The following is a 54612-nucleotide window of genomic DNA, read 5'->3' on the forward strand; positions in this document are numbered from 1 at the left end:
TGGCCGCGATCGTGCCGCCCATCGCCTCGACGAAGCCACGGCAGATCGACAGGCCGAGCCCGGTGCCGGCGCGCACCTGATCGCCCTTGCGCACCCGGTAGAAGGTGTCGAACACGCGCTCCAGGTCCTGCGCCGGAATGCCCAGCCCCTCATCCATGATCTGCACGACGACTGAGCCATTGTCGGCCCAGGCTTGGACGCGGATCGCCGAGCCCGGCGGCGAATACTTCGACGCATTGTCTAGAAGGTTGAACAGCACCTGCTCGAACAACACGGGATCGAGCCTCAGCATCGGCAGGTCGGGGGGAATATCGACCTCGATCTTGTGTTCACTGGCGATCTTGCGGGCACGGTCGAGTGCCGTGCCGACGATATCTCCCAGATAGTGAAGGGCGGAGTTCGGCTCCATCGCACCGGACTCGATCTTGGTCATGTCGAGCAGATTGGCGATGAAGCGGTTCAGCCGTTCCGATTCGTCGATCACCGTCGACAGAAGCTCCGCCCTGTCCTGCTCGGGCAGGTCGGGCGCGAACTCCTTGAGTGTGCCGGCCGCCCCCATGATGGCCGCGAGCGGCGTCTTCAGGTCATGCGAAATCGAGGTCAGCAGCGCCGAGCGCAGCCGGTCGGCTTCGGCGGCCAGCTTGGCGCGGTCGACATCGGCGACGAGCTGGACGCGTTCGATCGCCACCGCCGCCTGGTCTGCCAGCGCGTCGAGCAGCCGCTGTTGCTCGGGCGTCAAAAGGGGGCCCTGCTTGTCATTGTCGAGACCGACGACGCCGATTGCCGTGCGTCCCGTACGCAAGGGAAGATAGAGGCGCTTGGCGCCGGGCAGCGTGTCGGCGCCGCGTCCGGCGGCGCGGTTATGCTCCCAGGCCCAGCGGGCGGCGGCGATGTCGGCCTCGGCCAGCGTGTCGTCGGGCGGATAGCCTGCCTTGACGGTGATGGTGCCGTCTTCCGGCAGCAGCAGTACCACGCGCAGCTTCAGCATCGAGGCTATCTGGAAGGCGGTGGCCCAGAGCACGTCATCGAGCGTGCCGGCGCCGGCGAGCTTCTTGGAGAACAGATAGATGTCCTCGGTTGCCCGCGCCCGTGAGCGGGCGGCGGCGGCCTGACGCTGGACGCGCGCCGTCAGGTTGCTGGCGATGACGGCAACGGCGACGAAGACGGCAATCGCAACGATGCTCTCGGGATCCCGGATCGTCAGCGTGTAGCGCGGCTCGAGGAAAAAATAGTTGAAGGCAAGGACACTGAGGAAACAGGCGTAAAGCGCCGGCCAGAGACCACCGGCCACCGCCGATGTCAGCACGGAGAGCAGGAAGACGATCGCCAGGTTGCGAACGTCGAGGAACTGGTCGAGAACAGTGCTGACGGCCAATGATCCGGCAACGTAAGCCGTGGCGAGCAAATACGGCTTGGCCTCAAACTGCCTCTGCTCGGCTGCCGCGCTCACTCTCCTGGAAGGCGTCTCGGTGTCCCGCTCCGTTCCGGAGATGACATGGACGCTGATGTCGCCGGCATTGCGGATCAGATCATAGGTGAGCGATCCCTCGATCAGTTCCCGCCAGCGCGACCGGGTCGGCCTGCCGACCACGATGTGGGTGAAATTGTTCGCCGTCGCATGGCGAACGATGTCCTGCGCGACGCTCTGGCCCGGAATGGTCGTCACCTCGGCACCGAGCTGCTCGGCCAGGCGCAGGAGTGTGGCGAGCTTGTCCTTGTCGTCCTCGGACATGCCGGCCGAGCGAGGCGTGTCGACATGAAGTGCCGTCCATGGCGCACGAAGCCTGTCGGCCAGCCTGCGTGCGTAGCGAATGCGGGCCGCCCCGCCCGGATGCGCATCGACGCAGACGAGAACCCGTTCCCCGGCAGCCCACGGTCCCTGGATGGCGTGGGACTGCATGTGGTTGAGCAACTGCTCGTCGACGCGCTGGGCGGTACGCCGCAGCGCCAATTCCCGCAACGCGGTCAGATTGCCCGGCGAAAAATAGTTCTCGACGGCACGCTGCGCCGTGTTGGGGAAATAGACCTTCCCCTCCTCCAGCCGCTTGATCAGGTCGTCGGGCGTCAGATCGATGATTTCGACATCGTCGGCCTGGTCGATGATGGAATCGGGCACCGTCTCGCGCACCCTGACCCGCGTGATCTGGGCGACGACGTCGTTCAGGCTTTCGACATGCTGGATGTTGAGCGTCGTATAGACGTCGATGCCCCGCGCCAGGATTTCCTGGACGTCGAGATAGCGCTTGGGGTGGCGGCTGCCGGGCGCGTTGGTGTGGGCGAGTTCATCGACCAGGACCAGCGCCGGACGCCGGGCAAGGATGGCGTCGATATCCATCTCGTCGAGGACACGCCCCCTGTAATCGACCTTGCGGCGGGCAATGACTTCATACCCCTCGACCAGGGCCCGGGTTTCCTTGCGGCCATGCGTCTCGACCACGCCGATCACCACGTCGACGCCGTCGGCCAGCCTGGCACGGCCCGACATCAGCATCTCGTAAGTCTTGCCGACGCCCGGCGCCGCCCCCAGGAATATGCGCAGACGGCCGCGCTCTTCCCGCCCGGCATGCTCTAGCAGCGCGTCGGGAGATGGTCTGTTTTCGACGTAGCTTCTGTTGTCCGGCATCGGGTCCGATCATGAATGGCGCCGGGGACCGTGTCGATCCCCGGCGCCGGCCATTACCTATTCGCGGCATCCAGCGCCAGGTTGAGAGCCAGCACATTGACCGCCGGCTCGCCGAGCACGCCAAACTCCCGGTCCTCGACCTGGCTGTCGACGAGCGCCTTGACCTTGGCTTCGTCGATGCCCCTGGCCTTGGCCACGCGCGGAACCTGGAAATAGGCGGCCTCGGGGCTGATCTGCGGATCAAGGCCGCTGCCGGATGTGGTCACAAGGTCCATCGGCACCGGCGCATTCGGATTTTCCGCCTTCAGCTTTTCGGCATCGTCCTTGATGCGCTCGATCAACCTCGGATTGGTCGGGCCGAGATTGGAGCCACCCGAGGCGCCGGCATCATAGCCATTGCCCGCCGCCGAAGGTCGTCCGTGGAAATACTTGTCGCTGGCGAAGGCCTGGCCGATCAGTTCGGAGCCGACCACCTTGCCGTCCTTCCCGATCAGGCTGCCATTGGCCTGGCGCGGGAACAGCGCCTGGGCGATGCTGGTCATGCCGATGGGATAGACGAGCCCGGTCAGCACGGTGAAGAAGGCGATCATGATGATCGCGGGTCTGATTTGCTTGAGCATCGGAATGATCCTTATGCAAGGCCGAGGGCCGTGACGGCCATGTCGATTATCTTGATGCCGACGAACGGCACGACGATGCCGCCGAGGCCGTAGACGAGAAGGTTGCGGCTGAGCAGCGCACCGGCGCCGATCGCCCTGTACTTCACGCCGCGCAGCGACAGCGGGATCAGCGCGATGATGATCAGCGCGTTGAAGATGATGGCCGACAGGATGGCGCTCTGCGGTGTCGCAAGGTGCATGATGTTGAGCGCCTGTAACGGGCCCGTCGTCTGGCCGGGCGCAACGTAGAAGACGGCGAACATGGCCGGGATGATGGCAAAATACTTGGCGACGTCATTGGCGATCGAGAAGGTGGTCAGTGAGCCGCGCGTCATCAACAGCGCCTTGCCGATCTCGACGATCTCGATCAGCTTGGTCGGATCGCTGTCGAGATCGACCATGTTGCCGGCCTCGCGGGCGGCGACCGTGCCGGTGTTCATGGCCACGCCGACATCGGCCTGCGCAAGGGCTGGCGCGTCGTTGGTGCCGTCGCCGCACATGGCGACCAGCTTGCCCTTGGCCTGTTCGTCGCGGATCAGCTTCAGCTTGTCCTCGGGCGTTGCCTGGGCAAGGAAGTCGTCGACGCCGGCTTCCGCCGCTATGGCTGCCGCCGTCATCGGATTGTCGCCCGTAATCATCACCGTGCGGATGCCCATGCTGCGCAGTTCGGCGAAGCGCTCGCGGATACCCCCCTTGACGATGTCCTTGAGGTGGACGACGCCGAGCAGCCGCCCGTCCCTCTCGACCGCCAGCGGCGTGCCGCCCGATTTGGCGATCTCGTCGGCGATCGCCTGCAGGTCGCGCAAGGTATCGCTTCCGGGCCGTGTGCCATGTGTGGCTGATGTCGGCTGGCTGACATAGGTCAGGATCGAATCGACCGCGCCCTTACGCACCGAAGAGCCGTCTACGTCGACGCCGCTCATGCGGGTCTGTGCCGTGAAGGGCACGAACGTGGCGTGCAATGTCGCCATGTCGCGGGCACGGATGGCATATTTCTCCTTGGCCAGCACCACGATCGAGCGGCCTTCCGGCGTCTCGTCGGCGAGCGAGGCAAGCTGTGCCGCGTCGGCCAGTTCCTGCTCGCTGACGCCCCTGACCGGGCGGAACTCGGTCGCCTGGCGATTGCCGAGCGTGATTGTGCCGGTCTTGTCGAGCAGCAGCGTGTCGACGTCGCCGGCGGCTTCGACGGCGCGGCCCGACATGGCCAGCACATTGAAGCGCACCAGGCGGTCCATGCCGGCAATGCCGATGGCCGACAGCAGTGCGCCGATCGTGGTCGGGATAAGGGTCACGAACAGCGCGACGAGCACGGTCACCGAGATATAGCCGCCCGAGTAGGAGGCAAAGCTCGGGATGGTCGCGGTGGCCAGCACGAAGATCAGCGTCATGCCGACGAGCAGGATGTTGAGCGCGATTTCGTTCGGCGTCTTCTGGCGCTCGGCGCCTTCGACCAGCGAGATCATGCGATCGAGGAAAGTATGGCCGGCGGCGGCGGTGATGCGCACGCGGATCCAGTCGGAGAGCACCTGTGTGCCGCCGGTGACCGCCGAGCGGTCGCCGCCGGATTCGCGGATGACCGGCGCGGACTCGCCCGTTATCGCCGCCTCGTTGACCGAGGCGACGCCTTCCACCACCTCGCCGTCGGACGGGATGATGTCGCCGGCCTCGACGAGGACGATGTCGCCGACCTTCAAACCGGTGCCGGGCACCAGCTTGAACTTGGTGCGATCCTCGCCCGTCAAAAGCTTGGCCTGGGTTTCGGTGCGCGCCTTGCGCAGCGAATCCGCCTGCGCCTTGCCGCGCCCCTCGGCGACGGCTTCGGCGAAATTGGCAAACAGCACCGTGAACCACAGCCAGATGATGATCTGCAGCGTGAAGCGCAGATCGCCGCCACCGGTGATGAGGTCCTTGACGAACAGCACCGATGTCAGCGCCGACACGACGGCGACGACGAACATGACCGGATTGCGGGCCAGCGTGCGCGGATCGAGTTTGCGGAAGGCACCGCCGATGGCGGGCCACAGGATGCCGGCATCCATGATGCTGGCCGATTTTGACTGGCTCATTTTGAAGCTCCGGCTTCAGTATTGATGTGCGGCACCGATTGGTCGGATGCCGGAAAAAGATGAGGAAGCCCGTAGGCCAGCAGCCAGAGCGCGATCATGGCAGCGGCAAGCCCAAGAAATGTCGACAGGGTCGGGAAAGGAGGCGGCATTCCCTCCTTCCCCAGATCGGCCCGATGCCTGACATTGCGGCGCTTGTTGCTGAACCAGGACATGTCTGCCTCAGAATGTTTGTCCATGAATCGTTGCCAGGTGCTCGACAACAGGTCCGACGGCGAGCGCCGGGAAGAAGGTCAGGCCGCCGACAATGACGATGACGCCGACCAGCAGCCCGACGAACAGCGGTCCGTCGGTCGGGAAGGTGCCGGCCGAGGCGGGCACGGTCTTCTTCGCCGCCAGCGCGCCGGCGATGGCGAGCGCCGGTATGATGACCAGGAAACGGCCCATCAGCATGCCGATGCCGAGCGTAATGTTGTACCAGGGCGTGTTGCCGCTGAGGCCGCCGAAGGCCGAACCGTTGTTCGCCGCCGCCGAGGTGTAGGCGTAGAGGATTTCGGAGAAGCCGTGCGGCCCGCCATTGGCGATCGAGGCCACCGCGCTCGGCAGCACCACCGCGATGGCGGTGAAGACCAGCATCGCCAGAGGCAGGCACAGGATGGCCAGCATCGCCATCTTGACCTCCTTGGCCTCGATCTTCTTGCCGAGATATTCGGGCGTTCGGCCAACCATCAGGCCGGCGACGAAGACGGCGATCAGGATGAACATCAGCATGCCGTAGAAACCGGCGCCGACGCCGCCGACGATGACTTCGCCGAGCTGCATGTTGATGAGAGGGATCATGCCGCCGAGCGCGGTGAAGCTGTCATGCATGGCGTTGACCGCGCCGCAGGAGGCCGCCGTGGTGATGACCGCGAACAGCGCCGAGAGTGCGATGCCGAAACGGGTCTCCTTGCCTTCCATGTTACCGCCGTCGATGCCGAGCGCATGGACGAGCGGATTGCCCGCCGCTTCGGCCCAATAGCAGACGGCGACGCCGGCGATGAACAGCACGCCCATGGCGGCCAGGATCGCCCAGCCCTGACGCTGATTGCCGACCATGCGGCCGAAGACGTTGGTCAAGGCAGCGCCGACGACGAAGATCGACAGCATCTGGATCAGGTTGGAGATGGCATCGGGGTTTTCGAATGGATGTGCCGCGTTGGCATTGAAGAACCCGCCGCCATTGGTGCCGAGCATCTTGATGGCGACCTGTGAGGCGACCGGGCCGAGCGCGATCGTCTGCCTGGCGCCCTCCAGCGTGGTGGCGTTGACGTAAGGCCCGAGCGTCTGCGGCATGCCGAGCCAGACATAGACAAGGGTAAGCACGACGCAGAGCGGCAAAAGCACATAAAGCGTGGCGCGCGTCATATCGACCCAGAAATTGCCGATCGATCTTCCGGAAGCGCGGGCAAAGCCGCGGATCAGCGCGATCGCAACGGCAATGCCTGTGGCGGCCGAAACGAAATTCTGGACAGTCAGGCCGGCCATCTGCACGAGGTAGGACATCGTGCTTTCGCCGCCGTAGTTCTGCCAGTTGGTGTTGGTCATGAAGCTGGCGGCGGTGTTGAAGGCGAGCGCCGGGTCGACCGCGCTCATGCCAGCCGGATTGTAAGGCAGGCCGCCCTGCAGACGCTGCAGGACATAGAGCACCAGGAAGCCTGCCAGGTTGAACATGAGCAGCGCCACCGCATAGCTGGCCCAGTGCTGTTCCTCGCGCTCGCTGGTTCCGCAAATGCGGTAGAGCCCCTGTTCGAGCGGGCGGAAGATCGGCGAAAGCGGCGTGCGATCACCTTTGAAGACGCGGTGCATGTAGAAGCCGAGCGGCTTCACCAGCAAAACGAGGATCCCGCAATAGAGGAGGATCTGTATCCATCCGTTCATGGTCATGATGTAGCTTCCGTGCGCCGGTGGATTAGAAACGCTCTGGACGAATGAGGGCGTAGGTGAGGTAGGCGAGCAGGAACAAGGTCACGCCACCACCGAGGATGTAATCGAAAAGCATGACTCGACCCTTCCGCTCAGATTCTGTCGCAGGCTTTGACGTAGACGAGGGACAGGGCGAAGAACAAAACCCCGATCCCGAGAACAATGACGTCCATGATTGCCTTCCTTGCTTTCACTGTCTTTCGGCCACAATCGAAGAGGCCAAAAACCGCTCGCGCTTGTTCGTCGCCTCGATGGCGACAGCATTCAAAGCTTCTGTCGGCGCGTTATATGGACCCGATCGCCATAAAGGTTCGAGACGGGACGGATGGCAAAGAAGTAGGAATTTTATAAAGGTTTCGGGGTAGGCGGCGGGCCACCGGCGATAGAGGTCGCCTTCGACGACGACCAGCGAGCCACGGTTTGGAGGCGGCACCGATTATCAGGATTGTGAAAGCGGCAAAGGACCATCCCAAGCCAACGCCAGGCGGGAATTGCGGCCTAACGCAGTGACGCGCTGTAGGATGCTGTTGCACGCAGACGCATCCAATGGCATTTCCGATGACAGGGCTTCTTGGCGGGCAAGTTTTGAAAAATTTCAAATTAGCCGGGAAATCAAGCGATTATGGCGGAGAGAGCGGGATTCGAACCCGCGTTACGGTCTCCCGTAAACACACTTTCCAGGCGTGCGCCTTCAACCACTCGGCCACCTCTCCGTCCTTGCATTTTTCGCGATGGCCGGTTTCGCCGCGCGGGTTGGGGACAATGCGGTCCCTTCAGGGATACCGGTACGCTATATCAGCGCCGTGGGTGCCGCCAACCAGCAAACACCTTCCCTTCGCACCTGAGCCGTCAAAGCAACAGGCGCGGGGCTCATCTAGTCGATCCCGCGCCGAATGCCAAGCCATAACGGCGGTCTATTCGCTTTGCCGGCCACACATAGCTTCGCCAAGCTGCGTCGCACCCGTTTTTCAAGCCGCCGCCCGAATGATGTGCACAGCCATGGCCGTAGGGCCGGCCGCGCTTGACTTCGCCGCGGCCCACCTGTCGAGTGAAGCGGAGGCTTTGCGGGGGGGGCATCGTCCGGAGATGTCTTCAAGCAGTGAAAAACCGGGCGGAACGCCGGACAGTGGACAGGCGCCGACAGGGCACCCGGACAGCGGGCTGTCCTACGTGCCGGTGGGCTGGCTCATCTTCGTCATGGCTTGGTCGGTCTACGGCCTGGCCTCGGCCTGGTGGCTGACCGGCAATTCCGGCCTGCCGGACAGGATCTTCTATTTCCTCCTCGGCGGGCTTGCCGTCGACATCATCACCATTCTGTGGGGACTCTACCTTCTCGGCCTTGCCTTTGGCCGCTCGGCGCGTTTCCCGCGCCACTTCATCATCTGGCAGGTGACGACCATCGTCTGGGTGCTGGCGAGGCTGGCTTATGTGCTTGCTGTGCCCGATTTCGTCTTCTCCGCCAGGAGCTTGCTCATAGGCGGCGCCGAAATCGCCATCGGCCTGCTCTGCATTTATCTGCTGCGCCGCGGCTCCGGCGCCGAAGGCGTCTATGCCAGGCAGCGGGCGGAAGCGCCGTCGGTCTTCGTTTCCATCGTCGCTGCCTTGCTCGGCATCATTCTGGGCGCGGTCATCGGCGCCGTTGGCGGCTTCCTGGCTGGCTCGGTGATCGCCGATGTCGCCGAGGTCAGTTGCTTCGAGGGCGGCTGCGGCTACTTTGCCGCCTTCATCGGCTTGGCCGGGCTGGTGGTCGGCGCCATTGCCGGGGGCATTCTTGCCGTCTTGCTCGTTCACCGCCGCCGGCGCACGCCGGCCGCATAGAGTTCAGAAGCACGGACCTTCAAATTCACGTATCGCGATTGCGGACAAGCCGCACGCATTCTATTTCTGGTTTCGGGACATGTGCCGGAGGTCTCCTGGTTAGCGTCCAGGAGGGACCGGGGGAGAGCCTTGATGTTTCGCTTCGTCTTTCGTCTTGCAGCCATGGTCGCGCTGTCGGTTTCCGTCATCATGGCGGTGCTCGACACGACGCGCACGGTGGCGGCTTCGGCCCTTGTGCTGACCCCCCTCAACGCGAGCTGGCTGGCCGTCTCGCCGGACACGCGGGCCGCTTTCGAAGGCTTCGTCCGCACCAAGGCCAGTCCGCTGCTGTGGGATGGCGTCATCGCCTGGGTGCTCAACCAGCCGGGCTTTGCCGTATTCGCGGTGCTGGCCTTCCTGCTTTACGCCATCGGCTACCGGCGGCAGCGGCGCACCGGACAGTTCGCGGCGAACTGACCCATCGCCTGCACCATTCCGGCCGCCTCCCGACGGCTTGCACACAAGGTCAGATCGCTGTGTGGCTTGCCCGCGACACGCTTTTCCAAAAGGTCAAAATTCCGCGTGAATTTTGTTTCGGGCCGTGCCAGATTGCCCGGGAGCGGGAGGGGAATACACTCCTGGCTGACGTCGTTTGCCGGCCGGAGAACCGGGCAGGCAGGCGGTGCGTAACGGAAAAAATAACCGACAGGGTGTGGATCACATGAAACGTATCGTTCTCGGCCTCCTGGCCGCAACCGCAATGGTTCTTCCGGCTTTCGCCGCGGATGTCCAGCCGGCCATCCTTTACGACCTGGGCGGCAAATTCGACAAATCCTTCAACGAGGCTGCCTATCACGGCGCCGAGAAGTTCAAGACCGAGACCGGCACCCCTTATGTCGAGTTCGAAGTGTCGAACGCCTCGCAGCGCGAGCAGGCGCTGCGCCGCTTCGCCGAGGACGGCCACAACCCGATCGTTATGGCCGGCTTTGCCTGGGAGGATGCGCTGAAGAAGGTCGCGGCCGAATACCCGGACCTCAACTTCGCCATCATCGACGATGCCGTCGACCTGCCCAATGTCCGCTCGCTGGTGTTCAAGGAGAATGAAGGTTCCTATCTCGTCGGCATCATGGCGGCGATGGCGTCGAAGTCGAAGAAGGTTGCCTTCGTCGGCGGCATGGACATCCCGCTGATCCGCAAGTTCGAATGCGGCTATGTCGGCGGCGCCAAGTCGGCCGGCGCGACCGACGTCATCCAGAACATGACTGGTGACACGCCGGCGGCGTGGAACGATCCGGCCAAGGGCGGCGAGATCGCCAAGACGCAGATCGACCAGGGCGCCGACGTTGTCTACGCGGCCGCCGGCGGCACCGGCGTTGGCGTGCTGCAGGCAGCCGCCGATGCCGGCAAGCTCGGCATTGGTGTCGATTCTAACCAGAACGGCCTGCAGCCCGGCAAGGTGCTGACCTCGATGCTGAAGCGCGTCGACGTTGCCGTCTACACCGCCTTCATGGACGGCAAGAACGGCACCTTCAAGGGTGGCGTCGAGAATCTCGGCCTCAAGGAAGGCGGCGTCGACTACGCCATGGACGACAACAACAAGGCGCTGGTAACGGCAGAGATGAAGGCGGCGGTCGAAAAGGCCAAGGCCGACATCATCGCCGGCACGGTCAAGGTCCACGACTACACCGCCGACAACGCCTGCCCCTATTGATCGGCGGCGCCGTACGGCAATGACTGGAACCGCCGGGCAACGCCCGGCGGTTTTGCTTTTGCCTGATCGGACGAAACTCGCAAATGGCACAGGGAGCGAGGAATGCAGCCAACGATCGAACCCATGCGCGAGCATGACATCGACGTCGTGGCGCGACTGCGGATTGCCGCCTTCTTCGAGGGCACGGGAAGGACGCTGGAAGAGGATGCGGCAGGGCTCCGCAACCTTCTGACCAGCGACGGCTTTGAAACGGCTTTGGTTGCCCGTGTCAACGATGTGCCGGTCGGCACCTGCCTGCTGGTGCACCATGAACTGGAACCGGCGCATGATGTGACACCATGGCTGGCCGGGCTTGTCGTTGATGCCGCTCATCAAGGCAAGGGAACCGGCACCGCGCTGGTCAAGGCGATCGAAGCGCATGCGGCGTCAGTCGGCGTCGAGATGCTCTACCTCTACACATGGCAAGCGCGCGAGTTCTACGCGGCACTCGGCTGGGAAACGGTCGAGGTGTGCGAGCAGGGCGGCGAAACGATGATGCTGATGTCGCGCCGGCTGGATCACAGTTTCCCCACGAGATAGCCGAGCGCGAAGGCCGCAATCAGCCCGACAGCGACCACAAGTCCAAGCCAGCCGCCAAGCGCGTGCACGCCAACGCCGTGTGGTGGCCGGGACAAGCTTCGGATCACTGTCGGTGACTTGGCATCGTTGCCGCCCAGGCCAACGCTGCGCATTTGCGGCAATTCGGCGAGGCGTTGCCTAACCAGCGCCCAATGATTGGCGCCGGTTGGTTTTTCGGCGCGGTCGAAAACATGCATGCGTTCGGCGAGCTGCGCCACGGCGTCGCGGAAGGCAGGATCGATCTCGAGATCGCGCTCGGCCCGCTCGCGCTCGGCATCGTTCATCAGGCCGAGCACATAGTCGCCGGCCCTTGCGATGCGGTCGCTTTCACCGGCCATGGCCAGGACCCTCCCCTTTTCCTCACCAGTGTGGCGGTTTGGTCACCGGCACATCCGATGCCGCCTGCTCTTCAAGCGCCAGGAAGCGGTCGGTCAGCGCATCGAGCTTGCGCTGCATGCGTTCGATCACCTTCCACTGCTCGGCGATCTGGACCGACAGTTCCTCGATGGTCTTCTCCTGCTCGGCGGCGCGGATTTCCAGTGTCGTCAGCCGGTCGGCGGGCATGATCATGCAAAGTCCTCAGTTCTGTACCGCGACACCTTGCGCCGCAACGTCAAATCGACCTCGCCATATTAGCGAATGCGAGAGCTTCGGCCACGTTCGAAATTGACAAGCGCGCGGGGATTTGTCGAGAGTGGGGGCGGCTCCGGACAATTGGCACGGGCGGAGCGTCATGCTAGGCGTCTTGACCAAGCGATAAAAAATAAGAGTGGGACGGGCTGCATGGCGCAAGCCGCAATCGAATTGATCGGCATCAACAAGAGTTTTGGCGCGGTGCGCGCCAACCGCGACATCAATCTGGAGATCGCGCGCGGCACCATCCACGGCATCGTCGGCGAGAACGGTGCCGGCAAGTCGACGCTGATGTCGATCCTCTATGGTTTCTACCAGGCCGACAGCGGCGAGATTCGTGTCGGCGGCCAGCCGGCGTCGATCAAGACCCCCAACGACGCGATCGCGCTCGGCATCGGCATGGTGCACCAGCATTTCATGCTGGTCGACAATTTCTCTGTGCTGGAGAACATCATCCTCGGCGCCGAAACCGATGCGCTTCTGAAGAGCAGCATCGCCAAGGCGCGCTCCGAGCTTGACCGGCTGGAGCGCGAATACGGGCTGGAAGTCGATCCCGATGCGATCATCGAAGAACTGCCGGTCGGCCTGCAGCAGCGTGTCGAAATCCTGAAGGCGCTTTATCGCGGCGCCGAAATCCTGATCCTCGATGAACCGACGGGCGTTTTGACGCCGGCCGAGGCCGACCACCTGTTCCGCATCCTCAGGCAATTGAAGGAACAGGGAAAGACGGTGGTGCTGATCACCCACAAGCTGCGCGAGATCATGGCCATCACCGACACCGTGTCGGTGATGCGTCAGGGCACGATGGTGGCGACCAGGGAGACCAGGAAAACCACTGTCGAGGAACTGGCGGAACTGATGGTCGGGCGGCGCGTGCTGCTGAGGGTCGAAAAGGGCGAGGCCGAGGCCGGTGCCGTCAAGCTCGCGGTCAAGAACCTGACGGTCAGGGATTCCCGCGGCGTCACCATGGTCGACGACGTCTCCTTCGATTTGCGCGCCGGCGAGATCGTCGGCATCGCCGGCGTCGCCGGCAACGGCCAATCCGAGCTGCTCGAGGCGATTTCCGGCATCAGGCATGCCGTTTCCGGTTCGGTGATGCTCGAGGGCAAGCCGATCGATCTCACCGGCAAGGCCGATCCCGGCGAATTGCGCGACCGCGGCCTCGCCCACGTGCCGGAAGACCGCCACCACGTCGGGCTGGTGCTGGCCTTCGAGGAGAACGAGAATTCCATCCTCGGCTACCATGACGATCCCCGCTACCTCAAAGGGCCGTTCCTCAACATCGATGCCATCATGGCCGATGCCAAGGACAAGATCGAGAAATACGACATCCGTCCCGGCAATCCGCGCCTGAAGACCGCCAATTTCTCCGGCGGCAACCAACAGAAGATCGTGCTCGCACGTGAAATCGAACAGGACCCGGGCGTGCTGATCGTCGGCCAGCCGACGCGCGGCGTCGATGTCGGCGCCATCGAATTCATCCACAAGCGCCTGATCGCCATGCGCGACCAGGGCAAGGCGGTGCTGGTGGTCTCGGTCGAGCTCGACGAGATCCGTTCGCTTTCCGACCGTATCCTGGTGATGTTTGCCGGCCGCATCGTCGGCGAGCGCGGCCCCGACGCAACCGAAGGCGAGCTTGGCTTGCTGATGGCCGGTGTCGAACATCAGGAGGCCGCGCAATGAGCACCCCTTACGCCAAATTGCCGGCCTGGGCCGACTACGGGCTGATCCCGCTGATCAACCTGTCGGTCGCCTTCATCGTCGCCGGCTTCGTCGTCATGCTGGTCGGCGAAAACCCGTTCCGCGCCGCCGTCATCCTGGTCGAAGGCGCCTTCGGCAAGGGAACAGGCATCGCCTTCACCCTGTTCTATGCCACGACCTTCATATTCACCGGGCTTTCGGTGGCGGTAGCGGCGCATTGCGGCCTGTTCAACATCGGCACCGAGGGACAGGCCTACATCGCCGGCCTCGGTATCGCCATCGTCTGTCTTTCCTTCGACAGCACGCTGCCCTGGTGGCTGACATTTCCGCTGGCCATCGTCGCTTCGGCGCTTGTGGGCGCATTGTGGGCGCTGATCCCCGCCTATCTGCAGGCCAGGCGCGGCTCGCACATCGTCATCACGACGATCATGTTCAACTTCATCGCCGCATCGATCATGGTCTACCTGCTGGTCGGTCCGTTGAAACCGGCGGGGTCGCAGGCGCCGCAGACGCGCAACTTCCTCGCCGGCGCGGAACTGCCGAAGCTAAACTGGATCATCGAACTGTTCGGCGCCAAGATCCGCTCGGCGCCGCTCAATGTCTGCTTCCTGCTGGCGCTGGTGATGGCCTTCCTGGTCTGGCTGCTGATCTGGCGCACCAGGCTCGGCTACGAGATGCGCACCTATGGCCACAGCCCGAAGGCGGCTCGCTATGCCGGCATTTCGGAAACCCGCATCATCATTACCGCGATGATGATCTCGGGCGCGCTGGCCGGCATGATGGCGCTCAATCCGGTGATGGGCGACCAGCACAATGTCGCGATCGACTTTGTTTCGGGCGCCGGTTTCGTCGGTATCGCCGTGGCGCTGATGGGCCGCCTGCATCCGGTCGGCATCGTGCTGGCGGCGATCCTGTTCGGCATGCTCTACCAGGGCGGCGCCGAACTCGCCTTCGAGATGCCGGCGATCAGCCGCGACATGATCGTCATCATTCAAGGGTTGGTCATCCTCTTCGCCGGCGCGCTGGAGCACATGTTCAGGCCCTATATCCAGGCTCTGTTCGCTTCGTTCAGCCCGAAATCGGTGGGCATGCAGGCGGTCACCGGGAAGGGTGCCTGAAATGGATATCTTCAACGCAATCATCCAGGTGCTGGACTCGACCATCCGCCTGTCGGTGCCGCTGCTGCTTGCCTGCCTCGCCGGCCTCTATTCGGAGCGGGCCGGCATTTTCGACATCGGCCTCGAAGGCAAGATGCTGGTCGGCGCCTTCGCGGGTGCTGCCGCGGCTTCCGTGTTCCATTCGGCGCTCATCGGTCTCGGCATGGCGATCCTGATCTCTGTCGCCTTCGCGCTGGTGCACGGCTTTGCCTCGATCACCCATCGCGGCAACCAGATCGTTTCGGGCGTGGCGATCAACTTCGTCGCCGCCGGATCGACCATCATCCTCGGCCAAGCCTGGTTCCAGCAGGGTGGCCGCACGCCGGCGCTGCAACCGGGCGAGCGGTTCGAGGCGATCATCTGGCCTGGCGCCGACGCGGCCAGGGACGTGCCTGTCATCGGTCCGATCTATGCCGAACTGATCTCCGGCCATTCGATCCTCGTCTATTTCGCCTTTGCGATGGTGCCGTTCACCTGGTGGGTGCTGTTTCGCACGCGCTTCGGTCTCCGGCTGCGCGCGGTCGGCGAAAATCCGGCCGCGGTCGACACCGCCGGCATCTCGGTCGCCTGGCTGCGCTACCGCGCGCTGATCTGCACCGGCATCCTCACCGGCGTCGCTGGCGCCTATCTGTCGATGGTGCAGAATGGTGGCTTCGTGAAGGACATGACCGCCGGCAAGGGCTACATCGCGCTGGCCGCGCTGATCTTCGCCAAATGGAAGCCGGTCAACGCCATGTTCGCCTGCTTGCTGTTCGGTTTCCTCGACGCGGCGTCGATCCGCCTGCAGGGGACACCGCTGCCCATTGTCGGCAAGGTATCGGTGCAGTTCATGCAGGCGCTGCCTTATGTGCTGACCGTCATCCTGCTCGCCGGCTTCATCGGCAAGGCCATCCCGCCGCGTGCCGGCGGCGTGCCTTATGTCAAGGAACGCTAAGGGTCGAGAGCACATCGGAGAAGCAACTGAATGTCGCATGATCTGTTCGAAGCGGCCAAGACTGCCATGGCCAAGGCCTATGCGCCCTACTCGAAATTCCCGGTGGGTGCCGCCTTGCGCACCGAGGACGGACGCGTCTTCACCGGCGCCAACATCGAGGTCGCCTCCTATCCGGAAGGCTGGTGCGCCGAGACCACAGCGCTTGGCCATTACGTCATGGCCGGCGGCGGCAAGATCGTGGAAATCGCCGTCCTTGCCGAACGCATGGCCAAATGCTCGCCTTGCGGCGGCTGCCGCCAGCGGCTGGCCGAATTCTGCCGTCCGGAAACGAAACTCTATCTCTGCGACGCTACGGGCGTCGCAGAAACAGTCACGATGGGCGACATGCTGCCCTATGGTTTTCGCGGCGATATTCTCAAATGAAAAGCTGGCTCAAATAACAAGCTGGCTCAAATGAAACGTAGGCCGACATGACGGAAAAGGCGCTGGACCATCTTATCGAAAGGCTCGACGGCCTGGCGCCGTCGACCGCGCTGGTGCTGGGTTCGGGCCTGGGCGGCTTGGTCGACCGGATCGAGAATCCCATCCGCGTCTCCTATGCCGACCTGCCCGGCTTTCCCCGGAGCGGCGTCAGCGGCCATGCCGGCGAAGTGGTGGCCGGGCTGTTTGCCGGCGTTCCGGTGCTGATGCTGTCCGGCCGCGCCCACTACTACGAGCATGGCGTTGCGGCGGCGATGCGGCCGGTGCTGGAAGTGCTTGCCGGCATCGGCATCACGAAACTGATCCTCACCAACGCAGCCGGCTCGGTCGATCCCGATATGCCGCCGGGCTCGGTGATGCTGCTCACCGACCACATCAATTTCTCCGGCACCAATCCGCTGATCGGCGAGCCGAGCGACCGCCGTTTCGTCGGCCTCACCGAAGCTTATGATGCCGGCATCCGCGACGCGATCGAACGCGCGGCGAAGGCGACCGGCACGGCGCTGCACAAGGGCGTCTATATGTGGTTCTCGGGCCCCTGCTTCGAGACGCCGGCCGAAATCCGCATGGCGCGCATCATGGGCGCCAATGCCGTCGGCATGTCGACCGTGCCGGAAGTCATTCTCGCCCGCTTCCTCGGCCTGAGCGTCGCCGCCTGCTCGGTCATCACCAACCTGGCCGCCGGCATGACCGGCGCCGAGCTTTCGCACCAGGAAACCAAGGACATGGCGCCGGTTGGCGGTTCGCGGCTGGCAACGGTGCTGCAGCGCGTGTTCCGTGACGGGCTGCTGGAGAGCTGATGCTTCCGCAGGAAATCATCCGTCACAAGCGCGACGGCCATAGGCTGGCGCCTCACGAAATCGCCGCCTTCATCGACGGCGTGACGTCGGGCACCATAACCGACGGCCAGGTCGCGGCCTTCGCCATGGCGGTATTCTTAAACGGTATGAACCGCGACGAGGCCGTGGCGATGACGCTTGCCATGCGTGATTCCGGTGACGTGCTCGACTGGTCGGATTTGCCGGGCCCCGTCACCGACAAACATTCGACGGGCGGTGTCGGCGATAATGTCTCGCTGATGCTGGCGCCGATCGTCGCCGCCTGCGGTGCCTATGTGCCGATGATCTCGGGCCGAGGTCTCGGCCATACTGGCGGCACGCTGGACAAGATGGATGCCATTCCCGGCTACATCAGCCAGCCCGACATCGCGCTGTTCCGCAAGACGGTGCTGGAAACAGGCTGCGCCATCATCGGCCAGACCGCCGATCTGGCACCTGCCGATCGCCGGCTTTACGCCATCCGCGACGTCACCGGAACCGTGGAATCGGTGCCGCTGATCACCGCATCGATCCTGTCGAAGAAGCTCGCGGCAGGCCTGCAATCGCTGGTGCTCGACGTCAAGCTCGGCAATGGCGCCTTCATGGAGAAATCCCGCGATGCGACCGCGCTCGCCAACAGTCTGGTCGAGGTCGCCAGCGGCGCCGGGCTGAAGGTCTCGGCGCTGATCACCGGCATGAACGAACCGCTGGCCTCGGCCGCCGGCAATGCCGTCGAGGTGCGCAACGCCGTCGATTTCCTGACCGGCCGCTTCCGCGACCGGCGGCTGGAGGACGTGACGCTGGCGCTTGCCGCTGAAATGCTGCAGTCGGCAGGGTTGGTATCGTCCAACCAGGACGGGATGCGCCGCGCCAACGAGACGCTCGCCAGCGGCCGCGCCGCCGTTACCTTCGCGCGCATGGTGACCGTGCTTGGCGGCCCTGCGGATTTCATCGAGAAGCCGGAAAAGTACCTGCCCGGGGCGGCAACGGAATTCGCGGTCAAGGCGACGACGGACGGCTTCGTTACCGGCATAGCCACCCGCGACATCGGCCTCGCGGTGGTCGGGCTGGGCGGCGGGCGCACACGGCCCGACGACAAGGTCGACCCCGCGGTCGGCATCACCAGGCTGCTGCCCATAGGCGCGGAAGTAAACGCCGGAGATGCGCTGGCGCTGATCCACGCCCGCTCACCCTCCGATGCCGAGGCGGCTGCCGCGGCCGTGCTTTCAGCCTATGCGATCGGTGCTTTGAAGCCTGCCGCCGACAAGTCGGTCATCCGGCGGATTCTGCCGCGCGACTGAGTGGACCCTACTGAACCAGCAGCAATGTGCCGTTCTCGGCCTGATATTTGCCGAGCCGGCTGAGAAAGCTCATGCCGATCAGGTTGGTGCGCAGTGCCTTGTCGTCGAGCACGATCGCCTGCACACCGTCGACGCTGATGCTGCCGATCTGCAGGCGGTCGATCATCACCACCGCGGCCTTGATAACGCCGTTGGCGGTGCTGACCTCATGACTGAAATCGGAAGGATTGAGCGACAGCCCGATCCTGCGCGCCGTCGACGTATTGACCGCCACCAGCGTCGCGCCGGTGTCGATCATGCCGTCGACCTGACGGCCGTTGAGCTTGAAGGTGGACGAGAAGTGTCCGCGCCCGTCAGCCGCAACCACAACCTTGCGGCCGGTCGGCAGCGGCGCCACCGGCTTGTCGGGAACAGACGCCAGACTGGCCTCGGGTTGCGTCTCGGCCCCAGGCTTGGCCGTCACCGCCGATTTCAGCAGGTCTTCGAATATTCGCGGATTTGACTGGTAGACAACCGGGATCGATGCCGACGCACCGGCAAAGACGCTGAGAATGAGAAGCTTGCGCAGCATGGATCGGCCTTTGTGAAAGTCGACATTTACCACGTCATGATGTTTGCTTTTTTAACACGGGCCGAAACCGCAGGTTTTCGTAAACAAACCGTATCGGGCCGGGGAATCGCCAGCCTGTATCAGTAGTGTTGCTCCTGGCCTATGCGAATTTATGGATCAATGACGGCTTCGCTATTCGTGAAAACGCCTGCTGAAACATGGATTCGCTAACGCCTGGCATTAGAGACGACAGTTTGCCAAATAGGTATTGGGGATCCGTTGCGCTACGTGGGAAGGAGATTAGCGTCATTGGAATGTCGTTTCTTGACAATGATTCAATCAGATTTGCGAACTTGCGATACAAAACGCCAATCTGTTCATCCGCATGGTCCGTCTCCCACAGTCCTCCCGCAACCGGGGAGCCGTCTGGCGAGCCAGTTGTTATTTCCTGCACGTAAGCTCGACTGGCCGCGGCATCGTCAAACCGTCGGACCGGAATGACGACGTGATCTATCTTAATGCCAGCAGCCAAGACCGCGTCCACATTCTCACATAGAAATGGACTCTTGATTATTCTCGGGCCACACGGATCAAAGATCCCTCTTTCCAGGCCGGCTCGGGCTTTCGGAGAATAATCTGTCGCCGACCATTCGCCGGTATCCAGACCAAGCTCTGTTAGCAGCTCGACAAGATAAGTGGTTCCAGCCCTCCCCGTCCCACTGATGAAGATCGGCCTTGTGTCTTTCGTGGGGCGCCTTAATCGAGGCAAGAATCCGAGTATGGGTAACATGACGAAAATACCTGGAGGCCCGAAAACTACTGCTCAATTCGCCGGTACGGGGACGTTCTATAGACCTAAGACGATCCGACAGTCTATTTCGTCCCGTACATGCGGTCGCCGGCGTCGCCGAGGCCAGGCATGATGTAGCCCTTCTCGTTGAGTTGGCGATCGATGGACGCGGTGAAGACCGGAACATCCGGGTGCGCCTTGGTAAAGCGCTCGATGCCTTCGGGCGCCGCCAGCAGGCACAGGAACCGGATATTGGTGGCGCCGCGCTCCTTCAACTTGTCGATCGCCGCGATCGCCGAATTGGCTGTCGCAAGCATCGGGTCGACGACGATGACCAGCCGGTCGGCGAGGTCGCTCGGCGCCTTGAAGAAATACTCGACAGCCTCCAGCGTCTCGTGATCGCGGTAGAGGCCGACATGGGCGACGCGGGCCGCCGGCACCAGGTCAAGCAGGCCTTCGAGCAGGCCGTTGCCGGCGCGCAGCACCGAGGCGAAGACCAGTTTCTTGCCCTCCAGCGTCGGAGCTTCCATTGTCTCCATGGGCGTTTCGATCGTGGTCGTCGTCAGTTCGAGATTGCGGGTGACCTCATAGCCGAGCAGCAGCGAAATCTCGCGCAGCAGCCGCCGGAAGCCGGCCGTCGAGGTCTCCTTCTTGCGCATGATGGTCAGCTTGTGCTGGACAAGCGGATGGTCGACGACGGTGACGCCCTTCATGATGTTCTCCTGATGCGGTGTCGCCCGAAACCGCGCGCATGGACCCTTTCGGACGTGTCGCGCTTCAAGCTGCTTGGGCGAACCCTAGCGGTATTGGACCGGCCAAGGAACCGCTTGGCCCGCATCGACCACAGCTTTGTCGGAAGAAATCAGCGAGCGGCGCTGTTCAGCCGGGCAAGAAGCGCCGCTTTGGTCTTGCGGTCGACGAAAGCCGCCTCGATGGCCGTCCTGGTGACCGCGGCGAGCGCTTTCTCATTCATCGCGAAATGCTCCGCCGCAATGTCGTATTCGCGCTTCAGCGAGGTCCAGAAATAGGGTGGGTCGTCGGAGTTGAGCGTCACCTTGCAGCCCGCCGCCTGCAGGGCCGGAAACGGATGGTCGGCGAAACTGTCGAAGACCTTGAGCGCGATGTTGGAACCGGGGCAGCACTCCAGCACGACGCCCTCGTCAGCGATTCGCCGGACAAGGTCGGGATTTTCGATGGCGCGCACGCCATGCCCGATGCGCGACGGGCGGATATGGTCGAGTGCCGCCTGGACAGTCTCCCAGCCCGTCAGTTCGCCGGCATGGACGGTGATGCCGAGCCCGGCCTCCCGCGCGATCTCGAAAGCCCTGACATAGTCTTCCATGTCGCCCGTGCGCTCGTCGCCGGCGACGCCGAAACCGGTGACCAGCGGATGGCCGCAGCGCGCCGCGAAGCGTGCCGCCCGCTCGATCGATTCGACGCCGACATGGCGCACGCCGGTGACGATCATGCGGCCCTCTATGCCGGTCTTGGCCTTGGCGCGCAGCATGCCTTCGCCGAGCGCATCGGTGTAGGCCTTGGGCGACAGCCCGGCTTTCGTCGCGTGGTCCGGCGAGGTGAACACCTCGGAGTAGATTGCCCCGTCGCGGGCCAGGCTGGTCAGATAATGGTCGGCCAGCCGCGCGTAATCCTCCTCGGTCCGGAACAGGTCGGCGGAAAAATCGTAAGCCGCGAGAAAGGAGGTGAAATCCTGCCAGACGAAGGACCCGTTCTGGATATAGGGCGAGGTATCCTTGCCGTATTTCTGCGCCTGGCGGATGACGAGATCTGGCGCCGCTGCCCCTTCGATGTGGCAGTGCAGTTCCGCTTTCAAAGGCATTCAAACATCCCGTCGGTCAGTCCAGGTCTTGAAAACCCACCACCTGGAAGCGCGGCTGAACACCGCGCCTTAAACAATAGCGCCCGCATCATCGATCGGCTATGGTCCCGCCGGTTTTATGACGGATCAAAAAAATGTCAGTTGAGAGAACCACGGCCGCCGGCGGCATGGAAACCTCCTATGGTTTCAAGCGTGTAGGGGAAGGCGAGAAGCAGTCCCTCGTCAACGATGTTTTCCGCAAGGTCGCCAATCGCTACGACCTGATGAACGACCTGATGTCAGGCGGCCTGCACCGGCTGTGGAAGGATGCCATGATCGCCTGGCTCAATCCGCCCAAGCGCTCGGGCTGGCGTGTGCTCGATGTTGCCGGCGGCACCGGCGACATCGCCTTCCGCATCGTCGATGCCAGCCATGCCCATGCCCATGCCACCGTGCTCGACATCAACGGCTCGATGCTCGCTGTCGGCCGTGACAGGGCCGAAAAGAAGGGCCTGTCCGGCAACACCGATTTCGTCGAGGCCAACGCCGAGGAACTGCCCTTCGCTGACGCCAGCTTCGACGCCTACACCATCGCGTTCGGCATTCGCAATGTCCCGCATATCGACGTGGCCCTGGGCGAGGCGTTCCGCGTGCTGAAGCCCGGCGGCCGCCTTCTGTGCCTGGAGTTTTCCGAGGTCGAGATGCCGTTGCTCGACAAGGTCTACGAAGCCTGGTCGTTCAATGCCATTCCCAGGATCGGCAAGTTGGTCACCGGCGATGGCGAGCCCTATTCCTATCTGGTCGAATCGATCGCGAAATTCCCCAATCAGCAAAACTTCGCGGCGATGATTGCCCGCGCCGGCTTCGATCGCGTCTCCTTCCGCAACTATTCAGGCGGCATAGCGGCCCTGCATTCGGGCTGGAAGCTTTGACGTCGTCGCCCATCTCCAACACGCGACGTGCCTTGCGCCAGTTCAATGAACCGGTGGGGCGGACGCGGCCATGAGCACCGTCAGCGCGGGGTTCCGGCTCGTACGGGCCGGTTGGGTGCTGGTGCGCGAGGGCGTCGTCGCTGCCTTGCCCGGCGAGGAACTGTCCGGCCTGCCGAAATTCGGCTGGCGTCTGGCGCGGCTGTTCACCCGCCGCCGCGCGCTTGCCTATGAGCGCAGCGACCGGCTGGCCAAGGCAGTGGTCCGGCTCGGCCCATCCTATGTCAAGCTTGGCCAGTTCCTGGCGACGCGGCCCGATGTCGTCGGCAACGACATGGCGCTCGATCTCGCCATGCTGCAGGACAAGATGCACACCTTCCCGACGGCCGAGGCGGTCGCGGCGATCGAAGCCTCGCTCGGACGCAAGCTCGGCGATCTCTACAAGCAATTCGGCGACCCGGTCGCCGCCGCCTCCATCGCTCAGGTCCATGCCGCTGAAACCGTCGATGGCGGCGTCGCCAGGAAGGTAGCGGTCAAGGTCATCCGGCCAGGCGTGCGCCGCCGCTTCTTCCACGACCTCGAAAGCTATTTCCTCGCCGCCCACCTGCAGGAAAAATACATACGGTCGTCGCGCCGGCTAAGGCCGGTCGAAGTAACCGAGACGCTGGCGCAGACCACCAGGATCGAGATGGACCTGCGCCTCGAAGCGGCCGCGCTCTCGGAACTTGGCCAAAGCACCAGGGAAGACCCTGGCTTTCGCGTCCCTTCGGTGGACTGGGAACGCACCGGTCGCGACGTGCTGACCATGGAATGGGTCGACGGCGTCAAGATGAACGACCTCGCCGGCCTCGAAGCCGCCGGCCATGACCTGAAGGCGATCGCCGCCAATCTCATCCAGTCCTTTCTGCGCCATACGCTGCGCGACGGCTTCTTCCACGCCGACATGCATCCGGGCAATTTGTTCGTCGAGGCAAACGGCACCATCGTCGCCGTCGATCTCGGTATTGCCGGACGCCTCGGCAAGAAGGAGCGCCGCTTCCTCGCCGAGATCCTCTACGGCTTCATCACACGCGACTATCTGCGCGTCGCCGAAGTGCATTTCGAGGCCGGCTATGTGCCGCGCCAGCACAACGTCTCCGCCTTCGCGCAGGCGATCCGTGCGATCGGCGAGCCGATCCACGGCCAGCCGGCCGAAACCATTTCCATGGCCAAGCTTTTGACGCTGCTGTTCGAGGTGACCGAACTCTTCGACATGGCGACACGGCCTGAATTGATCCTGCTGCAGAAAACGATGGTGGTGGTCGAGGGCGTGGCGCGCACGCTCGATCCAGCTTTCAACATGTGGAGGACCGCCGAGCCGGTAGTCAGTGGCTGGATAGCCGGCAACCTCGGGCCGCGCGGCTTGCTGACCGACGCGCGCGATGGCGGCAAGGCGATGCTGGCGCTGATCCGCCAGGCGCCGGAACTCGCGGCCCGTACGGAACGGCTGTCGCGAGAGATCGACCTGATGGCCGAGCACGGCCTGCGCTTCGATGAGGCGACCGCCCGCGCCATCGGCAAGGCCGAGGCACGCTACAGCCGTTCTGGCCGTGTGGCGCTGTGGGTGATCGCGCTGACGCTGGTCTATATCGCCTGGAAGCTTCTTTAGGCCCCCGTCACTCCCGAAGCCTGCGGCTTGCGGCAATTTGATTGCATTGCTATCATCGCTATCGGGCAAGATGAGTAGAGTGCAATCATATGGCCAGCATCACGATCCGCAACCTTGATGATGAGGTCAAGGAGTTGCTGCGCCGGCTGGCGGCGGAAAACGATCGCTCCATGGAAGAACAGGCGCGGGTGATGATGCGGGCCGCTGTCGACGGCCAGATCGGCCCGGTTGGCCGTCTCGATCAGATCGAGAAAGCCCTCCTTGAACTGGCCACTTCGCAAGGCGCCCCGACCGTGGCGTCGGCCTTGGCAGTCAAGAGCTTGCCGCGAGGCACACTTTCCAACAAGCGCATCCTGCTCATCATCGGCGGCGGCATCGCCGCCTACAAGGCGCTCGATCTGATCCGCCGGCTGCGCGAGCGTGGTGCGGCGGTGCGGGTGGTCATGACGTCGGCGGCGCAGGAATTCGTGACGACGCTGTCGGTCGGGGCGCTCTCCGCCGACCATGTCTTCACCGACATGTTCGACCGCAACGATGAACACGATGTCGGCCACATCAGGCTATCGCGCGAGGCGGACCTCCTGGTGGTGGCGCCCGCAACCGCCGACCTGATGGCCAAGCTCGCCAATGGCCATGCCAACGATCTGGCCTCGACCGTGCTCATCGCCACCGACAAGCCGGTGCTGATGGCCCCGGCCATGAACCCGAAGATGTGGTCGCATCCCGCCACCCGCCGCAACCGCGCGACCTTGGGCAAGGACGGCATCACCTTCGTCGGCCCCGCCAAGGGTGAGATGGCCGAGAGCAACGAGGCCGGCGAAGGCCGCATGTCCGAACCGTTGGAGATCGTCGCCGCGGTCGAGGCGCTGCTCGATGCCGGGCCCAAACCGCTGGCGGGGCGCAGGATCATCGTCACGTCAGGCCCGACGCACGAGCCGATCGATCCCGTGCGCTATATCGCCAACCGGTCGTCCGGCAAGCAGGGCCACGCCATCGCCGCGGCATTGGCAAAGCTTGGCGCCGATATCCGACTTGTCTCCGGTCCCGTAAGCATTGCCGATCCAGCCGGCGTGAAAACCATCCATGTCGAGCGAGCGCAGGAAATGCGCGACGCGGTGGAACAGCTTCTGCCTGCCGACGCCGCGGTATTCGTCGCCGCCGTTGCCGACTGGCGCACCGAGAATTCGGCCGGTGAGAAGATCAAGAAGGTCGCGGGCGAAGGCCCGCCGGTGCTGCGCATGGTCGAGAACCCCGACATCCTGGCTGGTGTCGGTCACCACGAGCGGCGACCCGGCCTGGTCGTCGGCTTTGCCGCCGAGACGCAGGATCTCTTGCGCAACGCCGAGGCCAAGCTCAGCAAGAAAGGTGCCGATCTCATCGTCGCCAACGATGTGTCGCAGACCAGCGGCATCGGTCCTTCAGGCGTGATGGGCGGCGATCGCAACCGGGTCCGGATCGTGTCTAGGACCGGCATTGAGGAATGGCCTGAAATGACCAAGGACGAGGTGGCGGCGCGGCTCGCCGCGCTCATCGCCGCGCGGTTGAAAACGATCGTCGTCTGACAAGTGTTGGCGGAGCCGCCAACATCCTGTTGCGTGCTGTGCGCTAAGCCGTCAGTTGGCCAAAAGCTCAGCCGTGCGGGCAAGCGCCCCGCCGAAGCCATTGAGCGGAATTGAAAAGCTTACGACTTGCCCGGTATCGGCCGCGAACGCGTCGATCTTGAGTGTGGTGCCGTTCTTCAGCAGCGGCGTGACATTGGCATCGAACGCCACCGGCACAAGGCAGCCGACCACCTGGCAGGTGTTGAACGGCAGGCTGCCATCGAGCTTCTGGTCGTCTATGGTCAGCGCGACACCCTTGGCAAGCGCCAGGCCGAACGGCAGGGCAAGGGTTCCGGTCGCATCCTCGCCGGTCTTGCTCGACAGCTCGATCGCCAGCAGCCGCTGGTTGCTTTGCTTGTTGAACTGCTGATGCGACAGGCTGCAGACCTTGTTCGTGCCCGATATCTGGCAATTGACCGTCCAGTCGCCGTGAGTTTCGGACAAGGCCGATGCACCGCCGGGCAGCTGCGGCGCGTCAACTGCGGCGGGCGGTGTTGCCGTCACCTTGTCGCTCTTGGTTTGCGCCGCCATGGCCGGCAGGCCGGCGATACAGGCGGCACCCAGCACTGCTGCGAAATACGCGTATTTCCTCATCAAGACCTCTCCCGGCTCCGCCTCGAGCCAGTCTAGAAACTGACCTTGAGAGACGCGCTGACTGCATTCTGTTTGACCGTTTCCCCGAAGGCGCCATTATACCTGACGGACATGCCGACGCCATTGACGCCTTTCAGCTCGAGGCCGGCGCCGACCCGATAGAGGGGCGAATCGATCGCTTCCGTCAAGTGCAATGCCGGATAGCCGGGCAGATTCTCCGCAGCCGCAAAGCGGCCACTGCGCCATCTGGAACACGCCCGGATCGGTGGGGGCCGGAACCCGGATCCTGCGCCAGTTCGAGGAAGGTCGGATCGTCGGCGTAGAGAACGAGATCGGTGCCGTTGTCCACCTTGAACTGGACGTTGAAGTCCACTGCCGGATGCAAGGTCTTCGCCTCGATGCCGGAATCGGCCATCGCCGAACCCTTGGCCACCACATATTCGGTGAAAAGCTTGTCGATCGACAGGAAGTTCAGCGGAGCTTCGCCGTCGAGGTTGTTGAGGTCCACGTCGTATTCCCGCCATGGCATCGCAGGACAAACACCCTATATATCTGGTGCGATGAGGTTTTTTTGCAGGAATGAGCGGATGTACATGCGTCGTACACCTATGAGTTTCGTACTGGCGGTACTGGCCGGGGCGGCTTTCGTCGGCTTTGCATCGCCTGCTTCCGCGCAGGTGCTCGATCCTGCGGCCAGGAACAATGTGCTCATCCAGCAGAATGACCTGCAGGCCTTGCAGAGCCGGGTTCAGCGGCAGCAATTTCAGCAACAGCAACAGCAATATCGTGCCCAGGATCGCGTTATCGTCCAGCAGCCGCCGCCTGTCGTTCCGCAGGTCAGGCCGAGCTGCCAGACGCAGATAATCGGAAACACCGCCGTCAGCACCTGCCGCTGATCGACGGGCATCTTCTTTTATTTAGCCGACTTACATGGTAGGGCACTTTAGGTGCCCCTGCGGCAGTTTGGATTTTGCAAAGGCGTCGCATCACGCTAAGGGGCATTGCAGCGACTGGATTATCAAGATGGCAGCCACCAAGAAAAAGGCCGTGCGCCAGGCCAAGAAAGGCGAAAGGATCCGCCAGGTGGCGGCCATTCCCTTTCGGCTGAACCCGCGCGGCGGAATCGAGGTGATGCTGGTCACATCGAGAACGACGAGGCGCTTCATCGTGCCCAAGGGGTGGCCGATGAAAGGCAAGAGCGGGCGCAAGGCAGCCACCATCGAGGCGCTGGAGGAAGCCGGCGTGCTTGGCAAAACACTGAAGCAGCCGGCGGGCACCTATTCCTACTGGAAACGCTTGGCCAACCGCTTTGTCCGCGTCGACGTCATCGTGTTCCTGCTGGAAGTGACGGAAGAGCTTGCCGACTGGCAGGAGGCCAAACGGCGGCAGCGGGCCTGGCTGGCGCCGGCCGAGGCCGCGATGCTCATCGACGAGCCCGATCTCTCGACGCTGGTGAACACCTTGGCGCTGCCCAAGCCCGCGCCGATCGCCGGCGGGCCGCTATAGGCCCACAGCCATTCGCGCGGAAAAGTGTGGGTGGGTTTCCCGTCCGGATTGCGTCGCAACAAAGAGTTTGAAGCGCTCGAAAGCGCTTAGTTCAACTTGACCAGAACCACCCGACGGTTCTTGGCGCGGCCGGTCTCCTCGTCATTGCTGGCGACGGGCGCCATCATGCCGGCTCCGGCCGCCGTAAGCCGCGACCCATCGATCCCGTATTTCGCCACGAGCGCCGCCTTGACCGCCTGCGCCCGCCGGGACGACAGGTCGAGATTGTAATCGAAGGCGCCCTGATTGTCGGTATGGCCGACGACGATCACGGTCATCCCGGGCTCATTGGTCAAAAGCGTCGAAATCTCCTTCAGCGTCGGCTCGGACTCCGGCTTGATGCCAGCCTTGTCGGTGTCGAAGAAGATGCCGTAGAGGGAGATGCTGCCGGTGGCGGAGAGCGAGTCCGCCATCTTGGCAGCTTCGACGATCGCCATTTTCTTGTCGCGCGCCTTGGGTTCCAGCACCTGCACTACGGCGACGGTGCGACCGTTGAGTTCCTTGCAGTAGAGATCGTCGGTCAACGAATAGGTCTGCACGGTGACATAGGCGTCGCCGCCATCCTGCGGCACCTTGGCCGAGAAATAGCGCTGGTCGCTGATGCCGGTAGCCAAAACGCAAGCGCCATTGGAGAATGCCGCGTCCTTGAGATCGCTTTCATGGAAGGAATACATCGTCAGGCTCATGTCGCCGCCGCCGCCGCTCGACGAGCGGTCGGCAGCGCCGCCACATTCCTCCTTCTTGCACTCGAACAGGACTTCGCCGCCTGCTGCCTTGATCACATCCTGATAATTGCGCAGCACCTCGAGCGGCGAGCGCTCGGCCGGCAGCACATAGGCGATACGGGTCAGGGCACCCTCCACCTCGGCCTTCTTGTCCGGCGCGAAAACGCGATTGTTCATGGCGTCGCGCGCGTTGGGATCTGCACTTGGCTTCAGGGGCGACAGCGGTACGCTGAAGTCGGTAAAGGCAAGCTTTGCGTAGGACACGATGAAAGAGCCTTCGTAGCGCTTCGCCAGTTGATTGTCGGCGGCGCCCGCGATATCGGCGGTCGGCACCGTCGCGTCGGCTGCCGCGAGCCGCACTGTCAGCGCGAGAACAAGCCCCGCCCAGAAAACCCTCATGATTGTCGACTTTAATGCATGCATCGATCGATCCCCTCGCTTGAGGCTCGATGCTAGCAGAGCGGGTATGTCCAGCCGATGACGCCGCTCAGGGCAGCCGCTCCAGCAGGATCATCGGGGCGTCGTGATAGAGGATCTGCGTCAGTTCGGTATACCCGCACTTCCTGGCGACGTTTAAGGAGGCCGTATTGTCGGGATCGATGATGCAGACGGTTCTGGCAAGTCCGAACGTCTCGTTGCCCCAGCCATGCACGCGGCTGACGATCTCCGTGGCAAGGCCGGCGCCGTGCGCGGCCGGAGCGAGCGCCCACCCCGCCTCGGGGATACCTTCGATCGACGGCTCCATGTCGCGCTTCAGATCGTGGAACCCGGCCTCGCCGACGAAGCGGCCAGTCGCTTTCTCCTCGATCGCCCAGAAGCCGTAGCCGATCAGCGACCACAGGCCGGCGTGGCGCAGGAAGCGCATCCAGCTTTCCTCACGCGTGCGCGGCTTGCCGCCGATGAAACGGGTGACGACGGGATCGGCCCACATCGTGGCATAGGCGTCGAAATCGCCGAGCCGGTGTGCCCGCAGGATGGTTCGCGGCGTCTCGATGACCGGGGCGATGGTCGCTTGCGTCGTGTTCATTGGATTTGCCTCGCGTTACGGCCTGCGGTTAGCAAATCGCCGGCGCGGTGCAAGAGCCAGGAAACCAGGAACCATCATCCAAGCCGCAACGTCCGGCAGCCTTCACGACATCCGGGCGCTATGGGATTTTCGCGCGGCGGTGTTATTTTCGACGCCGGCTGATTCAGCACGTCCCAATTTTTTGAGGCGCCAGCCACTGCCGCCGATCCAAGGAAATCCGCATGGACACCACCGACCTCGTGCTCGCCATCATCCACCATCTGCTGGTGTTCTCGCTAGCGGGGATCATCGGCGCCGAATTCGTGCTGATCCGTGGCGACCTGCCGGCCGCGACGCTCAAGCGACTCGCCGGCATCGACCGTCACTACGGCATCATCGCCGCGCTCATCATCATCGTCGGCATCGGCCGTGTCGCCTGGGGGCTCAAAGGTTGGGAGTTCTACGTCTACAACTGGGTGTTCTGGGCCAAGATGGCGGCATTCGGCACTGTCGGCCTGCTGTCGATCATCCCGACCGTGCGTTTCCTGTCCTGGAGCCGGCAGGCGAGCGCCAATCCTGCCTTCGCCGTGCCTGTCAGCGAACTGGCCTCAGTGAAGACCTATATCCGCGCCGAGGCGTTCGTCTTCCTGCTGATCCCGGTTTTCGCCGCGGCGATGGCGCGTGGCTACGGCTACTGATCGTCGGCGGCAATCGTTTCAAGCGGAGTGATCGGCACCAGCGGTGCCGGAATGCTGGTCGTCTTCACCTCTGCCTTGCAGATATCTGCGATAACGCAGGCCGGACAATCCGGCCTGCGCGCCTTGCAGACATAGCGGCCATGCAAGATCAGCCAGTGATGCGCATGGCGCATATATTCGTCCGGGATGATCTTCAGAAGTCCCTGCTCGACCTGTTCCGGGGTCTTGCCAGGCGCCAGGCCAAGCCGGTTGCCGATGCGCAAGATGTGGGTGTCGACCGCCATCGTATGCTGGCCGAAGGCCATGTTGAGCACGACATTGGCGGTCTTGCGCCCGACACCGGGCAGCTTGACCAGTTCATCGCGGTCATTGGGCACCTCGCCGCCATGGTCGCGGATCAACGCCTCCGATAGTGCGATGACGTTCTTGGCCTTGTTGCGCCAGAGCCCGATGGTCCTGACATAGTCGCCGACCTTGGCTTCACCCAGCGCCAGCATCTTTTGCGGCGTATCGGCGGCCTTGAACAAAGCCCGCGTCGCCTTGTTGACGCCGGCATCGGTGGCTTGCGCCGACAGCACCACCGCCACCAGCAGCGTGAAGGGGTTGACATGTTCAAGCTCGCCCTTCGGCTCTGGCCGCTGCACCGAAAAGCGTCGGAATATCTCGTGCACTTCGGCCGGGCTGTAGCGCGAAGTCCGCCGCGCGGGGCGTGGACGCGGCTTGGCATTGGAGCCGTCGCGCCGTCCGGACGGCGGCTCTTTTTCGGGCATGGAAGATTCTTTGGACTTGGGGCTGGCCATTTCCCTCCTATAATATCCTGTCATGAGCGACACAAACGCCTCGTTTCAGGCTGATGAGCCCTTCTTTCACGCATTGCTGACCCCACACCGGTCGCTGGGCCGGACGGGCTTCCTGATCCTGATGGGCGCACTGATGTTCGGCTGGCTGGTCACGGGTGCGTTTTTCCTGTCGCGCGGCGCCTGGCCGGTGTTCGGCTTCTTCGGCCTCGACGTGATTGCCGTCTATATCGCCTTCCGCGTCAATTATCGGGCCGCACGCGCCCGCGAGGAAGTGTCGGTCTCGCGCACCAGCCTCGATATCCGCAAGACGGCCCCCTCGGGAAAATCGGAAGCGCATCGCTTCAACCCTTTCTGGGCGCGTTTTTCGGTCGCCCGTCACGCCGAGATCGGCATCACCAGAATGATCGTGGAAGCACAGGGCCAGAACGTGCCGATCGGCGGCTTCCTCGACCCCGATTCCCGCGAGAGCTTCGCCACCGCCTTCGCGCGCGCGCTGGCGACCGCCAAGGCACGCTAAGCAATTCCAGGAAAAGAAGCGGTTTTCCGTCCGGGCTCGACCCGGAGTCTATCTGGGCAAGCGCTGCAAGAAGGCAAGTTTCGGGTGGCGATCGGCGCCCCAAGAGGCGATATTCCGGCCCAAGGAGACAGGTCCATGAGCACACACACGGCAGTCCTCAAGAAGGACATCACGCCCGAGGGCAGCGACTACGAGATCGTGCGCCGCGCCATCGAGAAGATCAGCCTCGACTATCGCGACCAGCCATCGCTGGAAGAACTGGCCGAGGAAGTCGGCGAGACGCCGACCGGCTTGCAGAAACTCTTCACCCGCTGGGCCGGCCTGTCACCCAAGGCTTTCCTGCAGGCGGTGACGCTGGACCATGCGCGCAAGCTGCTCGATTCCGGCATGCCGCTGCTCGAAACCTCATTTGAACTGGGCATGTCCGGTCCCGGCCGGCTGCACGACCTGTTCGTCACCCATGAAGCGATGTCGCCGGGCGACTACAAGACGCGCGGCGCTGGCCTCACCATCCGCTACGGCTATCACCCCTCCCCGTTCGGCACTGCCTTGATCATGGCCACGGATCGCGGGCTTGCCGGCCTCGCCTTCTGCGACGTCGGCGAGGAGCGCGCCGCCTTCGCCGACATGTCCGGCCGCTGGCCCAACGCCCTCTATGTCGAGGATAGGGAAGCGACAGGCCCCTATGCCGCGCGCATCTTCGAGCCGACGTTGTGGCGCGCCGATCAGCCGCTGCACGTCGTCATGATCGGCACCGACTTTCAGGTCCGCGTCTGGGAGGCCTTGCTGCGGATCCCGATGGGCAAGGCCCGCACCTATTCTTCGATCGCGGCCAGCATCGGCGCGCCGAGCGCCAGCCGCGCGGTCGGCGCCGCCAACGGCGCCAACCCGCTCTCTTTCGTGGTGCCTTGCCACCGCGCCATCGGCAAATCAGGCGATCTCACCGGCTATCACTGGGGCCTGACCCGCAAACGCGCCATCCTCGGCTGGGAAGCGGGGCAGATTTCGTCCTGAAATGTCGATTTTTAATTCCGGTTCCAAGGAATATATGAATATTCGCATTGCGAAGTATTAGTGGGAATTATTTCGAGAATTTCTGGACGCAACCGGCGACAACCATCGGTTTCTTCACAGCCGTTGTTTTGGCGGTTTATTTAAGTTTACGCTAAATTAACCATGCTAAAGCGATGATGACCCATATTAATTCGGACATTCCGACTTAATAGGAGGGTTTCGATGACGTTGTTTCGCGCCGCTTTCGGCGCAACTCTGCTGGTCGCGTGCCTGGACCAGGCTGCGATGGCCACACAGCAGAATGTCATTTTCAACGGCACGGTCACCGCGACCTGCACGCTTGTCGTCGCCACCAACGGCACAATGACGGTAAGCCCCGACCTTCAGTCGCTGAGCTCGCACAACAGCGGCGGTTCGGCTGGAACAGTCACGATCACCACCACCGGGGGTGTTTCGCTGAGCGTCGATCCAGTGACCCTCACCACCGTGCCGGCCGCCGACAGCACGGCCATCACCTGGACACCGACCTATTCGGCCAGCGGCGCCCACACGATCGCGGAAACTGGTTCCTCCACCGCCCTGACTGTCCCCGGCGCCGACCTTGTATCGGTCCATCTCGCCGGCACCAAGGGCGGCAGCAATCGCTTCGCGAACGGCAACTATCAGGCAACGGTAACGCTGCGTTGCGAATGACGTCCCCGCGAAGGAGGGGTTCTTGAAACATGCTCTGAACCTGGCGACGGCGCTGGCCGTCGGATTGATGCCCATTGCCGCGGGCGCCCAGTCGATGTCGCCGATGCGGGGCGAGGTCACCAGTTTCACCGACGCCTTCGCGGTCCGTGTGCTGCTGGACTGTTATTCGGTTTCAGCGTCGGCGCCTGCGGCATTCTCGTCCGCGCCGAGCGGCGGCGGCACCAACGTGACCTTCGTCTCGGTCTTCCGCCTCGATGGCTCGGGCGTCGACAACAATGGGGACGTGCCGCAAAGGGTCGTCAATGGCACCCACGCTATGCAGGTCGACCTCACCGCCACCAAATCGAGCGGCATCTTCCCGGCCGGCAGCTATCAGGGCATCGTCACAGTGCTGTGTGAGTGAGGCGGCAAATCGCGCTGGACCATTCGCGTGGTCTGGCATCGACCGGCCTGGCAGGATAGCTTCCCCTGCATTCAGCAGGAGGCATTTCTTGATTATCGTAGTCGGCTCGATCAACCTCGACCTTATCGCCAATGTCGACCGCTTGCCGAGCCCCGGTGAGACGGTGAGCGGTTCCGGTTTCACGACGGCGCCCGGCGGCAAGGGCGCCAACCAGGCGCTCGCCGCCGCACGTGCCGGTGCTCAGGTGCGCATGGTCGGCGCCGTCGGCAAGGACAATTTCGCACCCGAGGCACTGGCGTTGCTGCGCGAGGCCAAGGTCGACCTGTCGGGCGTGGGAGAGACCTTTGCCTCAACCGGCACGGCGCTGATCATGGTCGGCGACGACGGCGAGAACATCATCGCCGTGGTTGCCGGCGCCAATGCTTCCGTGGTGCCCGGCGACCTCTCCAAAGCCTTTCTGAAAGAGGGCGACGTCGTGCTGCTGCAGCATGAGATTCCGCTCGCGACGATCGATGCGGCACTCGACCAGGCAAGGGCGGCCGGCGCGGTCACCGTGCTCAACACGGCTCCGTTCCACGCCAAGGCGGCCGGCTTCCTCGGCAAGGCTGACTACGTCGTCGCCAACGAAACCGAGTTCGACCTGTATGGCGAGGCCCTGGCGCTCAGCGGCCGCGATCGGAAGGCGCGCATGCGCGATTTTGCCGGGAAAACCGGACGCGCCATCGTCGTCACGCTTGGCGGCGAAGGCGTGATGGCTGCGACGCCGAGCGATTTCCTGACCGTTCCCGCGTTGAAGATCACGCCGGTCGACACGGTCGGCGCCGGCGACACATTCTGCGGCTATTTCGCGGCCGGCTTGGCGTCGGGCCTCACGCTCGAACAGGCATTGGCGCGTGCCGGCGCCGCCGGCTCGCTGGCTTGCCTCAAGCCCGGCGCCCAGCCGGCAATCCCGCTGGCCAAGGATGTCGACCAGGCCTTGCAGGAAGCCCGTTGAGATGATGCGCCCCCGCACCAGACATGCCGTACCCGCAGCCAGCGACATCTGCCGCCTGTCGGCTGTCGAACTCGCCGACGCGATCCGCCGAAAGAAACTCTCCGTGCGCGAGGTGGTGACGGCGTTCCTCGATCGCATCGATGCGGTCAACCCGTTGGTCAACGCCATTGTCTCGTTGCGCGACCGCGCCGACATCCTGCGCGAGGCCGACGCGGCCGATATCAGGCGGACGGATGGAAGCGGTTCCCTCTTTGGCCTTCCCATTGCCATCAAGGACCTTGCCTCGACAACGGGCCTCAGAACCTCGTTCGGCTCGCCGATCTTCGCCGATTTCGTGCCGCAGGAAGACGACTTTTTCGTCGAACGCATCCGCGACGCCGGCGCCATCATCATCGGCAAGACCAATGTTCCCGAATTCGGGCTCGGCTCCAACACCTACAACAACGTGTTCGGTCCGACGCTGAACGCTTTCGATCCAGCGCTCACCGCCGGCGGATCGAGCGGCGGTGCGGCGGTGGCGCTGGCACTCAATATGGTGCCCGTCGCCGACGGCAGCGATTTCGGCGGTTCGCTACGCAACCCGGCAGCCTGGAACAATGTCTACGGCTTTCGGCCGTCGCAAGGGCTCGTGCCCGCTGGTCCCGACTTCGAGGTTTTTCAGGCGCAGATGGGCGTCGAGGGGCCGATGGGCCGCAACGTCGCCGACATGGCGCTGTTGCTCGACGTGCAGGCCGGTTATCACCCGCAGGCGCCCCTATCCTATGAGAAGCAAGGCTCCTTCCTTGAAGGGCTCGCGACGGCGGCAACCGGCGGCCGCATCGCCTGGCTGGGCGATCTCGGCGGCCATCTTCCGATCGAGCCCGGCATCCTCGACCTTTGCGAGGCAGCACTCGCACGGTTCACGGATGTATCCTTCCTGGCCGAGCCCTTGCGACCGGATTTCGATTTCGAAGCACTCTGGCAGGCCTTCGTGACGCTGCGCCAGGCCAGCAGCGGCTGCGCCCTGAAAGTGCATTATGACGATCCCGCCAGGCGCGGCCTACTGAAACCGGAAGCCGTCTGGGAAGTGGAGAACGCCATGCGGCTGACGGCGCCGCAAATCCGCGCGGCTTCGGTCGTGCGCACCTCCTGGCACCGGATGCTGTTGTCGATCTTCGACCGTTTCGACCTCATCGCGCTGCCAACCGCGCAGGTCTTTCCCTTCGACGTCGGCACCCATTGGCCCCGCGAGGTCGCCGGGCGCGCGATGGACAGCTACCATCGCTGGATGCAGGTGTCAGCCTTCGCCACCTTGGGCGGTTGCCCGGCGGTCAATGTGCCGGTCGGCTTCGACGACAGGGGCCGGCCCATGGGCATGCAGCTGATCGGCCGGCCAAGCGGCGACCTCGCCGGGCTGAAGGCCGCGGCCGCCTATGAGACGACGTTGCCCTGGCCGGCCGGCGCCTGAGCCAGGCGCGCCGCGCACCGGCTTGCGTCGTTATCGCCGCCATGCATTGATTGTCGCCTGAAAGGCCGCGTAGCGGCATTGCGAGGAAAAATCATGTCGCTGGAACTCTACGCCGCCTATGTTCTTGCCTGCATCGTCATCATCCTGGTGCCCGGGCCGACGGTGACCTTGATCATCGCCAACAGCATCCGCCACGGAACTCGTGCCGGTCTCGCCAATGTCGCCGGCACACAGGCGGGTCTTGCCGTCATGATCGCCATCGTCGGCATCGGCCTCAACACGTTGATCTCGGGCATGGGCCACTGGTTCGAGTGGGTGCGTCTGATCGGCGCCGCCTACCTGATCTGGATGGGCGTGCAGATGTTCCGCTCGAAGGGCACGCTGAACGCCGACGGAACCGCCCGGAAACCACGCGGCGGCTTCTTCCTGCAGGGCCTGCTGGTGGCGCTGAGCAATCCCAAGACGCTGATTTTCTTCGGCGCCTTCTTCCCGCAGTTCATCGCGCCGCAGGGCAATTATTCGCTGCAGATCGTCGTCATGGGCCTAACCGCCATGATCTTCGCCGCCATGTCGGATTCGACCTATGCGCTCGCCGCCGGCCGCGCCCGCCGTATGCTCTCGGCCAGCCGCGTCAAGCTCCTGTCCAGGATCAGCGGCAGCTTCATGGTCGGCGGCGGCCTGTGGCTGGCGTTTTCGCGGTCGAAGTAACCACGAAAGCGCCTTCTTCATATATTTTCGCAGAGACATATTGAAGAATTGTACGCCGCTGCACAATTCTTCACTATGCGCAAATCAAACGTTTCCTTTCGGGATCGCTTGCTTATTTGGCAATACGAGTACAGCGACGCAGTGGTCGGCATCGCTTTCTTTTGCGCCTTTGCGCTGATGAAATCCGTCGCGATTGTAGAGCTTCAGGCCAATCCGGTCGTCGCCACCCAACGCGTGATGGCCGTGGTCGAAGACATTAGAGTGAAGCCTATCAGCCCGTATGCTATGGTAGGTCACAATTTATACTATACCTACGATGTACGCCTTGATGACGACAACACGCGGATATCGATCGACGACGACGTCGAGCGACCGCATCTTCTTGGCTCTCTCGTTCCTATTGAACGGCAGCACCACAAGCACGGCGTCGACACCTATCGATTGCTCAATGGGTGACAGCGCGCGCTGGTGACAACGCGCGCTGTCCAAAAAACGTCAGTTAAGCCGCCCCAGCCTCTCCACCAGCAGCGCAAAAAACCCGTCATGGTCGATGTCGCGCATCACCATGGCGTTCTTCTCCTGCTTGGTTACGCTCCACCAGTCGATCACGGTCATCCCCATGGTCAGTTCCGAGGCGGTTTCCACGCTGACGTTGCAATGGCGGCCCTTGAACAGGTCCGGCTTCAACAGGTAGGCGATGACGCAGGGGTCGTGCAGCGGCCCGCCATCGGTGCCGTACTTCTCCTCGTCGTAACGCTCGAAGAATTCGAGCATGTCTGCCGTGGCGATGCCGACCTTGCTGCCAAGCTTGCGGAAAGCGTCGATGCGCTTGGACGTGGTCAGCGCCTTGTGGGTGACGTCGAGCGGCATCATCACGATCGGGATGCCGGACTTGAACACCAGATCGGCGGCCTGTGGATCGACATAGATGTTGAATTCGGCGGTCGGCGTGACATTGCCGCCTTCGAAGAAGCCGCCGCCCATCAGCACGATTTCCTTGATGCGCGGTGCAATGCGCGGTTCGCGGATTAGTGCCAGCGCTATGTTGGTGAGCGGCCCGAGCGGGCAAAGGGTGATGGTGCCGCTCTCTTCCTTCATCAGCGTCTCGACGATGAAATCGACGGCATACTGCTCCTGCAGCATCATCGTCGGTTCGGGCAGTTGCGGCCCGTTGAGACCGGTCTTGCCATGCACTTCCTCGGCGGTGACCAGTTCGCGCGCCAACGGACGGATGGCGCCGGCATAGACCTTGATATCTGGCCGGCCGGCCAGTTCGCAGATCTTGCGGGCGTTCTTTTCGGTCAGTTTCAACGGCACGTTGCCGGCAACGGCAGTAATGCCGATGATGTCCAGTTCGCTACTGCCGAGCGCCAGCAGAATGGCGACGGCATCGTCCTGGCCGGGATCGGTGTCGATGATGATCTTGCGTGGTTGGGGCATTTCAATTCCTTGTTTGGCTAGCCATCAGCTCACCGGACCGATCGTGCGCCCGAAAAACGCCAACCGGCTGCAAGCTGCCGAACCGCTCGACGGGGAACGGTCCCGGCCTGCGCGCTTCTCCTTGCATCCGCGCGTCGTTTCAAGCGCCATGTCGATTATTCCTGTGAGTCCACGGCTTGGTCTTTTTGGGCGGGTCTTTTGGTGGCTTGAACTTGGTCGTGGGGCGGACCATATCAAGGCCATCGGGAAAAATGCCATTTGGGTTTTTCCAGTTTATGTCGCTCTTGAGAGGACAGTGTAACATGAGCCGAATGACGCCTTTCTCCAGCCCGCTTCTCCTGGGTTTCGACGCCATGGAAAAGACCCTGGAGCGTCTGGCGAAGTCCGGTGACAGCTACCCTCCCTACAACATCGAGCGTCTCAGCGGTGCCGACGGCAAGGCCGAAAGGCTACGCATTACGCTCGCTGTCGCCGGTTTCGCCGAAAGCGATCTCGATGTGACAACGGAGGAAAACCAGTTGGTCGTGCGCGGTCGTCAGACCGACGATACCGAGCGCGAATTCCTTCATCGCGGCATTGCCGCACGCCAGTTCCAGCGCTGCTTCGTGCTGGCCGACGGCATGCGCGTGATCGCGGCGGAGCTGAAGAACGGCCTTTTGTCGATCGACCTCGATCGGCCGGAGTCTGAACGGCTGGTACGGAAAATAAATATATCGGTGAAAGACTGATCTTCACTGATGGCTCTCATGCGGGATGGCCTTGAGCGGCGTCCTCGCGCCAAGGAGGCTTGAAATGACCAGAACTGACGAAACCATCACCATGACCAGCGGCGAGTTCGCCCATCTTGGAGAAGGCTCGGTCGCCTATCTGCGCAAGGTCTCGAGCGATGAACTTCTCGGCCGCTTCCCCAACATCGGCGAAATCGCGCCCGGTATGGAGCTGTGGGCCCTGTTTGGCGCCAACGGCCAGCCGATCCTGCTTTCCGATGCGCGTGACCGTGCCTTGGCTGGCGCCATGGAAAACGACCTGACCACCGTCGCCATTCATTAAAGTCGGCCAGTGGTAACTGAAAAGGGCCGCTCACAGCGGCCCTTGGGGTGATATCTTACAAAAGATGGCTTCAGGCCGCGTGCGAGGCCTGCGTGTCCGACAAAAGCGCGTGGATCGCCGCGGCGTCGCGCGTCCCCCTGACCTTGGCCACCGTGTCGGCGTCGCGCAGCACGCGCGCGATGCGCGACAGCGCCTTGAGGTGATCGGCACCGGCCCCTTCCGGCGCCAGCAGCAGAAACACCAGATCAACCGGTTGGTCATCCAGCGATTCGAAATCGACAGGGGTTTCCAGCCGGGCGAAAACGCCGGCGATTCGCTTCACGCCGGCGAGCTTGCCGTGCGGGATGGCGATGCCGTTGCCGACGCCGGTCGAACCCAGGCGTTCGCGCTGCAGGATGGTGTCGAACACCTCCCGTTCCGGGATGCCCGAAATCGCCGCGGCCCGCTCGGACAGCAATTGCAGAAGCTGCTTCTTGGAGTTCGCCTTCAACGCCGGCAAGATCGCCGGAACGCTGATAAGATCGCTCAGATCCATGCTTGAAAATCCTTGTTCGCCTGCCGCGCCAGTCCCCACCCCTCGTGCGGCCGGCTTTTATCCCTGTGCGACTTTGGTCGTGGACGGATCGATCCAGCCGATGTTTCCGTCGGGCCGGCGATAGACAATGTTGAGATGGTCGGTTCCGGCATTGCGGAAAACAACCACCGGACTGTCCTTGGTATCGAGCTCGATGACGGCTGAGGCCACCGACATGGTCTTCAGCGTCATGGTTGATTCGGCGACGATGGCCGGTGCGAAATCCTCCGGGATTTCCTCATCGTCATCGGCAAGCGGTGCCATTACGGTATAGGCAATGTCGGTCAACTCGCCATTGGCATTGCCCGAATTGTGCGATTTCAGACGGCGCTTGTAGCGCCGAAGCCGGGTCTCCAGCCGATCGGCGGCGGCCTCGAAGGCAAGCGTCGGATCCTGGGCATCGCCGGTGGCCTGCAGCGAGGCGCCGGAATCCAGCCTGATCATGCAATCCGCCGAATAGCGCGAGCCCGATTTGATGACGGTGACGTGCCCCGCGAAGCCGCGATCGAAATATTTGCCGATCGCTTCACCGACACGATCGTTGATGCGTGTGCGGAACGCATCGCCGATATCCATGTGCTTTCCCGAAATGCGCAGATTCATCTGAAAACTGACCTTCCTTGCTCAGGCTTCAAACTGGCCCGAGTTTATACTCGTGATCCGTGCGCACAAGCTTTGCGGCGTCACTCGCGCCGATTTAAATCCGAACTTTCCGGTTGATCACAAGCCGCCTTCTTGACCGTCCCGGGTCATTGTCGTGACGGACCATCCGCTAGCGGGCATCAAGCCCGTCTCATGCGGGCGGGCTTCTAGCCACTTCACCGTGGCTTGTCAATGAAACTCGAAAACTGTGGAAATCGGGAGTGCCTAACGGCCGGCGCTGGCGAGCGCCCGCTTCTCGCGCCGGCGCTGCACCGATGAGGGAATATTCATGCCTTCCCGGTACTTGGCGACCGTGCGACGGGCGATATCGACGCCGCTTTCCCTCAGCATGTCGACGATAGCATCGTCCGACAGCACATCGACGGGCTTCTCTTCGTCGATCATTTGCTTGATGCGATCACGCACCGCTTCGGAGGAATGCGCATCGCCACCACCCGATGCCGCGATCGAGGCGGTGAAGAAATAGCGCAGTTCGAACACGCCGCGCGGGGTGAGCATGTATTTGTTCGCGGTGACCCGGCTGACCGTCGATTCGTGCATGCCGATGGCGTCGGCCACCGTGCGCAGGTTGAGCGGCTTCAGGTGGCGCACGCCATGGACGAGGAAGGCATCCTGCTGGCGCACGATTTCCGAGGCCACTTTGAGGATCGTCTTGGCCCGCTGGTCGAGGCTGCGTGTCAGCCAGTTGGCATTCTGCAAGCACTCGGCCAGGAAGTCCTTCTCAGCCTGGTTCTTCGCGTGCGGCGACACCTGGGCGAAATAGATATGGTCGACCAGCACGCGCGGCAGCGTTTCGGCGTTGAGTTCGACGGTCCAGCTGCCGTCATTGGCCGCCCGCACCTCGACGTCGGCGACGATCGAGTTACTGGCGCCGCCCGAAAACGCCATGCCCGGCCGCGGATCGAGCGCCCGGATTTCGGCCAGCATGTCGAGCAAATCCTCCTCATCGACGCCGCAGAGCCGCTTAAGCGTCTGGAAATCACGGCGCGCCAGCAGTTCGAGATTGGCGATCAGGACCTTCATGGCCGGATCGAGCCGGTCACGCACGGCAAGCTGCAGGGAAAGGCATTCCGCGAGATCGCGGGCAAACAGGCCGGCCGGCTCGAAGGTCTGGCATACGGCCAGCACCTTGCCCACCGCCACGCCGTCGGTGCCAAGCCGCCCAGCGATCTCCGCCAGATCGGCCCTGACATAGCCGGTCTCGTCGAGCCCATCGGCAAGTTCTCCGGCGATCAGCCGCGCTACGGGATCGGTGAAGGCGAGCGCGATCTGCTCGCCGACATGGTCGCGCAGCGTGATCGCGCTCGCCGCCATGTCGCCGGCATCGAGCCCCTCGGAAGAGGAGCCGCCGCCACTGCCCGAAGCCGATTTCCATTGCGCCGTCAGGTCGGGCCCGAGCCGTTCGCTGGTGCCGGGATCATCGGGAAACAGGTTTTCCAGGGACGTATCGAGCTTTTCCGAGATCGCCTCGGCGCTCCATGCCGTCTCGTTCTCGAACCAGTCGCCATCGGGCGCCGCTTGCGGCTCAGCCTCGAGCTTCTGCGCCTGATCGCTCGCGGCATCGTCCTGCGGCTCGGCGCGCTCCAGGAGCGGGTTGCGCTCGATCTCCTCGTCGATGAAATGCTCGAGCTCTGCATGGGTGAACTGCAGCAGCCGAATCGACTGCATCAGCTGCGGCGTCATCACCAGCGACTGCGACTGTCGGAGCTGTAGTTTCGCCGCCAATGCCATGGTTCGGTTTCAAACGCCTCCTCTACGCGTCCGGACTTCCGGAATGAATTTCTCGGCCGGCCATAGAAACTGGCCCGGCTTTTGCTTGTCAAGGCAAAGCCTAGCAAAACTCGCTTACCGGAGCGTTATTGCGGATCAAAATCGCGGAAAACAGGTCGTCGGCGCGCAAAAAATCGTATCAGGAAACAAATTTCACGCTGAGAGCGATTCCGGGAGCCGGGGAAAAATGGCTTTCCAATCGGAATTCAGTGAAAAGAGACGGGACGGTTCGCTGTTTCAGACAGCGAACGTCTCAGAGCGTGAAACCCTCGCCGAGATAAAGCCGCCGCACGTCGGGATTTGCCACCACTTCGTCGGCGCGGCCATGGGTCAGGACCTGGCCGGCATGGATGATATAGGCACGGTCGATGAGGCCGAGCGTCTCACGCACATTGTGGTCGGTGATGAGGACACCGATGCCGCGCGCCGTCAGGTGACGCACCAGTTGCTGGATGTCGGCGACGGCGATCGGATCGATGCCGGCGAAGGGTTCGTCGAGCAGCATATAGGCCGGGCGCGTCGCCAGCGCACGCGCGATTTCCAGGCGCCGCCTTTCGCCGCCCGAGAGCGACATGGACGGCGCCTTGCGCAGATGGCTGATGTGAAATTCCTCGAGCAGTTCGTCGAGGCTGCGCTCGCGAACCTTGCGGTCCTTTTCGACCACTTCGAGCACGGCGCGGATGTTCTGTTCGACATTGAGGCCGCGGAAGATCGAGGCCTCCTGTGGCAGATAGCCGATGCCGAGGCGCGCGCGGCGATACATTGGCATCGAGGTGACGTCGAAGCCGTCGATCTCGATAGTGCCTTCATCCACCGGGACCAGGCCGGTGACCATGTAGAAACAGGTCGTCTTGCCGGCGCCGTTGGGGCCGAGCAGCCCGACAGCTTCGCCAGCGCGCACGCCCAGCGTGACGCCGCTGACGACCTTGCGGCCCTTGTAGCTCTTGGTCAGGCCCTTGGCGATCAAGGTTCCCTTGAACTTCGCCTTGTCGACGGTGATCGCGGCCGGAGCCGAAAGCTTGCCTGCGGCCCGTCCCGGAAGACGCGCCGTCAGCGACGACAGGCTGGCCATCAGGGGTTCGTCGCTCCCGATTTCGACGCATCCGATTTCGGCGGGGGCGTGATCGACATCTGCACGCGCTGCCCAGCGCATGGGTCGACCTGGGCCAGCCCGGTTTTCATCTGCACGGTGAGCTTGCAGCCGACCAGGACATTGTCGTTTTGCGACAGGACGACCTTTTTGCCCGAAAGCACAAGCACCTGGCTCTTCATGTCGAAGCTGCCCTGATCGCCGGTCGCGACCTGCTGATCCGACTTGATGTAGACCTTGTCGGAGATCTCCAGGTGATCGATGTTGGCCGAGCCGGTCATGGCTGCCGCCCCGGCGGCTTCGGCCCCCTTCGCGCCCGCGTTGGGATCCTTGACGTAGTAGACCATCATCTTGCCGGCCTTCATCAGCGTCGGCCCCTGGACGACGGTGACGTTGCCCGTGAAGATGGCGACACTGTCGGCCTGGTGGACTTCCAGCTTGTCGCTTTCGATCTGGATTGGTTTGTCGCCGGCCAGTTTGAGACCCGACACCTGACTGGCCGCCCCCGACTGCGCCAGCGACGGCGCCAGGCTGAGCAGGAACAGCGCCGAAGTTGCGGCCGCAAGCCGTGTCGAACTATTGACCCACATTCGCTTCTTCGCCCTTTGCCTCAGCCGCCTTCAGAACGGCGGGATCGATATTGACACGAACTTTGTTCTCGAACACCAGGATCTTGCCATTGTCCTGGACCGACATCGAATCCGCCCTGATCTGCGACCCGCCACGGCTGACATCGACGGGATCATCCGTCTTCATAGTGCCTTTGCCCATGTCGAGGAAGACCGATTTGAACTTGGCCTGCATGCCGTCGGTCGTGGTGATGGTCACGTCGCTGTTCAGTTTCATCGTGTTGCCGTCGCGATCGTAGGTACCGTGCGAGGCTTTTACCGCCGCGACATTGTCGGGCGCGATCGGCACCTTGGCGTCGATGCCTTCGAGTTCGATGATGCCTTGCGTGCTCACATCCTGTATCGCCCGCAGCGCCGTCATCGAATAAGGCTGCTTCTGCTTGGTGAAACCGTTGAGTTTGGGATTGGCCATCACCAGCTTGCCGTTGGAGAAGGCGGTGCCTTCGGCCTGCACCGCGACGGAGACGGGCGCGGTGAAATAGGAATAGACCGGGAAGGCCACGGCGATCAACGCCGCGGCCAAGGGCACGGCGAATTTGAGCACGCGCACGCGCCGCGAATGACGCTGGGCGCGGTCGAAAGCTTCGCCCCGCGTCCAGCCATCCGCCGGGGGAGCCAACTCCGTCTCCGGGCTGGTCTGTTCATTCGGTCGCGCTAACATGACTGCTTTCTTCCAAAACCCTGCCCAGGAGCCCCGCCTATAGGTGGGACGCCAGCGCCCTCACGCAAGCACAAGCCGACGAAAACCGCAAAAATGTGACAGCTGCCGTGCACAAACAAAACCGGGTCAGCGCAACAGCCAGTGCTTCATAGCAGAAATAGACGCCCTTGCGTCCTTTTTCATCACCGAAGTTCTTCGCACCTACCTTGCATCGCTCGCATAGGCCAGTCACAAAAAAGACAGCATATGGACCGTCGCGCGCAGATCGCCGCGCCATATGCGGGACGGAACTGCTTCCCGATGAAGACATCATGGTCTAAAAGCGTCTCTTCCCGCTGACTGTGAGGCTGACGATGGCATTGAGAGCCGACGACCTGATCGACCGCCGCCGCTTGCGGCGCAAACTGACTTTCTGGCGTGTTGCGGCCTTTGGCATCGTGGCGCTCGGCGTGATTGCGCTGTCGACCTGGTTCTATGGCGACGATTTCGGGGGCTCTGCCGTCGACCACATCGCCAAGGTCAGGGTCGAAGGCACCATCACCGAGGACGACGAACTGATCAAGCGGCTGGAGACCATCCGCCAGTCGCCGAAAGTAAAAGGCGTGATCCTGGTGGTCGATTCTCCTGGCGGCACGACCGTCGGCGGGGAGTCGATCTACGAGGAGGTGCGCAAGCTCGCCGCCGACAAGCCTGTCGTGGCCGAGGTCGGCACGCTCGCTGCGTCGGCGGGCTACATGATCGCCAGTGCCGCCGACCATATCGTCGCCCGCAAAACCTCGATCGTCGGCTCGATCGGCGTGCTGATCCAGTATCCCGACGTCAGCGGCCTGATGGACAAGCTCGGCGTCAAGCTGGAGGAGGTGAAATCCTCGCCGCTGAAAGCCTCACCCTCGCCCTTCAAGCCGACCAACGACGACGAACGCGCCATGGTCCGCAAGCTCATCCTGGACAGCTACGACTGGTTCGTCGGCATCGTCGCGGAACGCCGCAAGATGACCCACGAACAGGCGCTGGCGCTCGCCGACGGTTCGATCTTCACCGGCCGCCAGGGTGTTGCCAACGGGCTGATCGACGCCGTCGGCGGCGAGTCCGTGGCGATCGACTGGCTGGCGACCAAGGGGGTCGATGCCAAACTCAAGGTGGTCGAGTGGAAGGACACGGAACGGCGCGGCGGTTTCCTGTGGTCGAAGGCGATGGCACGCACGGTCGCCGGCGCGCTCGGCCTGCCGGACTCCGGCGGCGACGTCATCCATGAACTTGGCGCCGACCGCTTGTTTCTTGACGGTCTCGTTTCCGTCTGGCACCCTTGAGACGCGTTGGGACAGCTGAAAAAGCAAATAAAATCATCCTGATAATTTTGGCCGAACTGCTTTCACGGGGACCCGTCTGATGATCAAGTCCGAGCTTGTGCAGATTATTGCCACGCGCAATCCGCATCTTTTCCTGCGCGACGTCGAAAACATCGTCGGCGCGATCTTCGATGAAATCACTGACGCGCTTGCCGAGGGCAACCGGGTCGAATTGCGCGGTTTCGGCGCTTTTTCGGTGAAGAACCGACCTGCCCGCACCGGCCGCAACCCGCGCACCGGCGAATCCGTCGAGGTCGAGGAGAAATGGGTGCCGTTCTTCAAGACCGGCAAGGAACTGCGTGAAAGACTGAACGGCGGCAAGTAGCCGGACGGCTTTACCCGGCCCGCTTGCGACGGAAAATATCATGCTCAACCGCTTCATACTTATCGTGATCTTCGTGCCCCTGGCGATCATCCTGATCGCTTTGGCCGTCGCCAACCGCGAACTCGTCGCCTTCACGCTGGACCCGTTCAATCCCGGCAATCCGAAGCTGACGCTGACCTTGCCGCTGTTTATTTTCCTGTTCCTGGCGCTCGCCATCGGCATGGTCGTCGGCAGCCTGGCGACATGGGTCAAGCAGGGCCGTTACCGCAAGCTGGCGCGCCAGCGCGGCGTCGAGGCGGAAAACCTGCGCCAGGCGGTCCGCGCGCCTTCAGTGCCGCAAGCCCCGGTCCAAGGGTCGGCCCCAGAGTCAGCCCCAGGGTCAGCATTGCCGAAGCCCATCAATTAAAGCGTCGGCCGGCGCATTTTTTTTCACGGAGCCTTTCATGCTGACCATTTCGGCCGCGGAGGTCGATCGTGCGCTGACCTTTCCTGGACTGGTCGAGACGCTGCGCACGGCATTTCGCGAGGGCGCGGTGCAGCCGGTCAGGCATCATCACGCGGTCGAAAGGCCTGACGGTGCGGCGTCGACCCTGCTGCTGATGCCGGCCTGGACCGACTTTCAAGCCGCGGGCGGTTCCGCCGGCGGCCATATCGGAGTCAAGATCGTCACCGTCTCGCCCGACAACAACACCATCGGCAAGCCCGCCGTGATGGGGCTCTACCTCCTGCTCGACGGCGGCACCGGCGAACCGGAAGCCCTGATCGACGGCCAGCGGCTGACGCAGTGGCGCACGGCCTGCGCCTCGGCGCTCGCGGCGTGCTATCTCGCCCGTGACGATGCCTCGCGGCTGCTGGTGGTCGGCGCCGGCGCGCTGTCACCCTTCCTGGCCAAGGCGCACAGCGCCGTGCGGCCAATCAAGACCATCCGCATCTGGAACCGCACCTCGGCCAACGCCGGGAAAGTCGCGGCCGATCTGTGCGCCGAGGGCTTCGCGGCCAGCGCGGCGACCGATCTCGATGCCGAGCTTGGCCAGGCCGACATAGTCTCCTCGGCGACAATCACCACCACGCCGCTGATCAAGGGTGCGCTTCTGCGGCCGGGAACCCATGTCGATCTGGTTGGCGGCTTCACCCCGACGATGCGCGAAAGCGATGACGACGCGATCATGCGCGCCCGCGTCTATGTCGACACACGCGCCGGCGCCACCAAGGAGGCCGGCGACATCGTCCAGCCACTGGCCTCCGGCGTGCTGAAGCCGGAAACCATCGTCGCCGACCTGCACGAACTGGCGCGCGGCCAAAGGGAAGGCCGCGGCAGCCCTGACGAGATCACGCTGTTCAAGTCGGTTGGCGCGGCACTCGAGGACTTGGCCGCCGGCATTGCCGTCTACAAGGCGCTCAGGGGCTAATCGGTGGTCGGCGAGTAATACACGATGCCGTCGCCAGGCCTGACGCGGTGCAGCGGTGCCGCCTTGCCGTGGTTGACCTGCATGAAGCCGCCTTGCCGGCCCCGCCGGACATGGCCGGCCGACGCTACCGCGATCCAACACGCGCTCATTTCTGTTCCCCATTGGCCTGTTCTCCGTCGGCCAATGCTTGCCCGCCCACCGGCCGGCGGTGCCGGCGCAGCGACTGGATCAGGTCAAGCAGGCGTTCGGAACGGGACATGGACGGCTATCCGGGAGTGGTCAACGATAGGGCCAGTGCTGAGGCAACGGCAAGTGGCGACGGTTCGGAACGGCTTCGGCCCGGAACCGTTGTCGCGTCATGCGACTATATGGCTTCCTGCTCTTCTGGTCTGTCTTGACCGCCACGATCGCTGCGCTCAGCCTCGGGCCGTCCTTCGCCCATGTCCTGGAATCGGTGCCCCGGCTCACCCGGTGGTCCCCGGCGCTTTGGCGCGAGGCCACCGTTTTCAACGGGCAGTTCCTGCTCTTCGCTATCATTGGCGCGCCGCTGGATGTCGCGGCGGTCGCCTGCCCGGGACTGCTCGCATGGTTGCTGCGCGAGGATCGGCCGGCGTTCTGGTTCGCACTCGGCGCCACCTTGCTCTATGCGCTATCCCTGGTGCTTTGGTTCGTTCTCGTCAAACCGGCCAATAACGTTCTCGCCACCTGGGTGCCGGGCCCGATTCCTGACAATTTCGAAGCCATACGGCTGCGCTGGGAGACCGGCCACATGGTCGTCATGGCGGCCAAGGCTGTCGGCTTCGTTTCGCTGGTTGTCGCCCTCCTTTCGATCGGGCGTGGCTGAGCCATCCGCAACCGCAATGTCGCGCGGGTTTGTTGCGCCGATGGTCATAGCTGTGGCAGAAGCGGGCCGAACCGCCGGAGAAGCTGCCTCTTGAAGTCTTTTCGCGACAAACGCCGCGACGGCCGACCGCACCCAGCGAAGAGCGGGACCGTACAGCCGCGCCCAGCCGAGGATCGTTCCGCGGTCAAGCCAGATGCCAGGCCGCGCGAACAACACAATGTGAAACCGGAAAACCAGTTCGAGCCGAAATCCGCGCCGCGCATCCTTGCCCGCCGCGAAGGCGCGCTGCCCGCTGAGCACCTTCCGGTAATCCTCGAAGTGGCTCCCAACGCGGATTACGCGCTGCTCGACAGCGGTGGCGGCCAAAAGCTTGAACAATACGGTCCCTACCGCATCGTGCGGCCCGAGGGCCAGGCGATCTGGCAGAAGGCCCTGCCGGCAAGGGACTGGGAGCGGGCCGACGCGATCTTCACCGGCGACACCGACGAGGAGGGCATCGGCCGCTGGCGTTTTCCAAAGACACCGCTCGGCGAAACCTGGCCGATGAAGCATGACGGCATCGACTATCTCGGCCGTTTCACCTCGTTTCGCCATGTCGGCGTCTTTCCCGAGCAGGCCTCGCACTGGGACCATATGGCGGACTTGATCGCGGCGGCCAGGCGCCCCGTCAAGGTGCTCAACCTGTTCGGCTATACCGGCCTTGCCTCGCTGGTGGCGGCGCGCGCGGGTGCGGAGGTCACCCATGTCGACGCCTCGAAGAAGGCGATCGGCTGGGCGCGCGAAAACCAGGAGATGGCCGGTCTTGGCGCCAAGCCGATCCGCTGGATCGTCGACGACGCGGTGAAGTTCGCCGAGCGCGAGGAGCGTCGCGGCAGCCGCTACGACATCATCCTCTTCGACCCGCCGGCCTATGGCCGCGGCCCCAAGGGCGAAGTGTGGCAGTTGTTCGAGGACCTGCCTGATTTGACGGACCTCTGTCGCTCGATCCTGACCCCAAAACCGCTTGCCGTGGTTCTGACCGCCTATTCGATCCGTGCCTCCTTCTTCGCCATCCACGCTCTGATGCGCGACACCTTTGCCGGCATGGGCGGCAAGGTTGAATCGGGCGAGCTGATCATCCGTGAAAAGTCCGTCGGCCGGGCGCTTTCGACTTCACTGTTTTCGCGCTGGGTGGCCTGACATGAACGAACGGCATGCCGGCGCACCAGGCCAGGTGAAGGAAGTCACCAGCCTTGCCAATCCGCTGGTCAAGGACATCAAGGCACTTGCCTTGAAGAAATTCCGCGACCAGCAGAACGCCTTCATGGCCGAAGGGCTGAAGCTGGTCATCGATGCGCTCGATTTGGGCTGGCAGATCAGGACGCTTGTTTTCGCCAAGGCCGGACGCGGCAACGCGGCCGTGGAAAAGGTCGCGGCGCGCACCGTTGCCGCCGGCGGCACCGTGCTCGAAGTATCGGAAAAGGTGCTTGTCGCCATCACCCGCCGCGACAATCCGCAAATGGTGGTCGGCGTCTTCTCGCAAAAATTCCTGGCCCTGAAGGACATCCGTGCCGACAATGGCGATGTCTGGGTGGCGCTCGACCGGGTGCGCGATCCAGGCAATCTCGGCACCGTCATCCGCACCGTCGACGCCGTCGGGGCCAAGGGCGTTATTCTGGTCGGCGATACCACCGATCCGTTTTCCGTCGAGACGGTACGCGCCACCATGGGTTCCATTTTCGCCGTTCCGGTGGCGAAGGCAACGACCGAGGCATTCCTAGCCTGGCGCGGCGGCTTTTCAGGTCTCGTCGCCGGCACGCATCTGAAAGGCGCGGTCGACTACCGCTCGGTCGATTTTTCCCGCGGGCCGGTGCTGCTGATGATGGGCAACGAGCAGCAGGGCCTACCCGAAAGCCTGGCGGCAAGCTGCGACAGGCTGCTCAGGATTCCGCAGGCGGGCCGCGCCGATTCGCTCAACCTCGCGGTCGCCACCGGCATCATGCTGTTCGAGATCAGGCGCGGCGCGCTGAAACTCGAACCAATCCCGGACCAGCAATGAGGATTGCCCAATCGTGAAATCATGGTCTCCCTACGCGCTGCTCGTCATTGTGGCCATTGCGCTCGACCAATGGATAAAGGCACTGGTCGAGGCCGGCCTGCCCTTCCAGGAAAAGCTCGACCTCCTGCCCTTCCTGGCGCTGTTTCGCACCTATAACACCGGCATCGCCTTCTCGATGTTCTCCTCCTTCGGCGACACCGGCCTCGTGGTCATCGCCGTGCTGGTCGTCGCCTTCGTGCTTTACCTCGCCACGCGCACGCCATCGGGCCATATCATCGCCCGCATCGGCTTTGCCTTGATCATCGGCGGCGCGGTGGGCAACCTGATCGACCGTGCCGTCTACGGCCATGTCATCGATTACATCCTGTTCCACACGCCGGTATGGTCCTTCGCCGTCTTCAACCTTGCCGACGCCTTCATTTCCGTGGGCGCGGCGCTGGTCGTCCTCGACGAACTCATCGGCTGGCGGCGTGAACCCACGCCTTCGAACGATTGACCCCACGCTGCCATCGCCGCACAGTCAGACGCCAAGTAAGTTCGCGGAGAAAAAGATGACCGAAACCTTCAAAGCCATCCTCGTTTCGCGCGATGCCGAGAAAAAACAGTCGGTCACCGTGACCGATCTCACCGACGCCGATCTGATGGAGGGCGACGTTACCATCGCGGTCGAGGCGACGACGGTGAACTACAAGGATGGACTGGCCATCTCGGGCAAGGCACCGGTGATCCGCCGATGGCCGCTGGTGCCGGGCATCGACCTTGCCGGCACCGTCATCTCCTCTTCCAATCCCGACTGGCGCAAGGGCGACAAGGTCATCCTGAATGGCTGGGGCGTTGGCGAAACCCATTTCGGCGCTTATGCCGGGCGCGCCCGCGTGAAGGGCGACTGGCTGGTGCCTCTGCCGGAAGGCATGAGCGCGCATGATGCCATGGCGGTCGGCACCGCCGGCTACACGGCCATGCTCTGCGTCATGGCCCTGGAGCGGCACGGCATCCTGCCCGATCGCGGCCCTGTCGTGGTTACGGGCGCTGCCGGCGGCGTCGGTTCGGTCGCGGTCTCGATCCTATCCAGCCTCGGCTACCATGTCATTGCCTCGACCGGCCGCAATGCCGAAAGCCCTTATCTGATCAACCTCGGCGCCGCCGAAGTGATATCGCGCGACGAGCTCAACCAGCCCGCCAAGCCGCTGGCCAAGGAGCGTTGGGCCGGCGGCATCGATTCGGTCGGCAGCCACACGCTGGCCAACGTCCTGTCGATGACCTCCTATGGCGGCGCGGTCGCCGCCTGCGGCCTGGCCGGCGGCATGGATCTGCCGTCGAGCGTCGCCCCCTTCATCCTGCGTGGCGTCTCCCTGCTCGGCATCGATTCGGTGATGGCGCCGAAGACCGTACGCCTTGAGGCGTGGCGGCGCATCGGTGCCGATCTCGATGTCGACAAGCTCGCCAGCCTGTCCACGACCATCGGCTTCGACGGCATCATCGGTGCGGCACACGACATCGTCGAGGGCAAGATCCGCGGCCGCGTCGTCGTCGACATGTGACCCGTCTCAGGGGTCGCGGGCGCCGGACGGAATTGCCACATCGGCTGGCAAATCCGTCGCCGCCGAGGCAAAAAGGCCCAATCCGCTAAAATTCGAACGATCCCCCGCAATTTTCCATAATCTCTGTCTGGCAAAGGATTTCGCATGATCGCGGAAACCGACAGGCAACAGGTCGACGCAGGCGACGATATCGATGCAGGTGACGACATCGATGCGGCACCGGCGCGAGCGCCGGCGTCCGCGCGGCGGTTTATCGCCGCGCCGCCGCTGGTGCCCGATCAGCAACCGGCCAAGCGGGAAGGCCTGCCGATCCTGACCTTTGTTGTCATGGCGCTGGCAGGCATCTCCTACCTGACCGGGGCGCCGGCCTTCATCAGCGTGGCGTTGCTGGCAACCGGCCTTGCCGGCCTGGCCATGCATCTGCACGCCAGACGTAGCGTGCGCCGCAATACGGTCATGCTTGACGAAACCACCGCCCGCAACCGCGCCGAGATCGAGACGCTGGCCGACCGCATGTGGGAGATGCAGGAAAGCGAGGAGCGCTTTCGCGGTCTCATCGACGCGCTCGGCGACCTCGTCATCCATCGCGACCGAGACGGTTACATCGTCTATGCCAACAAGGTGTTCGCCGACCTTGTCGAAACCGATCAGCGCGACCTTGCCGGCAAGACGCTGGCCGAGCTCGGCATCGAGGTCGGTATCGTTCCTGATGCCGCTTTCTCCGACCATGAATGCCTGAGTTCCACCGACGTTGAAATCCGCACGCCGACCGGCCCGCGCTGGTTCTCTTGGATCGAGCTGTCGGTGCGCGACAAGGACAGCAATGCCGTCTCGCATCGCGCCATCGCCCGCGACATCACCGCACGCAAGCGCGCCGAATCGTCCATGATCACCGCGCGCGAGCGCGCCGAGTTCGCAAGCCAGGCCAAGTCGCGCTTCCTCGCCACGGTCAGCCATGAGATCCGCACGCCGATGAACGGCATCATGGGCATGGCCAGACTGCTCGCCGACACCAGGCTGTCGCCGGAGCAGCAGACCTATGTCGGCGCCATCTCGACTTCGGCCAGCGCCTTGCTTGCCTTGATCGAGGACCTGCTCGACTATTCCAAGATCGAGGCCGGACGCTTCGATCCCGAACCGCAGCCGATGTCCGTGCGCGAGATCGCCGACAACATCATCGAATTGATGGCTGCACGCGCCTTCGCCAAGAATATTGGCCTCGGCTGCCATGTTGAACCGGATGTGCCGCAATTGATCACAGCCGATCCGGGCCGGGTCAGGCAGGTGCTGCTCAACCTCATCGGCAACGCCATCAAGTTCACCGACAGCGGCGGCGTTCTGGTCAGCGTCGCGCGCGCCCGCACCGAGACCACCGACCGCATCTGCTTCACCATCGCCGATACTGGTCCCGGCCTGCGCGACGAGGACATGGAGCGCATCTTCGAGGAATTCGAGCAGGCCGACGGCACCTCGACGCGCCCGCATGGCGGTGCCGGACTGGGACTTGCCATCTCCAAGCGCCTGGTGGCCGCCATGGGCGGCGCGATTTCGGTTTCCAGCCGGCTTGGCCAGGGATCGGAATTCGTCTTCCAAATTCCCGCCATATCAGCCACCGAGCCGCCGCAGGGCCGGTTGAACGCGCTTGCCGGGCGACGCGCCGTGATCCTGTCCAAGAACACCGTCGAGGCCGACGCCATCGCCCGCACCATCCGCGCCAATGGCGGCGCGGCCGGCATGGCCACCACCGTGGCTCAGGCCGCTTCCTTTGCCGACAGCTGCGACGTGCTTCTGGTCGACGCGGCCCTGGAAGAGAGTGACGGAAGACTGCTCAAGCGGCTTCGTCAACATGGGTTCGCCAATTGCGAAGCCGTCACGCTGATTGCCCCCACCGATCGCGGCATGCTTGGCGAGTTTCGCGGCAGCGGCTACGCGACATTCCTTGCCCGGCCAGTGCGCGGAGGAACACTCTTGCGTGTCCTTTTGAGCAGCCACGCACCGGTCCTTGCCCCGCCGCAGCCGGAAAAACGACGCGCACCGGCGCTTCGTGCGTCAGGCGAACGCCAGCAGGGCCTGTCCGTGCTGATCGCCGAGGACAACGACATCAATGCCATGCTGGCCCGTGCAACGCTGCTGAAGGCCGGACATCGCGTCAAGGTGGTCGGCAATGGCAAGGCCGCCGTCGAGGCGGTCACGGGCGCCGGCCACAACCGCCGTTTCGACGTGGTGCTGATGGATCTGCATATGCCGGTCATGGACGGGCTGGACGCCATTGCTGCGATTCGTCGCCATGA

Annotated in this window: 60 protein-coding genes, 1 tRNA gene and 2 pseudogenes (1 of these 63 only partly in view); 37 read left to right on the forward strand and 26 right to left on the reverse strand. The window is 63.4% G+C overall.

The window, feature by feature from the left end; genetic code table 11:
• The 7 genes from O7A61_RS07000 to O7A61_RS07030 form a co-directional block, all read right to left on the reverse strand.
• Positions 1–2623, reverse strand: a 2623-nt coding sequence (locus tag O7A61_RS07000) for a sensor histidine kinase KdpD (protein ID WP_337129126.1), incomplete at its 3' end; no start/stop codon positions are given.
• 53 nt (positions 2624–2676) lie between these two features.
• A complete protein-coding gene (kdpC, locus tag O7A61_RS07005; protein ID WP_337129127.1) occupies positions 2677–3243 on the reverse strand; it encodes a potassium-transporting ATPase subunit KdpC in 567 nt (188 codons plus the stop codon).
• A gap of 11 nt (positions 3244–3254) precedes the next feature.
• On the reverse strand, positions 3255–5348 hold the full coding sequence (kdpB, locus tag O7A61_RS07010) for a potassium-transporting ATPase subunit KdpB (protein WP_337129128.1): 2094 nt from the start codon (positions 5346–5348) through the stop codon (positions 3255–3257).
• Complete coding sequence (locus O7A61_RS07015) at positions 5345–5560, reverse strand: hypothetical protein (protein WP_337129129.1); 216 nt, start codon at positions 5558–5560, stop codon at positions 5345–5347. The genes kdpB and O7A61_RS07015 overlap by 4 nt, the downstream gene beginning before the upstream one ends.
• A 7-nt stretch (positions 5561–5567) precedes the next feature.
• Positions 5568–7271, reverse strand: coding sequence for a potassium-transporting ATPase subunit KdpA (kdpA, locus tag O7A61_RS07020; protein ID WP_337129130.1), 1704 nt, complete (start codon positions 7269–7271; stop codon positions 5568–5570).
• Between the two features lie 25 nt (positions 7272–7296).
• Positions 7297–7386, reverse strand: coding sequence for a K(+)-transporting ATPase subunit F (kdpF, locus tag O7A61_RS07025; RefSeq protein WP_032919213.1), 90 nt, complete (start codon positions 7384–7386; stop codon positions 7297–7299).
• 547 nt (positions 7387–7933) lie between these two features.
• Positions 7934–8023, reverse strand: a tRNA-Ser gene (locus O7A61_RS07030).
• 373 nt (positions 8024–8396) lie between these two features.
• Here O7A61_RS07030 and O7A61_RS07035 point away from each other — a divergent pair.
• From O7A61_RS07035 to O7A61_RS07050, 4 genes are all read left to right on the forward strand, one after another.
• Positions 8397–9128 (forward strand): hypothetical protein, encoded by a 732-nt coding sequence (locus tag O7A61_RS07035; RefSeq protein WP_337129131.1) that lies wholly within the window; start codon positions 8397–8399, stop codon positions 9126–9128.
• A 132-nt stretch (positions 9129–9260) separates the two neighbouring features.
• Positions 9261–9584, forward strand: a complete 324-nt coding sequence (locus O7A61_RS07040) for a hypothetical protein (RefSeq protein ID WP_140502918.1) — start codon at positions 9261–9263, stop codon at positions 9582–9584.
• A gap of 244 nt (positions 9585–9828) precedes the next feature.
• Positions 9829–10818, forward strand: coding sequence for a BMP family lipoprotein (locus tag O7A61_RS07045; protein ID WP_140502920.1), 990 nt, complete (start codon positions 9829–9831; stop codon positions 10816–10818).
• A gap of 102 nt (positions 10819–10920) precedes the next feature.
• Positions 10921–11397 carry a GNAT family N-acetyltransferase gene (locus tag O7A61_RS07050; protein ID WP_337129132.1) on the forward strand — a complete coding sequence of 159 codons (477 nt, stop codon included), beginning with the start codon at positions 10921–10923 and terminating at the stop codon, positions 11395–11397.
• Here the strand turns inward: O7A61_RS07050 and O7A61_RS07055 are convergent.
• Together O7A61_RS07055 and O7A61_RS07060 are read right to left on the reverse strand one after the other, a co-directional pair.
• Complete coding sequence (locus tag O7A61_RS07055; protein WP_337129133.1) at positions 11376–11774, reverse strand: hypothetical protein; 399 nt, start codon at positions 11772–11774, stop codon at positions 11376–11378. The genes O7A61_RS07050 and O7A61_RS07055 overlap by 22 nt on opposite strands.
• A gap of 22 nt (positions 11775–11796) precedes the next feature.
• Positions 11797–12006 carry a SlyX family protein gene (locus tag O7A61_RS07060; RefSeq protein WP_442921053.1) on the reverse strand — a complete coding sequence of 70 codons (210 nt, stop codon included), beginning with the start codon at positions 12004–12006 and terminating at the stop codon, positions 11797–11799.
• A gap of 213 nt (positions 12007–12219) precedes the next feature.
• On the opposite strand from O7A61_RS07060, the gene O7A61_RS07065 reads away from it, so the two are divergent.
• Genes O7A61_RS07065 through deoA form a run of 6 tightly spaced genes read left to right on the forward strand, consistent with a single transcriptional unit; the run spans position 12220 to position 18460 of the window.
• A complete protein-coding gene (locus O7A61_RS07065) occupies positions 12220–13752 on the forward strand; it encodes an ABC transporter ATP-binding protein (protein WP_337129134.1) in 1533 nt (510 codons plus the stop codon).
• A complete protein-coding gene (locus O7A61_RS07070) occupies positions 13749–14888 on the forward strand; it encodes an ABC transporter permease (protein WP_027143003.1) in 1140 nt (379 codons plus the stop codon). The genes O7A61_RS07065 and O7A61_RS07070 overlap by 4 nt, the downstream gene beginning before the upstream one ends.
• A gap of 1 nt (position 14889) precedes the next feature.
• Complete coding sequence (locus O7A61_RS07075) at positions 14890–15861, forward strand: ABC transporter permease (protein ID WP_140502929.1); 972 nt, start codon at positions 14890–14892, stop codon at positions 15859–15861.
• A 30-nt stretch (positions 15862–15891) separates the two neighbouring features.
• Complete coding sequence (cdd, locus tag O7A61_RS07080; protein ID WP_337129135.1) at positions 15892–16284, forward strand: cytidine deaminase; 393 nt, start codon at positions 15892–15894, stop codon at positions 16282–16284.
• 47 nt (positions 16285–16331) lie between these two features.
• Entirely contained in the window at positions 16332–17141 is an 810-nt protein-coding gene (locus O7A61_RS07085) for a purine-nucleoside phosphorylase (protein ID WP_337129136.1), read from the forward strand.
• Positions 17141–18460, forward strand: a complete 1320-nt coding sequence (deoA, locus tag O7A61_RS07090) for a thymidine phosphorylase (RefSeq protein WP_337129137.1) — start codon at positions 17141–17143, stop codon at positions 18458–18460. Before O7A61_RS07085 ends, deoA begins: the two co-directional genes overlap by 1 nt.
• A 7-nt stretch (positions 18461–18467) precedes the next feature.
• On the opposite strand, the gene O7A61_RS07095 is transcribed toward deoA, so the two are convergent.
• From O7A61_RS07095 to O7A61_RS07105, 3 genes are all read right to left on the reverse strand, one after another.
• Entirely contained in the window at positions 18468–19031 is a 564-nt protein-coding gene (locus O7A61_RS07095) for a TIGR02281 family clan AA aspartic protease (RefSeq protein WP_337129138.1), read from the reverse strand.
• 852 nt (positions 19032–19883) lie between these two features.
• Complete coding sequence (gene upp / locus O7A61_RS07100; RefSeq protein WP_015315749.1) at positions 19884–20513, reverse strand: uracil phosphoribosyltransferase; 630 nt, start codon at positions 20511–20513, stop codon at positions 19884–19886.
• Between the two features lie 149 nt (positions 20514–20662).
• Entirely contained in the window at positions 20663–21637 is a 975-nt protein-coding gene (locus O7A61_RS07105) for an adenosine deaminase (protein WP_027143011.1), read from the reverse strand.
• A 134-nt stretch (positions 21638–21771) separates the two neighbouring features.
• Between O7A61_RS07105 and ubiE the strand changes: the two genes are divergently transcribed.
• The 3 genes from ubiE (at position 21772) to coaBC (ending at position 25755) form a co-directional block, all read left to right on the forward strand.
• Complete coding sequence (ubiE, locus tag O7A61_RS07110) at positions 21772–22548, forward strand: bifunctional demethylmenaquinone methyltransferase/2-methoxy-6-polyprenyl-1,4-benzoquinol methylase UbiE (RefSeq protein WP_337129139.1); 777 nt, start codon at positions 21772–21774, stop codon at positions 22546–22548.
• A gap of 70 nt (positions 22549–22618) precedes the next feature.
• Complete coding sequence (ubiB, locus tag O7A61_RS07115; protein ID WP_337129140.1) at positions 22619–24193, forward strand: 2-polyprenylphenol 6-hydroxylase; 1575 nt, start codon at positions 22619–22621, stop codon at positions 24191–24193.
• An 89-nt stretch (positions 24194–24282) separates the two neighbouring features.
• The gene (gene coaBC / locus O7A61_RS07120; protein WP_337129141.1) at positions 24283–25755 is read left to right on the forward strand and encodes a bifunctional phosphopantothenoylcysteine decarboxylase/phosphopantothenate--cysteine ligase CoaBC; all 1473 of its coding nucleotides are present in this window, start codon (positions 24283–24285) and stop codon (positions 25753–25755) included.
• Between the two features lie 51 nt (positions 25756–25806).
• On the opposite strand, the gene O7A61_RS07125 is transcribed toward coaBC, so the two are convergent.
• Both O7A61_RS07125 and O7A61_RS07130 read right to left on the reverse strand, forming a co-directional pair.
• Positions 25807–26388 carry an invasion associated locus B family protein gene (locus tag O7A61_RS07125; protein ID WP_337105470.1) on the reverse strand — a complete coding sequence of 194 codons (582 nt, stop codon included), beginning with the start codon at positions 26386–26388 and terminating at the stop codon, positions 25807–25809.
• Positions 26389–26572: 184 nt separating this feature from the next.
• A complete protein-coding gene (locus tag O7A61_RS07130; protein ID WP_337129142.1) occupies positions 26573–26896 on the reverse strand; it encodes a hypothetical protein in 324 nt (107 codons plus the stop codon).
• Between the two features lie 79 nt (positions 26897–26975).
• Between O7A61_RS07130 and O7A61_RS07135 the strand changes: the two genes are divergently transcribed.
• Together O7A61_RS07135 and O7A61_RS07140 are read left to right on the forward strand one after the other, a co-directional pair.
• Positions 26976–27284, forward strand: coding sequence for a hypothetical protein (locus tag O7A61_RS07135; RefSeq protein ID WP_442921054.1), 309 nt, complete (start codon positions 26976–26978; stop codon positions 27282–27284).
• 127 nt (positions 27285–27411) lie between these two features.
• On the forward strand, positions 27412–27894 hold the full coding sequence (locus tag O7A61_RS07140; protein ID WP_337129143.1) for an NUDIX hydrolase: 483 nt from the start codon (positions 27412–27414) through the stop codon (positions 27892–27894).
• 86 nt (positions 27895–27980) lie between these two features.
• Here the strand turns inward: O7A61_RS07140 and O7A61_RS07145 are convergent, their stop codons facing one another.
• Both O7A61_RS07145 and O7A61_RS07150 read right to left on the reverse strand, forming a co-directional pair.
• The gene (locus tag O7A61_RS07145; protein WP_337129144.1) at positions 27981–29057 is read right to left on the reverse strand and encodes an OmpA family protein; all 1077 of its coding nucleotides are present in this window, start codon (positions 29055–29057) and stop codon (positions 27981–27983) included.
• An 88-nt stretch (positions 29058–29145) separates the two neighbouring features.
• Entirely contained in the window at positions 29146–29685 is a 540-nt protein-coding gene (locus O7A61_RS07150; protein WP_337129145.1) for a GNAT family N-acetyltransferase, read from the reverse strand.
• A gap of 221 nt (positions 29686–29906) precedes the next feature.
• Between O7A61_RS07150 and O7A61_RS07155 the strand changes: the two genes are divergently transcribed.
• Positions 29907–30362, forward strand: a complete 456-nt coding sequence (locus tag O7A61_RS07155) for a DUF2214 family protein (RefSeq protein WP_337129146.1) — start codon at positions 29907–29909, stop codon at positions 30360–30362.
• On the opposite strand, the gene nth is transcribed toward O7A61_RS07155, so the two are convergent.
• Entirely contained in the window at positions 30356–31162 is an 807-nt protein-coding gene (gene nth, locus O7A61_RS07160) for an endonuclease III (RefSeq protein WP_337129147.1), read from the reverse strand. The genes O7A61_RS07155 and nth overlap by 7 nt on opposite strands.
• 22 nt (positions 31163–31184) lie before the next feature.
• Between nth and O7A61_RS07165 the strand changes: the two genes are divergently transcribed.
• The 8 genes from O7A61_RS07165 (at position 31185) to O7A61_RS07200 (ending at position 37394) form a co-directional block, all read left to right on the forward strand.
• Complete coding sequence (locus O7A61_RS07165; protein ID WP_027143023.1) at positions 31185–31679, forward strand: DUF2244 domain-containing protein; 495 nt, start codon at positions 31185–31187, stop codon at positions 31677–31679.
• Between the two features lie 135 nt (positions 31680–31814).
• Entirely contained in the window at positions 31815–32693 is an 879-nt protein-coding gene (locus O7A61_RS07170) for a methylated-DNA--[protein]-cysteine S-methyltransferase (protein ID WP_027143024.1), read from the forward strand.
• Between the two features lie 222 nt (positions 32694–32915).
• Positions 32916–33386 (forward strand): hypothetical protein, encoded by a 471-nt coding sequence (locus O7A61_RS07175; RefSeq protein WP_337129148.1) that lies wholly within the window; start codon positions 32916–32918, stop codon positions 33384–33386.
• Positions 33387–33408: 22 nt separating this feature from the next.
• Entirely contained in the window at positions 33409–33789 is a 381-nt protein-coding gene (locus O7A61_RS07180) for a hypothetical protein (protein WP_337129149.1), read from the forward strand.
• A gap of 88 nt (positions 33790–33877) precedes the next feature.
• Entirely contained in the window at positions 33878–34783 is a 906-nt protein-coding gene (locus tag O7A61_RS07185) for a ribokinase (protein ID WP_337129150.1), read from the forward strand.
• A 1-nt stretch (position 34784) separates the two neighbouring features.
• Positions 34785–36230, forward strand: coding sequence for an amidase (locus O7A61_RS07190; RefSeq protein WP_337129151.1), 1446 nt, complete (start codon positions 34785–34787; stop codon positions 36228–36230).
• A gap of 93 nt (positions 36231–36323) precedes the next feature.
• On the forward strand, positions 36324–36938 hold the full coding sequence (locus tag O7A61_RS07195; protein ID WP_337129152.1) for a LysE family translocator: 615 nt from the start codon (positions 36324–36326) through the stop codon (positions 36936–36938).
• A 48-nt stretch (positions 36939–36986) separates the two neighbouring features.
• Positions 36987–37394, forward strand: a complete 408-nt coding sequence (locus tag O7A61_RS07200; protein ID WP_337129153.1) for a hypothetical protein — start codon at positions 36987–36989, stop codon at positions 37392–37394.
• Between the two features lie 39 nt (positions 37395–37433).
• Here O7A61_RS07200 and O7A61_RS07205 read toward each other — a convergent pair whose 3' ends face one another.
• A complete protein-coding gene (locus O7A61_RS07205) occupies positions 37434–38378 on the reverse strand; it encodes a nucleoside hydrolase (protein WP_337129154.1) in 945 nt (314 codons plus the stop codon).
• On the opposite strand from O7A61_RS07205, the gene O7A61_RS07210 reads away from it, so the two are divergent.
• The 3 genes from O7A61_RS07210 (at position 38353) to O7A61_RS07220 (ending at position 39428) form a co-directional block, all read left to right on the forward strand.
• Positions 38353–38679, forward strand: coding sequence for a hypothetical protein (locus tag O7A61_RS07210; protein WP_156938169.1), 327 nt, complete (start codon positions 38353–38355; stop codon positions 38677–38679). The genes O7A61_RS07205 and O7A61_RS07210 overlap by 26 nt on opposite strands.
• A 1-nt stretch (position 38680) precedes the next feature.
• On the forward strand, positions 38681–39106 hold the full coding sequence (locus O7A61_RS07215; RefSeq protein ID WP_013893014.1) for an Hsp20 family protein: 426 nt from the start codon (positions 38681–38683) through the stop codon (positions 39104–39106).
• Between the two features lie 64 nt (positions 39107–39170).
• Positions 39171–39428 carry a DUF1150 family protein gene (locus O7A61_RS07220; RefSeq protein ID WP_015315721.1) on the forward strand — a complete coding sequence of 86 codons (258 nt, stop codon included), beginning with the start codon at positions 39171–39173 and terminating at the stop codon, positions 39426–39428.
• Between the two features lie 70 nt (positions 39429–39498).
• On the opposite strand, the gene ptsN is transcribed toward O7A61_RS07220, so the two are convergent.
• The 6 genes from ptsN to lptC all read right to left on the reverse strand — a co-directional run bounded on the left by ptsN (position 39499) and on the right by lptC (position 44815).
• Positions 39499–39963, reverse strand: a complete 465-nt coding sequence (gene ptsN, locus O7A61_RS07225; RefSeq protein WP_027056629.1) for a PTS IIA-like nitrogen regulatory protein PtsN — start codon at positions 39961–39963, stop codon at positions 39499–39501.
• Between the two features lie 57 nt (positions 39964–40020).
• Positions 40021–40605 (reverse strand): ribosome hibernation-promoting factor, HPF/YfiA family, encoded by a 585-nt coding sequence (hpf, locus tag O7A61_RS07230; protein ID WP_027143036.1) that lies wholly within the window; start codon positions 40603–40605, stop codon positions 40021–40023.
• Between the two features lie 264 nt (positions 40606–40869).
• Positions 40870–42396: an RNA polymerase factor sigma-54 gene (gene rpoN, locus O7A61_RS07235; protein WP_027143037.1), complete on the reverse strand. Its 1527-nt coding sequence runs from the start codon at positions 42394–42396 to the stop codon at positions 40870–40872.
• A gap of 292 nt (positions 42397–42688) precedes the next feature.
• The gene (lptB, locus tag O7A61_RS07240; protein ID WP_027143038.1) at positions 42689–43507 is read right to left on the reverse strand and encodes an LPS export ABC transporter ATP-binding protein; all 819 of its coding nucleotides are present in this window, start codon (positions 43505–43507) and stop codon (positions 42689–42691) included.
• Entirely contained in the window at positions 43507–44115 is a 609-nt protein-coding gene (locus O7A61_RS07245) for an LptA/OstA family protein (RefSeq protein WP_337129155.1), read from the reverse strand. The genes lptB and O7A61_RS07245 overlap by 1 nt, the downstream gene beginning before the upstream one ends.
• Entirely contained in the window at positions 44102–44815 is a 714-nt protein-coding gene (gene lptC / locus O7A61_RS07250) for an LPS export ABC transporter periplasmic protein LptC (protein WP_337129156.1), read from the reverse strand. The genes O7A61_RS07245 and lptC overlap by 14 nt, the downstream gene beginning before the upstream one ends.
• Before the next feature lie 353 nt (positions 44816–45168).
• Here lptC and sppA point away from each other — a divergent pair, with 353 nt between their 5' ends.
• The 4 genes from sppA to O7A61_RS07270 all read left to right on the forward strand — a co-directional run bounded on the left by sppA (position 45169) and on the right by O7A61_RS07270 (position 47898).
• Complete coding sequence (gene sppA, locus O7A61_RS07255) at positions 45169–46125, forward strand: signal peptide peptidase SppA (protein WP_027143041.1); 957 nt, start codon at positions 45169–45171, stop codon at positions 46123–46125.
• A gap of 79 nt (positions 46126–46204) precedes the next feature.
• Positions 46205–46489, forward strand: a complete 285-nt coding sequence (locus O7A61_RS07260; protein WP_006200394.1) for an integration host factor subunit beta — start codon at positions 46205–46207, stop codon at positions 46487–46489.
• A 40-nt stretch (positions 46490–46529) separates the two neighbouring features.
• Positions 46530–46895 (forward strand): DUF1049 domain-containing protein, encoded by a 366-nt coding sequence (locus O7A61_RS07265; RefSeq protein WP_337129157.1) that lies wholly within the window; start codon positions 46530–46532, stop codon positions 46893–46895.
• Between the two features lie 37 nt (positions 46896–46932).
• Positions 46933–47898, forward strand: coding sequence for an ornithine cyclodeaminase family protein (locus O7A61_RS07270; RefSeq protein ID WP_337129158.1), 966 nt, complete (start codon positions 46933–46935; stop codon positions 47896–47898).
• Between the two features lie 5 nt (positions 47899–47903).
• Here O7A61_RS07270 and O7A61_RS07275 read toward each other — a convergent pair.
• A pseudogene (locus tag O7A61_RS07275) lies at positions 47904–48047 on the reverse strand (EVE domain-containing protein); the annotation flags it as partial.
• A gap of 26 nt (positions 48048–48073) precedes the next feature.
• Positions 48074–48157 (reverse strand): annotated as a pseudogene (locus O7A61_RS07280) (transcriptional regulator); the annotation flags it as partial.
• A gap of 99 nt (positions 48158–48256) precedes the next feature.
• On the opposite strand from O7A61_RS07280, the gene O7A61_RS07285 reads away from it, so the two are divergent.
• The 6 genes from O7A61_RS07285 to O7A61_RS07310 form a co-directional block, all read left to right on the forward strand.
• A complete protein-coding gene (locus O7A61_RS07285; protein ID WP_337129159.1) occupies positions 48257–48742 on the forward strand; it encodes a DUF1772 domain-containing protein in 486 nt (161 codons plus the stop codon).
• 90 nt (positions 48743–48832) lie between these two features.
• Entirely contained in the window at positions 48833–49921 is a 1089-nt protein-coding gene (locus O7A61_RS07290; protein WP_337129160.1) for a class I SAM-dependent rRNA methyltransferase, read from the forward strand.
• A gap of 1 nt (position 49922) precedes the next feature.
• Entirely contained in the window at positions 49923–50780 is an 858-nt protein-coding gene (locus tag O7A61_RS07295) for a TrmH family RNA methyltransferase (RefSeq protein WP_127279744.1), read from the forward strand.
• Between the two features lie 13 nt (positions 50781–50793).
• Entirely contained in the window at positions 50794–51276 is a 483-nt protein-coding gene (lspA, locus tag O7A61_RS07300; protein ID WP_337129161.1) for a signal peptidase II, read from the forward strand.
• Positions 51277–51331: 55 nt separating this feature from the next.
• Positions 51332–52321, forward strand: coding sequence for an acrylyl-CoA reductase (NADPH) (gene acuI / locus O7A61_RS07305; protein WP_337129162.1), 990 nt, complete (start codon positions 51332–51334; stop codon positions 52319–52321).
• A gap of 144 nt (positions 52322–52465) precedes the next feature.
• Positions 52466–54612, forward strand: partial view of a hybrid sensor histidine kinase/response regulator gene (locus tag O7A61_RS07310; protein ID WP_337129163.1) — the 5' portion only. Its footprint extends 163 nt past the window's final position; only the first 2147 of its 2310 coding nucleotides appear in the window; its start codon is at positions 52466–52468; its stop codon lies beyond the right edge, outside the window.

It is taken from the genome of Mesorhizobium sp. Cs1321R2N1, from assembly GCF_037179725.1.
In the GTDB taxonomy this organism is placed as follows: Bacteria; Pseudomonadota; Alphaproteobacteria; order Rhizobiales; family Rhizobiaceae; genus Mesorhizobium; species Mesorhizobium salmacidum.

Excerpts from the sequence above, each read along its gene's own strand:
- O7A61_RS07150 (WP_337129145.1), bottom strand. The coding sequence starts at position 29,685 with ATGAACACGACGCAAGCGACCATCGCCCCGGTCATCGAGACGCCGCGA.
- O7A61_RS07055 (WP_337129133.1), bottom strand. The coding sequence starts at position 11,774 with ATGGCCGGTGAAAGCGACCGCATCGCAAGGGCCGGCGACTATGTGCTC.
- ubiB (WP_337129140.1), top strand. The coding sequence starts at position 22,619 with ATGAGCACCGTCAGCGCGGGGTTCCGGCTCGTACGGGCCGGTTGGGTG.
- O7A61_RS07105 (WP_027143011.1), bottom strand. The coding sequence starts at position 21,637 with ATGCCTTTGAAAGCGGAACTGCACTGCCACATCGAAGGGGCAGCGGCG.
- O7A61_RS07165 (WP_027143023.1), top strand. The coding sequence starts at position 31,185 with ATGAGCGACACAAACGCCTCGTTTCAGGCTGATGAGCCCTTCTTTCAC.
- O7A61_RS07095 (WP_337129138.1), bottom strand. The coding sequence starts at position 19,031 with ATGCTGCGCAAGCTTCTCATTCTCAGCGTCTTTGCCGGTGCGTCGGCA.
- O7A61_RS07285 (WP_337129159.1), top strand. The coding sequence starts at position 48,257 with ATGCGACTATATGGCTTCCTGCTCTTCTGGTCTGTCTTGACCGCCACG.
- kdpC (WP_337129127.1), bottom strand. The coding sequence starts at position 3,243 with ATGCTCAAGCAAATCAGACCCGCGATCATCATGATCGCCTTCTTCACC.
- hpf (WP_027143036.1), bottom strand. The coding sequence starts at position 40,605 with ATGAATCTGCGCATTTCGGGAAAGCACATGGATATCGGCGATGCGTTC.
- coaBC (WP_337129141.1), top strand. The coding sequence starts at position 24,283 with ATGGCCAGCATCACGATCCGCAACCTTGATGATGAGGTCAAGGAGTTG.
- lptB (WP_027143038.1), bottom strand. The coding sequence starts at position 43,507 with ATGGCCAGCCTGTCGTCGCTGACGGCGCGTCTTCCGGGACGGGCCGCA.
- O7A61_RS07015 (WP_337129129.1), bottom strand. The coding sequence starts at position 5,560 with ATGTCCTGGTTCAGCAACAAGCGCCGCAATGTCAGGCATCGGGCCGAT.
- O7A61_RS07125 (WP_337105470.1), bottom strand. The coding sequence starts at position 26,388 with ATGAGGAAATACGCGTATTTCGCAGCAGTGCTGGGTGCCGCCTGTATC.
- O7A61_RS07075 (WP_140502929.1), top strand. The coding sequence starts at position 14,890 with ATGGATATCTTCAACGCAATCATCCAGGTGCTGGACTCGACCATCCGC.
- upp (WP_015315749.1), bottom strand. The coding sequence starts at position 20,513 with ATGAAGGGCGTCACCGTCGTCGACCATCCGCTTGTCCAGCACAAGCTG.
- O7A61_RS07245 (WP_337129155.1), bottom strand. The coding sequence starts at position 44,115 with ATGTGGGTCAATAGTTCGACACGGCTTGCGGCCGCAACTTCGGCGCTG.
- O7A61_RS07050 (WP_337129132.1), top strand. The coding sequence starts at position 10,921 with ATGCAGCCAACGATCGAACCCATGCGCGAGCATGACATCGACGTCGTG.
- O7A61_RS07135 (WP_442921054.1), top strand. The coding sequence starts at position 26,976 with ATGTACATGCGTCGTACACCTATGAGTTTCGTACTGGCGGTACTGGCC.
- kdpB (WP_337129128.1), bottom strand. The coding sequence starts at position 5,348 with ATGAGCCAGTCAAAATCGGCCAGCATCATGGATGCCGGCATCCTGTGG.
- O7A61_RS07040 (WP_140502918.1), top strand. The coding sequence starts at position 9,261 with ATGTTTCGCTTCGTCTTTCGTCTTGCAGCCATGGTCGCGCTGTCGGTT.
- O7A61_RS07220 (WP_015315721.1), top strand. The coding sequence starts at position 39,171 with ATGACCAGAACTGACGAAACCATCACCATGACCAGCGGCGAGTTCGCC.
- O7A61_RS07065 (WP_337129134.1), top strand. The coding sequence starts at position 12,220 with ATGGCGCAAGCCGCAATCGAATTGATCGGCATCAACAAGAGTTTTGGC.
- O7A61_RS07155 (WP_337129146.1), top strand. The coding sequence starts at position 29,907 with ATGGACACCACCGACCTCGTGCTCGCCATCATCCACCATCTGCTGGTG.
- O7A61_RS07205 (WP_337129154.1), bottom strand. The coding sequence starts at position 38,378 with ATGCCCCAACCACGCAAGATCATCATCGACACCGATCCCGGCCAGGAC.
- cdd (WP_337129135.1), top strand. The coding sequence starts at position 15,892 with ATGTCGCATGATCTGTTCGAAGCGGCCAAGACTGCCATGGCCAAGGCC.
- O7A61_RS07295 (WP_127279744.1), top strand. The coding sequence starts at position 49,923 with ATGAACGAACGGCATGCCGGCGCACCAGGCCAGGTGAAGGAAGTCACC.
- O7A61_RS07070 (WP_027143003.1), top strand. The coding sequence starts at position 13,749 with ATGAGCACCCCTTACGCCAAATTGCCGGCCTGGGCCGACTACGGGCTG.
- O7A61_RS07265 (WP_337129157.1), top strand. The coding sequence starts at position 46,530 with ATGCTCAACCGCTTCATACTTATCGTGATCTTCGTGCCCCTGGCGATC.
- O7A61_RS07260 (WP_006200394.1), top strand. The coding sequence starts at position 46,205 with ATGATCAAGTCCGAGCTTGTGCAGATTATTGCCACGCGCAATCCGCAT.
- kdpF (WP_032919213.1), bottom strand. The coding sequence starts at position 7,386 with ATGCTTTTCGATTACATCCTCGGTGGTGGCGTGACCTTGTTCCTGCTC.
- O7A61_RS07190 (WP_337129151.1), top strand. The coding sequence starts at position 34,785 with ATGATGCGCCCCCGCACCAGACATGCCGTACCCGCAGCCAGCGACATC.
- O7A61_RS07145 (WP_337129144.1), bottom strand. The coding sequence starts at position 29,057 with ATGAGGGTTTTCTGGGCGGGGCTTGTTCTCGCGCTGACAGTGCGGCTC.
- O7A61_RS07060 (WP_442921053.1), bottom strand. The coding sequence starts at position 12,006 with ATGATCATGCCCGCCGACCGGCTGACGACACTGGAAATCCGCGCCGCC.
- rpoN (WP_027143037.1), bottom strand. The coding sequence starts at position 42,396 with ATGGCATTGGCGGCGAAACTACAGCTCCGACAGTCGCAGTCGCTGGTG.
- O7A61_RS07215 (WP_013893014.1), top strand. The coding sequence starts at position 38,681 with ATGAGCCGAATGACGCCTTTCTCCAGCCCGCTTCTCCTGGGTTTCGAC.
- O7A61_RS07270 (WP_337129158.1), top strand. The coding sequence starts at position 46,933 with ATGCTGACCATTTCGGCCGCGGAGGTCGATCGTGCGCTGACCTTTCCT.
- ubiE (WP_337129139.1), top strand. The coding sequence starts at position 21,772 with ATGTCAGTTGAGAGAACCACGGCCGCCGGCGGCATGGAAACCTCCTAT.
- O7A61_RS07045 (WP_140502920.1), top strand. The coding sequence starts at position 9,829 with ATGAAACGTATCGTTCTCGGCCTCCTGGCCGCAACCGCAATGGTTCTT.
- O7A61_RS07175 (WP_337129148.1), top strand. The coding sequence starts at position 32,916 with ATGACGTTGTTTCGCGCCGCTTTCGGCGCAACTCTGCTGGTCGCGTGC.
- lptC (WP_337129156.1), bottom strand. The coding sequence starts at position 44,815 with ATGTTAGCGCGACCGAATGAACAGACCAGCCCGGAGACGGAGTTGGCT.
- ptsN (WP_027056629.1), bottom strand. The coding sequence starts at position 39,963 with ATGGATCTGAGCGATCTTATCAGCGTTCCGGCGATCTTGCCGGCGTTG.
- acuI (WP_337129162.1), top strand. The coding sequence starts at position 51,332 with ATGACCGAAACCTTCAAAGCCATCCTCGTTTCGCGCGATGCCGAGAAA.
- O7A61_RS07195 (WP_337129152.1), top strand. The coding sequence starts at position 36,324 with ATGTCGCTGGAACTCTACGCCGCCTATGTTCTTGCCTGCATCGTCATC.
- kdpA (WP_337129130.1), bottom strand. The coding sequence starts at position 7,271 with ATGACCATGAACGGATGGATACAGATCCTCCTCTATTGCGGGATCCTC.
- nth (WP_337129147.1), bottom strand. The coding sequence starts at position 31,162 with ATGGCCAGCCCCAAGTCCAAAGAATCTTCCATGCCCGAAAAAGAGCCG.
- O7A61_RS07035 (WP_337129131.1), top strand. The coding sequence starts at position 8,397 with ATGTCTTCAAGCAGTGAAAAACCGGGCGGAACGCCGGACAGTGGACAG.
- sppA (WP_027143041.1), top strand. The coding sequence starts at position 45,169 with ATGGCATTGAGAGCCGACGACCTGATCGACCGCCGCCGCTTGCGGCGC.
- O7A61_RS07085 (WP_337129136.1), top strand. The coding sequence starts at position 16,332 with ATGACGGAAAAGGCGCTGGACCATCTTATCGAAAGGCTCGACGGCCTG.
- O7A61_RS07140 (WP_337129143.1), top strand. The coding sequence starts at position 27,412 with ATGGCAGCCACCAAGAAAAAGGCCGTGCGCCAGGCCAAGAAAGGCGAA.
- deoA (WP_337129137.1), top strand. The coding sequence starts at position 17,141 with ATGCTTCCGCAGGAAATCATCCGTCACAAGCGCGACGGCCATAGGCTG.
- O7A61_RS07210 (WP_156938169.1), top strand. The coding sequence starts at position 38,353 with ATGATGATCTTGCGTGGTTGGGGCATTTCAATTCCTTGTTTGGCTAGC.
- O7A61_RS07170 (WP_027143024.1), top strand. The coding sequence starts at position 31,815 with ATGAGCACACACACGGCAGTCCTCAAGAAGGACATCACGCCCGAGGGC.